We start from the raw sequence: 57,671 nt of genomic DNA on the forward strand, positions 1-57,671 counted from the left end.
ACGGATGCATATATTGCAGAAATTACTCAACGCTTGAATCATCGTCCAAGAAAAAGACTCGGCTTTAAAAGTCCGAGTCAGGTATTATGGCAACAACATGGTGTTGCACTTCAAATGCTAATCTAAGGAATATTAAAAAACTGCAATCAACTCTCCACCATGAAAATGAAGATTGTCATGCATCAACCATCATTTTCATGTTTAGTTTGATACCCACCGACGAGCCGGGTTTTCGAACTTTTCCCATCAAGCCTGTCTTCGGACAGGCTTTTTTTTGCAAAAGCCGATATGCTGTTGAAGAGAATGATTAAAAAGAGGGTTTAACGCGCAATGAAAAATAATTATGTACTTCTTCTGGTTTCCGCGTTTGTTTTATCTGGCTGTACTCCAGCGCTGCCTGAACAGGAACGCCCAATGCACTGGGGACAGGGACTGCATGAAGAACATAATTTTTATCAGATTAGCGATGAACTTTACCGGAGTGAACAGCCGAGCGATGAACTGACGCCCTTATTAAAACGATATGCCATTAATGTGGTGATCAACCTGCGTTCACGCGATAAAGATACGGATATTTTGTCAAATGAAGACCTCAAGCTTAAACATGTTCCCATTCATACCTGGGCTATGAATCGCGAGGATTTACTGAACGTAATGCAGTTGATTCAACAGGCACGGCAAAATAATGAAAAAATACTTTTACACTGTTATCATGGTTCAGACCGTACCGGTGCCAGTGTGGCCATGTACCGGATTATTTTCCAGAACTGGCGCATTGAAGACGCAGTACGGGAAATGAAGCATGGCGGTTATGGCTTTCATTCCATTTGGCGCAATATTGAAAAATTATTTATCCCTGAAAATGTAAGATGGATTCGCGAGCAACTCACGAATCCATCTACAGAAACTTCGGTTAAGTAAGAGAATTAACGCTTATCTAGCGGCACCCAGTCATTCACCCAGGCTGATTTCATGTTCAGGCTGGCATCAGACGCGATTTTCTTACGCAGTGCATCTGCTGTTTCACGGTCTTTAGATGGACCGACCATGATACGCACACCTTTAGATGTCTGGCTCTTGGTGACCTTGTAGCCTTTGGCTCGCAGTTTGGCCGCAATGGCATCAGCATTGGCTTCATTGGCAGCCAATGCCACCTGCACCATCCACTGTTTATCACTTTCACCTTCAAGAAGTTTACGGGCTTTTTCAGCTTCAGCCTTTTTCTTGGCCTCTTCTGCTTTATGTTTCTCTTCAGCTTTGCGCTTTTCTTCTGCCTTACGTTTTTCTTCTGCCTTACGTTTTTCTTCAGCAGCTTTATGCTCAGCTTCTTTTTTCTTTTCAGCCGCTTTGTGCTCTTCCTCGGCCTTACGTTTTGCTTCAGCTGCCTTATGCGCTTCTTCAGCTTTACGTTTCTCTTCTAGCTTACGTTTTTCTTCTGCAGCCTTCTGCTCTGCCTGTTTCTTGGCAGTATCAGCTGAAGTTTGGGCTTTTTGCTGCTCAAGTTTCTGCTGTTCTAACTTTTTTTGTGTAGCAGCCTTGTCTTCAGCCAGACGTTTTTGCTTCGTCTGTTCATCTTCTGCCAGCTCAGGTGGAATATTGTCTGAACTTTGCTGTCCCATACGATGGGCATTCAAAGCAGCATATTCTTCAGCCGCACGACGTGCTGCATCTGCCTCAGCCTGCTGTTGCATGGCTAAAAATTCAGCTGCACGGGCTTCCTGTTCAGCCACTGCTTTTTCGCGGTCACGACGCTGCTGTTCCAGCAGACGTTTTTCTGTTTCCACATCGACTGTTAAAGAACCTAATGAATTGTTGACTGTATCTTTTGATTCTACTTCTGCAGCCAGTGCCGGGTTTTGCTGACGATCCTGATGAATTTCATTTTGGCCTTTCAGGAGTAATGCTGCCAATAAAACACCACCACCTAGTAAAACAACGCCACCCATCCAGCGTTGTTTGTTATTCATTGACATTCTTCCAAATACTCCCATACCGCTTCTAAGGTATGAAATGATCCACATACCAAAATCAGCTGATTATTCTCTGTTTCATCCAGCGCTGATTTAAAAGCTAATTTTACATTGTCAAATTGTTCTATCAATTCACCTTGCAATGCATCAGTCAAAAGTGTGACCTCTGCCGCACGTGGCACAGATAATGGTGCAATTTTCCACAAATGAACAGTGTCTTTCAACAACTTGACGACAGAATTTATATCTTTATCTGCCAGCATGGAAAATACACAAATGACTTCTTTATATTTCTTGTTGTAATTTAAATAATTGCGTAATTGTTTTAACAGGAACTCTACCCCATGCGGGTTATGTCCGGCATCAAAAATTACGGTCTTATTCTGAATTTCTCGGACTTCAAAACGTCCCGGCAATTTAGCTGCCTGAATTCCTTCCGCAATCGCTGTCTGGTTGACTTCCAAACCACTCAGCAAGATCGCTGCAACCGCTGTCGAAATATTATCCAGCGCCAGTGAACCTGTTGGCAATTTTAAAGTCGTACCCGACGATGCAAAAGCCCAGGTTTTGCCATCTTCAAAGGCTTCATAGAAATAATCACGGTTGATAGCATACAACGGCGCATTGCATTCAGCAGCTTTATCCAGAATGGCTTGCGGAATATCTTGCTGACCACCAAATATCACGGGAATATTCGGACGGATAATACCAGCTTTTTCAAAAGCAATTTTTTCAATGGTATCACCGAGCCAGTCGGTATGATCCAGTCCGATATTGGTGATGACTGCAACATCCGGATTAACCACATTCACGACATCCAGACGGCCACCCAATCCGACTTCCAGCACCCACACATTACACAGTTCATGTTTAAAAATCACAAATGCAGCAAGTGTGGTTGCTTCAAAGAATGACAGGCTTAAATCGCATTCGCGACGTGCCCGATCGACTTCAACAAAAGCATCAATCAGCAACTGGTCTTCGACTTCAACCCCACGTAATTTCACCCGTTCATTAAAACGATATACATGAGGAGACTGATACAGTCCGACCTTAAAACCCTGAGCATTGAGAATGGCAGCCAGAGTCGTGGTCGTTGAACCTTTACCATTGGTTCCGGCAACCGTCAGGACTTTAGCCTCCGGATTGATCACGCCCAGCTTTTCAGCCACAGGAATAACACGTTCCAGGCCTAAATCAATCCCCGTAACGTGAACATGGCTCCAATAATCGAGCCATGTATCAAGTGAATCAGTTGCTAATGGTGCTGTGTTCAAGGCAGGTTCATCAATTTCGTGATAATACGATAAACTGTATCACGTAATGCATGACGGTGAACAATCTGATCGATTACACCATGATCAAGCAAATATTCAGCACGCTGGAACGGCTCGTCCAGTTTTTCACGCACGGTCTGTTCGATCACACGCTTACCCGCAAAGCCGATCATGGCTTTCGGTTCAGCCAGATGCACATCACCCAGCATGGCTAAAGACGCAGTTACACCACCATAAACTGGGTGGGTCAATACCACCACATAAGGCAGACCTGCTTCTTTCAAACGCTGAATCGCTGCTGAAGTACGTGCCATTTGCATCAAAGACAGCATGCCTTCCTGCATACGTGCACCACCAGAAGCTGCAAAACAGATCAGAGGCTGATGTGTTTCAATCGCACGCTCTGCTGCCTGCACAAAACGGTCACCCACTACGGTGCCCATAGAGCCGCCCATGAAATCAAATTCAAATGCGGTTGCAATCATTGGCACGCCTTTCAGCAGACCTTGCATCACGATCAGTGCTTCAGTTTCACCCGTTTTCTTTTGTGCTTCCGACATACGCTCAGGATAAGCTTTGCTGTCGACAAATTTCAGTGGATCTTTGGCCGTAAATTCCTGACCCATTTCAGTCTGTACCTGATCAAAGAACCAGTTCAGACGGTCACGTGCTTTCATTTTCAGATGTTCATCGCATTGTGGACAAACATAAGCATTAAATGACATTGCAGTACGTGTCACCAAAGCATGACATTCAGGGCACTCAATTGTTGGCTCTGTGAATGTCGCTTTTAGGGTGGTTTGCTCATCAGGTACATGAATGCCCGGAACAATACGCTCCGTCCATGGGGTCGATGGGCTCAGAATTTTGCCTGATTTCACTTGTTGACTCATACTATAACTCATCGAGCGCTGCTCGAAGCTCCTTGACTTTATTCACCGTCGCAATAACGGCTTGTTCTGGCGCGAGGGTTGCAAACTGTTTTACAAACGCACTTCCCACAATAACTGCATCGGCAGCAACACCCATCGCTTTCGCAGATGCAGCATCACTGATACCAAAACCCACGCCTACAGGAACATCTGTCTCTGCCTTAATTTTCTGAATACGTGCAGCTGCTTCAGATACATCTAATGTTGCAGCACCCGTCACACCTTTCAACGACACATAGTAAATAAAGCCACTGGCCTGTTTCACTACATGCTGAATACGCTCATCAGTTGAGGTCGGAGCCAACAGGAAAATCTGATCCATTTCATATTTTTCCAGCACCTGCCCCAAATCTTGAGCTTCTTCAGGAGGAAGATCGACCAGAAGCACGCCGTCGACACCGCATTCATAGGCATAAGCCACAAACTTTTCATAGCCAATGACTTCAACCGGATTGAGATAACCCATGAGTACCACTGGTGTTTCGCGGTCTTTCAAGCGAAATTCTTTCACCATGTGCAGTGCATCTAGGGTATTAGTGCCACCGGCCAGCGCGCGTTCAGCAGCCAGAGCAATCACCGGACCATCTGCCATTGGATCTGAGAAAGGGAGACCCAGTTCAATCACGTCGACGCCAGCGTCCACCATCTGGTGCAGCAAAGGTACGGTTACCTCTGGATGCGGGTCACCAGCCATAACATAAGAAACTAAAGCTTTACGCTGTTGAGATTTAAGTTGTCCAAATCGTGTGGCTAAACGTGACATAGGGCTGAGCTTTCCTTAAGGTGTTTCAAACTTGAGACATTGACTATGTAGAAATACAAGACATCGCATTGTAACGCTATTTTTTGTACATTGAACAGTGTGCAACATCGACCTCTGGCATTTCATTTCCTGTGCGAGGATTTCAGAACAACCCGAAGGGATCTATTTACGATTATTTTGATTTTTTTCTCAATGATCAAAGATGCCTAATTTTGGCATTCCCTAAAATGTTGAATATTTAGATAAACTTATTTTTATCATGGAAAAATTAATAAAAATGCAGGTGTTAGCGCATTCATTTAAAGTTTTCTGAAATTGCAAAACCTGTTTTATACTAGCCCCATTCTCTTATTTTTTTATCTCCTATGCAGACTGACTCTGAAGGTACAGTGCAGGCACGCGCCATTGCACTGTTGCCGCTTATTGTATTTTTAACCATCTTTTTAGGTAGCGGGATCTATCATTCTCTGATCGGAACTGAATTTGCGTTTTATCAGATTAAAGCACCTGTTGCCGCCCTGCCCGCGATTATCTTGGCTGCATTAGTGTATCGCGGCAAACTCAACCAGGGTATTGAAGAATTTCTGAAAGGTGCCAGCCATCCCAACCTGATTCTGATGTTCATGGTGTTTATGCTAGCCGGTGCTTTTGCTAGTGTCAGCAGTGCGATTGGTAGTGTTGATGCTACTGTACAAATGGGCCTGTCCGTTATTCCTCCGAGTTTTGTCTTACCGATGCTGTTTGTGATTTCGGCATTTATTGCGACGGCGATGGGTACCTCTATGGGAACCATTGCCGCCTGTGCACCCATTGCCTTTGGCTTTGCACAAGTGACCGAGATTCCGGTGGTTTATGCGATCGGCGCCGTGGTCGGTGGGGCAATGTTCGGTGATAACCTGTCGATGATTTCGGATACTACCATCGCTGCAACCAGCAGCCAGAAAGTTCAGTTACGTGACAAGTTCAGAGTCAATGTCTGGATTGCTGTGCCAGCTTCCATCGTCACGATTTTGATCTATATCTTCAATGCTGGCGGTTCCAGCCCGGTGGAATACAAGGACTTTAACTGGATCCTGGTCCTGCCTTATATTGCGGTGTTTTTATTGGCTTTTAGCCGTCTGCATGTTCTGGCTGTTTTAACCATCGGTGTCGTGTTATCGGGTTTATTTGGGCTATTTGTTACGCCAGATTTCAATATCCTCAAGCTGAATAATTCTATTTATGACGGCTTTGTCGGCATGTTTGAAGTGGCATTGTTATCCATGTTCCTGGGTGGCCTGTCTGCGATCATGCAACGTGAAGGTGGTTTACGCTGGCTGATCGAACGCATCTACGCGCTGACTCGCTTATTTAAAGTAGGTCGTCAGCGGGCCGGTGAAATTGGAATCAGCTTTCTGGTGGTATTTTCCAATCTGTTTGTAGCAAATAACACTGTCGCGATTATTCTGGCTGGTGATATGGCCCGTGAAGTGGCGAAAGAATACGGGGTTGATCCAAAACGTGCCGCCGCCCTGATGGATATTTTCTCCTGTGTGGTACAGGGGCTGATTCCTTATGGCGCACAATTATTACTGGCTTGTTCAATTGCCAAACTTTCTCCAGTCGAGCTAATCGGGGGCGTGTATTATTGCTGGATTCTGGCAATCTTTGCAGTGATCGCGATTGCTTTCCGATACCCTAAATTAAAAACAGCTTAAATTAAGTCATGAGATAAAGCGGCCAATGATGGCCGTTTTTTTATGCCTGATCCTGTTTTAATTGTTTTCTATATTGCAATAACGTCCGGCCTGTTGCCGCCTTATAAGCACGGGCCAAAGCCGACTGGTCAGAATAGTCTAGTTGCTGGGCAATCTCGGTCAGGCTTAGGGGCTGATGCAATAAGCTTTCACAGCGCCTGATTCTTTCATGTTCCAACAGTTTTTTAAAAGAACTGCCTTGCTCATTTAGCTGACGTTGCAAAGTGCGGGTCGATACAAACAGTTGCTCGGCCAGCTGTTCAATTTTAATGGCCTGCTGTCTGCTTCTTAAATGCTCCGCAACCACTTTTTGGGCCTGAGTCAAAATACTTTCCACGGGTGGTTTAGCTGCAATCGCTTCTTCAGCCTGACGAATCAATAACTGTAATAGCATGGGATCGGCCTGTTCCGATTTCAGGTTCAGTCCCTGTATATCCAGTTCAAAGCCATAATCCTGCTGTGAAAACTGTACTTCTGCAGCATAGAATTTTTGATAATGAATGCGGGCAATTTCAGGAGCATGGGCAAAACGCACCCGCCGCAAGAGCAAAGGATGATTCTGCAAAATAAAACGTCCCAATTGCACCATGGCTGCGATGGTCAGCTCATTCAGCAGGTTATAACGCTTATCCTGATAGATCCAATATAATTCAATACTTTGTGCATGCTGTCTTAGTTGCAATGGGACAAATTCACTCCCATCAATGACCAGTCGCTGAAAACGCATGATGTAGCCGATGATCTCAGGAATACTGCTGCTTTTGGATACCATATAGCCCAGCACACCAAAATGTTCTGGCCGAATACATTGCACAATTTCAAAAATTAACTGTGGACACGCTAGCTGTTTTTGGGTTCTTAACAGGATGCTATTGAGAAAATCCAGCGGAACTTGTGCATCAAAAGGCTGATCAATCAGTCCAATGAGCTGAGGTCGTAGATCTGCAAGAAACTCTGCGGTTAAAGGTTCTATATTTAAGCTACGCAAATAGGTGGCCCATAGCTGGATATAACCATTGGAGATTTTGATGTCCTGCATGAGCGCGTCCCTGTCTCCGCTGCGAATGTATATTTTATTTTTCTCTGGCGTAAAATGTATAAAAATTGGCCATATCTGTCAAAACAATTTGTGCAATTCTGAACATACTGTCAGCATCTCCAGAAAAAGAATGAAAGCAGATGAACGCACCTTTAAAATCTTCCATACAGCCTGTGGTACGTAGTAATCTTGATTTTAAGCTGAGTGAAATTCCACGCTACTGGTTTAGTGGCGATCCATTCCTGACCCGTATGTTTGATGCACTGAGTCTGACCTTTCCAGACGGTGAACGTTATTTCATTCAGAGTGTGCGTCTGTTCCGCGACCAGATCAAAGACCCAGATTTACAGAAACGGGTAGCTGATTTTATCCGTCAGGAAGCCCAGCATGGCATTGCCCACGACAAGATGAATAACCTGATGCGGGAACAAGGCATGCCGGTCGATCAGTTTATTCAGCGTCTGAACTACATGATGAACTATGACTTGAAGAACCGTTCGCCTGAGTACAATATTGCAGTCACTGCAGCAGCGGAACATTTGACCGCGCTCATGGCTGAAACTTTTTATGGACAAAAAGATACTTTAAGAAATGCCCATCCTTTTGTCCGTGCCATGTTTGCCTGGCATGCGATTGAGGAAATGGAACATCGTGATGTGGCTTTTGATGTCATGAAAGATGTGGCAAAAACGCCAGAATGGCTGCGTCAATACACCTTGCTCATCACGACTTTGCTGATGTTTGGTTTTACCATTTACCGTGCCAATGTCATGCTCAAACATGATGGCTTTAGCCCGCTGCAACGCTTGCAAATGAATATCCGGGGCTTACCTTGGTTTTTTGGTAAAAAGGGTACTTTGACTCGTATGGGTAAACAGTATCGTGACTGGTTTAAAAAGGATTTCCATCCATCCCAGCACCCAGTGATTGCTCAATATGATGTCTGGGTAAAAACGCTGGCAGAAACCGGTGATCCGATTCAGGCAGGAGAAGCCTTCTGGCAAGCTGCAGAAGATTAAACCTAGAAATCAAAAGCCTTCGAGATTGAAGGCTTTTTTATGAATCCAAAACCTACAAGAAATAAGTTACCACTTGGCATAGTGCTGTTCTAAAAGTCCATATTCATTGACCAGTACAATCTCCTGACCATCTTGCCGGATGGTGCCTGATACTTTTGCCTGCCACTGGCTAAACTGACTGCCGACCAGACGCAGATTCAGATTTTCATAACGGCGCCAGCCCGTGTGTACATTCAGGTTCAAACAGCCATCCAATGACTGGATGTTCCAGCGTTCGTTAGATTCCTGCTGAAACAATACATCTGCTACAGGATAAATTTTGCCATTTACCCACAAACAGTTTTCATTGCCAAAGCTTTCATTGACACCGGAAGCGAGATTGATCCCGATACGGTTACGATTGGTATCCCAGAAATTACAAGATAGCCAGAACCAGGCAGTTTCAGGACGCAAAAAGCCGCAGGTATCATCCAGAGAGGCGAAGGTGCGCTCATTAAACTGGATGGTTTCACCCTGCTTATTTACGAAATAACCTTCACAACCCAAAGTGGTCAATTTCTGGGTATAGGTCCAGCCATTAATTCCGGTCGGACTACACATACTCAGCGGATCTGTACCTGCACAGAAAATTCGGGCACTGAGCTTGATTTCACCGTATTTAGTCACATGGATATAACGCACCCCATTGGCATGCTGGATATCAATCTGAAAGGGAGATTTGTGAAAATAACTATGATTAAACAATGGCTGTTCATCTAGCACCGTATTGCGCGAGAAGAAATTGATCGCATTCCATTCCTGCACTTCGTTATTAATATGGTTATAAATATAGAAAAAACTGTGCCCGGCCCAGGCAATATCCGCAATCGCAAGGCCAATCGTATAATGCTCGTGTTGAATACTACAGAATTTAAATTTTTTATATTTTAGTTGTTTACGCCAGCCGGTCAGTACATCGCCATAGGGATTTTTGTACTGGTACGCATTGTAATCAATACTTTTTGGAATTTCCTTGAAACGTCCGTAACGTGGTTGTCCATTTTCCTGAATTAAATCCATTAAGACATTCCATCTCAATCAAAAACTATTTTTGCTTGAAGCTATTATGCCGATTATTGAGATTTGATAAAGAATTTTTTAAAACCGTTCGTCAGCTCTTCCGGCCAATTCTGCTTAAAATAACCATTTTAATTTTCTGAATGAGAAACTGATTTTTTGCTGTTTTATCCAGAACTTGTATAATTTTTATACCACTTCCAGCCAGATTGATCCTTCCTCTTCATCTTTAAAAATTTTCTTATCTATAAAAATAAAAAAATCGTACTGAATAGCTTCAATACGATTTTTCTTAATCCACCCTTCCCTCCTTTTAGAAAGGAGGGGCCGGGGGAGATTTTACATCTCAACCATTTCCACGCCATCAATACGGGCAACAGTCATTAAGTCTTTATCACCACGACCAGAAACGGTGGCAATAATGATTTGATCCTTGTCCATGGTTGGTGCAAGTTTAGTGACATACGCCATCGCATGTGAACTTTCAAGCGCAGGAATGATTCCTTCGATCTTGGTTAGATCACGGAAACCTTGTAACGCTTCCTGGTCATTGATCGGCACGTAGTTCACGCGTTCCATATCTTTCAGGAAGCTGTGTTCCGGTCCTACACCCGGATAATCCAGACCGGCAGAAATTGAATGCGTTTCAATGATCTGACCTTCTTTATCAGACATCAGATAAGTACGGTTACCATGCAGTACACCGACGTGACCCGCATTCAATGGTGCAGAGTGCTTGCCAGTTTCGATCCCTAAACCTGCAGCTTCAACACCATACATTTTCACATCCTGATCGTTCAGGAATGGATAGAACAAGCCCATTGCATTAGAACCACCACCCACACAAGCGACCAATGCATCTGGAAGACGACCTGCCTGTTCCTGAATCTGACGGCGTGCTTCACGGCCAATAATGGACTGGAAGTCACGAACCAATTGTGGATATGGGTGCGGACCTGCCACGGTACCAATCACATAATAAGTTGAGTCAACATTGGTAACCCAGTCACGCATCGCTTCGTTCATGGCATCTTTTAATGTTTTAGAGCCACTTTCTACAGGGACAACAGTTGCACCAAGCAAACGCATACGATAAACGTTCATCGCCTGACGTTTCACGTCTTCGGCACCCATGAATACCACACATTCTAGGCCTAAACGTGCTGCGATCGTTGCAGTCGCCACGCCGTGCTGACCAGCACCAGTTTCTGCAATAATGCGTTTTTTACCTGAAAGCTTAGCCAGTAAAGCCTGACCAATCGTGTTGTTTACTTTATGCGAGCCAGTATGGTTCAGATCTTCACGCTTTAAGTAAATTTGCGCACCACCCAACTCTTTAGACCATCGCTCAGCATGATATAAAGGACTAGGACGACCTACGTAGTAGGCTAGATCACGGTCGAATTCTGCCAGAAACTGTTCATCATCTTTCATGCGGAAATAAAGCTTTTCCAGATCTTGTAAAGCCGCCATCAGAGTTTCTGACACAAAACGCCCGCCATGGATACCGAAATGTCCACGCTCATCCGGGAATTGGGTATAGTCAATCACGGGCTTGTTGTGATTAGTACTTTGCTGATCCACGATGGACTCCTTGCATAAAGCGTTCTATGAGTTGTTGGTCTTTTATACCTTTTGCGGATTCGACACCACCACTAACATCAACAGCATAAGCCTGTGTGGTGTGAATTGCCTGCTCGATATTGTCCGGGTTTAAGCCCCCAGCCAGGATCAAGGGAATATCTAATTGAGGAAAGGTGCTCCAGTCAAAGCTGTGGCCGGTACCACCTTTTAAATCAGGATGCCATGCGTCTAACAGTACTGCGCTGGCCCCTGCGGTTTGATAACGTTGAATCTCAGCGACTACGTCCAGATCAGGTTTGACCTGAATCGCTTTATACCAGCGACGCCCAACCTGCTTTGCGATAACCTGACATTGTTCAGGGCTTTCATCACCATGAAACTGCAGAATATCCAGCGGAACAGTTTTTAAAATATCCCGGATGTCATCTGCCGTACTATTAACAAATAAGCCCACCACTTGAATATAAGCTGGCACTGCTTTGACCAGCATTTCAGCCTGTGCCTGAGTCACGCTTCGTGGGCTCGGTGGATAGAACACAAATCCAATGGCATCACAGCCGGCATTAGCAACAGCTTGGACATCTTCAACTCGGGTGATTCCACAGATTTTGGCACGGGTTCGCATATAGTGTTGGCTCTGATTTACCAAGATATCAAGTAATCTATGAGATTGAGGTGAATTATTGTAATGCAAATCATCGATCTTGCGTAAAGTTCATACGGATTATTCTTGATCTTGATTGTTTAAGTCATAAGCAGACTTTATACTTGCCACAATTTGCAACGAGTCAAGGCCTTAAGGCTTTAGGGAAGTTGGTGCAAATCCAACACTGCCCCCGCAACGGTAAAAAATGAAAAGCTTGTCTTTATAAATCTTCAGGATTTACACCACTGCATCAATATGTGGGAAGGTGGATAAGTAAGTATGAGTTTCAATACTGCATTTAAGTCCGGATACCTGCTTGTTGTGTTCTTTAACTCAATCATTCACGGGGAGTGAATGTATGGAGCACATCTCATGTCTATTCCATTTCAGCCTGCTGCCTTGGTAGGTGCGATCGCACTTGCGTTGGGTTTTACTTCATCTGTTCATGCCGCCGAGCAAAAAGTTGCAAAAGCCTCTTTAGATACCATTGTAGTCACGGCAACTCGCTCTGCAGAAAACATTGAAAATGTACCTGCGCGAATTTCAGTGATTGAACCTGCGACTCTTGAGCAATCCTCTATTGCTTCATTGCCAAACTTATTGAAAAAAGAGGCTGCTTTAAACGTCGCTCAACTAGGCGGTTATGGACAACAATCCTCTATTTTTATGCGAGGCACAAGCTCGTCACATACACTCGTTCTGCGTGATGGCATGCGATTGAATACTGCTTTAAGCAGTTCAGCTTCTCTCCCTTTTATTGATACTACCGATATCAAGCAAATTGAAATTCTGAAGGGTCCAGCATCAGTTTTATATGGTACAGATGCCATTGGCGGCGTCATTCATATGATTTCTAAAACACCTGAACAATCAGGTGCATTTATAACAGGTGAAATTGGCGAGAATAAAACTTACAAATCACTCGTGGGTGCCGATTTAGCTGAAGATGGTTTTTATGCCCAAATCCGTGGTCAACGCCTGGAAACTGACGGAAAATCTGTTCTAGATGATGAAGATGAAAATTACTCCTTTGACCAAAAAGGTTTCAGCACAAAATTTGGCGTCCACAAAGACCAATATGGCTTATCTCTCGATTACAGCCAAAATAAAGGCACAAGTGATTACAATGCAGGTAGCCTCACTTCACAAGATTTTGAAAATGAAATGGTTAACCTGAGAGGACGAATTAACCTAGGCTCACAATTAGAACTCAATGCTCGCTTATCCCAGTTTGACGATCAATTAGATCAAAATGCTACGAATTATCTAGGTCAGGTCGATTATTCATATAGCACTACTCAAGAAGCAGAATTGTATGCCAAACTCAATCTAAATGATCAGCATCATATTTTACTAGGGACAACGCATAGCAATCTTGATGGTGATGTTCTTTCTTATGGAGTTGCCTACAAAGGTGATGTTTCCTCTCAAGGATATTACACACAGCATCAATATCAATCAGATAAACTCAATACTCAACTCGGCATCCGTGTTGAAGATAACGAGAAATATGGCTCTCATACTGTAGGGCAAGCGGCTGCACGTTATGCAATATCACCTCAACTCAGCGTCTATACGAATATTGGTTCAGCTTTTCGTTCACCAAACTTAAATGAGCTGTACAGTGGTGAATCTGCAAATCCAAATTTAAAAGCCGAAGAAAGTCTGTCTTATGAAATTGGCTTCGACCAGGCCCTCACTCAAAACTCATCTATTTCACTTTCCGTGTATCAAAACGAAGTGGATAACATGATCCAAAAAGTTGATGGCAAGTTAAATAACATCAGCGAAGCAACGCTTCGTGGTGGCGAGCTTGCATGGAACTGGAAACAAGACGATTGGTTCATCGATACTGCTTTTGCGTATGTACAAGCTAAAGATAGCAAAACGAATATTGAGTTAGCTAAACGACCACGTCAAACCCTCACTCTGACCACAGGTTTGGAAAATGAAATTTATGGGATGAGTGCTTCTCTTATTGCCCGTTCCAAGTCAAAAAGCTGGAGTGATTCAGACCATAATCCGGGCTATGCGACCGTCGATTTAAATGCTTACTGGAATATCAACCCACATGTCAAAGTATTTACCAACATAGAAAATGTCGGTGATGTTCGTCATAAGATCGAATACAACTGGAATAATTATTATGTTGATGAAGGCCGACTCGCTTCTGCCGGTGTGACCTTTAAATATTAAACTCGCCCAAATCCAAGCAAATACTTTTGAGAATCATGTCATGCCTATGGCATGATTCTTTTTATTGACAGCATTTAATCATTTAAGGAACTTATATGGGCCACCGTTTAAGTAAAATCTATACCCGCACTGGCGATTCAGGCACCACAGGGCTTGGCGATGGCTCACGCGTTGCCAAAGATGACTTGCGTATTACCGCACTCGGTGATGTGGATGAGCTAAATGCCATCATTGGGGTTTTACGCGCACAAATCGCGGCAAGCAGCATTCAGGATAAAGCGACCTGGGATAAATCTTTAAGCCTGATCCAGCACTGGCTGTTTGATCTGGGTGGTGAAGTGTGTATCCCTGGCTTTAACCTGGTTCAACCAGTCTCGATTGATTATCTGGAAAATGACATCGATCGCATGAATGACGCTTTGCCGATGCTGAAAGATTTTATTTTGCCTGCGGGTACTTTAGTTTGCAGTTTTGCTCATCAAGCCCGTGCCGTGTGCCGTCGTGCAGAGCGCAGCGTGATGTCAGTTCACTCACGCGACCAGAATATTCAGGCGACTTCCCTGCAGCTATTAAATCGCCTATCTGACTGGCTGTTTGTGGCTTCACGCACCTTGCAACGTGTTGAAGGTGGTTCTGAGGTGTTATGGCAAAAAAATATCAACGAAACCATTGATCAATAAATCCGCTAAAATGTATTAAATTGCACGGAAAATTCTGCGCCAACGGTATTTGCAACAAAGTGTTTCAGGCGCAGAATATTGCAATACTCCTGTCACAACTCTTCATCATTATGTTTTCATCTTCACTTCTTCAGGTTATCGCAGCATGCGCATAATCGGACATCGCGGTGCGCGTGGGGAAGCCCCTGAAAATACACTAGGCGGTTTTCAATATATTCAGGATATCGGGATTCGCGCAGTCGAATTTGACGTACGCCAGCTTAAAGATAATGCCCTGATCATCATGCATGATGATAACTTTGTACGCACTACCGGTTTGCAAAAACCCCTCTACGAATGTAGCCGTCAGGATCTCAGTCAATATAACCACGCAGTGAAATGGTCAGAATGGAACAAGGTCGAAGCGACTCCCATGCTGGATCAGACCCTAACCGTGATTCATAACTTTGATCATATTGAAGTCGAAGTCAAAAGTGTAGCGAGCCAGGCCGATGCCGAAAAAATCACGCTTGAGCTTGAACAGCAGTTACAGGGTTATGAGCAGTCAGTCGTGATCACTAGCTTTGATCCTAAAATCCATCAGGCCTTGCAGCAGCAAAATTCCAGTTTAAAGCGTGGCCTTCTGATTGAAACAGATGTGAAATATCAGGCAATTGATCAAGCCTTGGAACTTGGCTGTTGTCAGATTGGCTGGATGAATGAGCTGGCCAGCAAAGATATTATTCAGGCCACACAAGCTGCCGAACTCACCATCAGCGTCTGGACCGTAAATGATGTTAATCGTGCCAAAGAATTACGCGACTGGGGTATTCAGGGTCTCATTACCGATTATCCGAAGTTAATGATGCAACATCTTTAAATGACCCAAAATGCAAGATTCTATATATAGATTATTTTTCTTTAAGCCTTGAAAAATAATTTAAAGAAGAATGCCTGTCTGTAATCTTGTTTAACTTTGGGTTACGGGTTTGCTTACAAATTTATTTCTCTGCAATCTAGTAGAAAAAATGAACATTCACTTAACTCATTTTAAGAAAATAAATTTGATTAAAAGCTTCAAAAATCTCAATGATTTACTCGGAAATCAGAGCCTGTCTAGCCCGCGAAAATGGTAGTTTTCATCCTACTTATTCTGTTACCGATAAGTACAATACAACCGTACAATAATGCTAGTGATGCCCTAGGGGGCGTGCTAATATGAATGACTTAACCGCTGTTAAAATAAACAATAGCGGCCTCTGCTTTTTCTTATGCCTTCCCAGGTTCCAGGAGTGCTGTTGGAGATGAATGCTCCCCTACCTCAAGCCCCAATTAACTGGGTCGCTGTGTTTGCTCTGGTAGTTTTACCCATTGTAGCTGTTATCGCGATTCCGTTATATGCGTATCACCATGATTTTAGCCTTGCCGCTTGGATCAGTATGTTTGTTTTGCTCGGCGTTAGCAGCCTGGGGATTACAGCGGGCTATCATCGTCTTTGGGCACATCGTGCTTATGAAGCGACTTTACCTTTAAAAATCATTTTAATGATCATGGGTACCTTTGCAGTGCAGAACAGTATTCTGTACTGGGGTTCAGGCCACCGTACCCATCACCGTCATGTCGATGACGTGGAAAAAGACCCATATTCAATTAATAACGGCTTCTGGTATGCGCACCTGGGCTGGATGCTGCGTGACTATCCTGCTGCAGAACCAAACTACAAAAATGCACCAGACCTGCAAAACGACAAAGTCGTTATGTTCCAGCACAAATACTATGTGCCTCTAGTAATTGCAGTACACGCTGCGATTCTATTGCCAATCGGCTGGGCTGTAGGCGATGTTTGGGGTGTATTATTATTGGGTGGTCTGGTGCGTTTAATCCTGAGCCATCATGTCACCTTCTTCATTAACTCACTGTGCCATATGTGGGGTTCACGTCCTTATACGGATGAAAACACTGCACGTGACAACTTCTGGTTAGCGATTGCGACTTGGGGTGAGGGTTATCATAACTATCATCACATCTTCCAGTATGATTACCGTAATGGCGTGAAATGGTGGCAATATGATCCAACCAAATGGTTAATCTGGACTTGCTCTAAACTGGGCCTGGCTAAAAATCTGCGCCGTATTCCAAGCTTTAATATCAAAAAAGCTGAACTGGCAATGAAGTTTAAATATGCTGAGCAGGATCTGGCGGTATATGGTCATAATGTCAATGAAGACATTATCAATGTGAAAAGTAAAATCGCTCAGGAATATGAAGCTTTTACTCAAACATTGAATGACTGGGCTAAACTCAAAGAACAAGAAATTCAGGTGAAAAAGGCGGCTGTAGCAGAAAAAATTCACCAGATGGATGACAAACTTAAAGTTGAATTTCAATTAGTCGAACAGCGTCTTTCTCATCATCGTGAAACACTTAATCTGTTAGTACGTAATTTGAAAAAAGCGCCTGTATCTCAATAAGATTTGAATTCTCAAAAAAGCTCCTGAAATCAGGGGCTTTTTTTATTTCTACTCGTCTTACTTATACTTTCCTTTTACAACAGTTTTAAACAGAGATCTTTGTTATATTGCTTCTATTGCCTAAGTATTTTAACTGCCATGTATTTTAATTCCCGATATCAAACTCTCCCTCCTCGCCTTTATCATCATCAACCCCCACTGCCTTTAAAAGGTGCTAAAGCGGGACATTTTAATGCTGCGCTTGCTGAACAACTGCAATGGTCTGAGGAAGATAAAGCACAATGGATCGAAATCTGTAGTGGTCAAAAAACCTTTGCCGAATTTGAACCTTTGGCCATGGTTTATGCCGGCCATCAGTTTGGACAATGGGCAGGACAACTGGGTGATGGACGCGGTTTACTGATCGCTCAGATTCTGGATAAAGATCATCAGACCATTGACCTGCATTTAAAAGGTGCTGGTGTAACGCCTTATTCACGTATGGGAGATGGTCGTGCAGTGTTACGCTCGGTGATTCGGGAATACCTAGCCGGACACGCCTTAAATGCACTAGGTGTAGAGTCCAGTAATGCGGTTGGTTTTACCTCTTCCGCTCAAGGTGTACAGCGTGAAAAACTGGAACCGGGTGCAATGCTATTACGGACGTCTGACTGTCATATCCGGTTTGGACATTTTGAATGGATCAATCAGTATCAGCCAGACCTATTGCCTGTATTCACACAAAAATGTATGGAATGGCATTACCCGCAATGTCTGCAAGCAGAACAGCCTATTCTGGCATTTGCTACCCAAGTGATTCAGCGCACGGCAGTGATGATTGCCAAATGGCAGCTGGTCGGATTTGCGCATGGTGTCATGAACACTGACAACCTGAATATTACCGGTTCAACGCTAGACTTTGGCCCGTATGGGTTTATGGAGCGTTTCCGTCCCAACTGGATTAATAACCACTCGGATTATCAGGGTCGTTATACTTATCAGCAGCAACCAAGCATCGGCCACTGGAACTTGTGGATGTGGCTGAATAACCTGATTTCATTATGTCCTGAAAACTATGATGAAGAAAAATGGAAACAGGATCTGGCCCAATGTCTGGAACATTATGAACCGACCTTCCTGGAACATTATAAGCATGGCCTAAACCAGAAAATGGGCTTACCGAGTTTTCACAAAGACAGCTTTGACTGCGCCATGGCTTTTCTCAGAATCTTACAAAGTGAGCAACTCGACTATACGCAAAGCTTTATTCGCCTGCAGAATCATGAATATGAAGCAATCAAGGATGATTGTTTGGATCGCCGTCAGTTTGAAGCATTCCTGACTCAATATGAAGCGATCCGCGAACATCAGGATACTGGAGAATTAGATGCCGCCATGCAACTCGTCAATTCACACTATATCCTGCGCAATCATATGGCACAGAAAGCCATTGAACTGGCTGAGCGGGATGACTTTTCTGAAGTCGATCGCCTGTTTAAATTATTAAGTCAGCCTTATTTAAAACAGCCAGATCTGGAACACCCTGAAGATCTAGGGCCATTGCCGAGTGATGTACCTGAAGTCATGGTAAGTTGTTCATCTTAATTTATTCACAAGACGACCAAAAACTGTGGATAATTTAAGCATTATCCACAGTTTTATTTCGGTTTATTCATAACTTATGACCTTACATCAAATCTCAGCACAGATAGCGATAAGTTTACCTGAAGTCACTGTGACTCAGCCTTTCGGTGAAGGTTGTAAGGTATTCAAGGTGCTAGATAAAGTCTTTATGCTTCAGTTCTATCTCCAAGGCAAAGCTGTCATTAATTTAAAAGTAGCGCCTGATCATGGTGCTATGCTGCGAGATATTTATTCTTATATCTGTACAGGCTGGCATATGAATAAACAGCACTGGATTTCAGTTTATGAAAATAATCAACTGGATGAACCTCTGATTGAGGACCTAGTACAGAATTCTTATAAGCTGGTAGTATCGAAATTAAAGAAAGCAGAAAAAGTACGGATTGACTTATTACGAACATTAGAAAAATAAGTCTGGAACTTCAACCTTATAAAATGGCCTCTCATCCATTACAATTATCTTGTTCAATCATAAGATAACGTGATTAAATCAAATAATATTAAGATGTTAAAAATCACTCAAACTATGATTAACCAACACAGCACATTAATTGATTTAAGATCAAAATTAATTGAAATCCCGACAGAACAGAAAGAATGTTTACATCATTTAAGTTATCCATTTATTCCATTCTTGGATGAAAATTTTTATTCATCAAAGAATAAGGTGTTGCTGGTTGGTCAAGAAACAAAAGGTTGGCAAAGTCGATTAAGTAACTTTTTAAATGAAGATATTAATTTCGACACTGTGATTCAAAATAGTGTTCGTCGTCATCAAGAGCTTTACTCTCAATCACCTAAGCATAGTAGTTTTTTACAATTTCTAAAAAATTAAAATTCAAAATCATCAAGAACCTATTCAATGGCTAAATTTTTATTTATTTGACTATAAAAAAGCCTCATTCAATACTTTAAGTAAAAATAAAACATATAAGGATATTTTCTTGTATCTTCAAGAATTGTCTATTCTAAATTTATCCCAGCAAATCAAAGATACTCAACCACGTGTTATTTTTTTTGTTGGGCAGTACCACAATAATTTCCCTAAATTAGAGGAAAAATTACACCTTACTTCAAATGATCGATTGTTATTAAAAGAACCTATTGATAAATTCAGCATGAAAATTTGGAACGACGAGATTTTAATTCTAAGAGTCCCTCACCCAGCACATTTTAGTCGTATTTCTAATCAAGCTAGAAATGTTGTTTTAGAATATTTTAAAATTTTTGATCAATGTGAAACTATGGCTGAGTTTAAAGAAGTCATTCACCATAAATTAAAGTAATGCTTAGATGTATACATATGAAAATGGACTCATCCGAGTCCATTTGCTAGTTTAAGCCTCTTTCTTCACCAACTTAAACACCACAAATAACAAGCCAATCCAGACAGGCAACATCAACACTGACAACATAAAGCCTTGTGTCCACATGATATATAAAATCATCAGCATAAAAGCTAAAACAAAATAGTTACTAAACGGCGCAAAGATTGCTGGAAATTTGGTTTGAATCCCCTTTCGTTTGATGGCTTGTCTAAATTTCAAATGAATCAAACTGATCATCATCCAGTTCAGTACTGCCGCAGCCACCACGATATAAATCAGGTACCTCAAGGCTTTTTCAGGCACAAAGTAATTCAGGATCACACAGCCAAAGATCAGAAATGCGGAGAACAATACCGCAGCCACAGGCACACCATGTTTATTCACGCTCTTAAATAATTGCGGTGCATTCCCTTGTTGAGCCAGCCCCATCAACATACGGCTATTGGCATACATGCCACTATTACAAACTGAAAGTGAAGCAGTTAAAATAATGAAATTCAGTAAATGTGCAGCCCATTCAATCCCCATCTGGCTGAAAATCATTACAAATGGACTATGATCTAAATCGCCTAAATTCAGCTGATTCCATGGTACGAGTGAAAGTAATACGGCAAGCGAGCAGATATAAAATAAAAATACCCGAATCACAGTTTGATTCACGGCACGTGGAATGTTCTTGCCAGGATTTTCGGTTTCTGCCGCTGCCATACTAATCAGCTCAATGCCGCCAAAGGCAAACATCATAAAGGCGAGCATATAAAACAGCCCATCAAAGCCATTCGGAAAAAATCCACCATGAATCCATAAATTGCTGATCGAAGCAGTTGAGGTTGCATCAGCAGTGAGGAGCAAATATATGCCAAAGATAATCATTGCAATGATGGCAAAGACTTTAATCATCGATAGCCAGAACTCAGACTCACCATAAATTTTGACATTGGCTAGGTTGGCAAGGGTTACCGCCAAAAAGAAAATGAGTACAGATACCCAGGCTGGAATATGTGGCCACCAGTAATTGATATATTTGCCAATGGCGGTCAGCTCTGTCATTGCGACCAGAATATATAAAATCCAGTAATTCCAGCCGGTTAAAAAGCCTGGAAATTTACCCCAGTATTTAAATGCAAAATAACTGAATGAACCAGTCACAGGCTCATGCACAATCATCTCACCTAACTGGCGCATAATCAGGAATGCAATCAAACCACCAATCAAATAGCCCAGAATAATGGAAGGTCCTGCGGACTGAATAATCTGTGCGGACCCCAAGAATAATCCGGTTCCAATGGCCCCGCCCATAGCAATCAGCTGGATATGACGGTTCTTTAAACGGCGCTGTAGTTGCGGTGCTTCACTCTCCAAGACACGCTCTCATGATGAATAAAAAACCGAATTGTAGCGGGTCTCCAACTAATCAACTAATACATAAATTTAAGTTATTAATTATTAAACTTTTATTTTTTTATCTACTAAGATAAAAAGAAATATAAATAATTGATTTCATAATGGATGCTAGTAAAAAGGTATTTATATTTTAAAACTTCATAATTTCTAAATAGAAATAGTTCTTTTTTGATGGATTATTGCGTCGCATTAAACGCCTCATGGTAAACCGCTTCTCCATGTGGAATAGATCCATTAAATGCAATGACTTGAAAATATTCTGGTAGAACATCCTTTAGGTAAAGTTCTGGAAAAGCCTTAAACCCGAAACGACCATAATATTGAGGATCACCGAGCACTACACATCCTTGAGCCCCCAACTGTTGCAGGCGATCTAAAGCTACCCGTATAAGTAAAGTGCCGATTCCCTGTCCTTGTTTTGCAGGTAATACCGAAATTGGGCCAAGACCGTACCAGCCAGTTTCACCTGAAGAGATAGTGACAGGTGAAATAGCCACATGGCCAACCAGGTGATTATTTTCAATCGCAACTAGAGAGATCGTTAACTGCCCATGCTTACGCAAACTATTTACAATGAATTGTTCAGTATGACTTGAATGGTCAGCATTTTGAAAAGCCGCTCGAGTCAATTCAGTAATGGCTGGAATATCTTCAAACTGTTCATCCCGGATTAGGATTTTCATTATTTTGGCTCTCTTATATTGATCATTTTCAGAAATAAAAAAGCGAACAAACCAAGAAGTCTATCCGCTTTTCTTTAACGAATTCGAATATCAGTCTTCAGGATATTCAAAACGGTATCCTACCCCATAAACGGCCTGAATCCACTCATGACGGTTTCCGGTTTCCGCAGCATCTGAAATTTTACGGCGCAAATTTTTGATATGACTATCAATCACACGGTCTGCCACATCAAAACTGTCTGGATTGATATGATCTAGTAATTGTGCTCGTGAATACACCTGGCCGACATGCTCTAGGAACAGCTCCAGCAAACGGAATTCAGTCGGGGTCAGGTTCAAGGCTTTTTGCTGATACCAGATACGCTGTTGTGATTTATCCATACGGAATAAATCATTGCTTTCCGGCTCAGCTTTACGGTCTAAACGGCGTAATACGGCTTGTACACGGGCAACCAGTTCTTTTGGACTAAATGGTTTACAGATATAGTCATCCGCGCCCATATTCAGGCCAAGTACACGGTCAATTTCTTCAGTACGCGCAGTCACCATAATGATCGGCAAGTCTGACTGTTCACGCACTTTACGGCAAATGGTCAGACCATCCATACGCGGCACCATCAAGTCCAGGATCATCAGGCTCGGTTTACGCTGGGTAAAACTATTATATGCTTCTTGCCCATCATGAAACACGCTGACTTCAAAACCAGCAGCCTCTAGATAATCTCGCACTAACAGGGCAAGTTCGACTTCGTCTTCAACCAGCATGATATGTTTCATGAATATATTTTCCTTTATGGTTTCATTTGTTTAGGAAAGCTTAGTTTGCATCGTAAACCACCTAATGGTGAATGTGCAAAGCTTAAGCTACCACCCATAGCCTGAGTAATTTTACAAGATAAGGCTAGACCCAAGCCTGTCCCACCGGTGGCACGAGTACGCGAATCATCGACACGATAGAAACGTTCACCAATGCGAGCCAGCTGCTCATCGGTCAGACCGAATGGACTGTCATCGACATATAAGGTCCATTCTTTCTCATTCTGTTCGGTATGGATATGTACCTGTCCACCGGCTTCTGTATAACGAATACTGTTGCTGAGCAGGTTAGCTACAATCTGCTTGAAACGGTCCAGATCCAGATCAACTTCAGCACCGTCACCTTCAACAGTCACTTTCAGATCAGCCTGTTCAAATTTAGGCTGGAAGTTCATTAATTCCTGCTGCACCACCTCCCATGGATTTACAGTTGCATAGTAAAACTGTAATTGCTGGGCATCAGCCTGCGCTAGAGCTGCCAAGTCCTGAGTCAGTTTTTTCAGGCTGGTTACCTGTGCCAACATCGATGCAAAATGCTCTGGTGTCGGTTTACGGATTCCATCCTGCATCGCTTCAATCTGTGCCTGCAAGACTGCCAGCGGAGTTTTCAGTTCATGTGAAGTATCTGCTACCCATTGACGGCGCGAAGTTTCATGCTGATCCAGAATCACTGCCAATTGATTCAGCTCATTAGACAGATCACCCAGCTCATCATTACGTTTCACTTTCACCTGATGCTGATAATTACCGCGAGTCAATTCACGCGTACCGTTCAACAAACGCTGAATTGGTTTTTTAAAATAAGTTGCCAGTAATAATGCAGCAATTAGACTGGCTAGAATACTTAAACCATAAACTAAAAATAGGTAACGTTTCTGATTACTAAAGAAATTAATACTTAAAGCATCATCTTGGTCTAAAACCGGTTTTAAGCCCAGATAACCAACCACCTGGTTTTCGACCATAATCGGACGATAGGAAATCTGCTCATCTGACGCCTCACCTACTACAAAACGCCGTTTGGCATCATAGAGTGACAGGCGTGAACTCAAACCCAGACGGTCTGGCATCTGGATGAATTGCTTCTTGCCAGTAGGCTGCTGAACTGGCTGTTGACCGCCATTATTGTCTTTACGGTCGGTTCTAAACAGGTTCTGATTGGAACTAAGTGGAAATCTTAAACCTTCAAAGGGCTGGAATTGTGAAGGCAGGTTAGATGCCAGAATACGCAATTCTTCTTCATTGACTGAACGCGATGTCAGATTTGGTTCAACCATACTTGAAGGCGCTACAGTGGCTAAGGTCTGCTCCTGAAAGTAACGCTGCTGTAAGGCAATATCATACTGACGCCGCAACCACCAGCGCGATAAACGGTCATAATCATCCGGTGCAGCTTCACCTTCAATTTGCAGAATCTGCGCCTGAATGGCGTTACCCCAGTCTTCATATACCGTATAGACATCAGCCAGATTTTCGATCACATGATCTAGCTTCTGCATTTCTACATCCGCCACATAGCGGGTAAAATTGCGTTGCATATTCAGATGCAATACGCCCAGACTCACCGTGGTAATTACCAGGGTGGTCAATAAAACAGTCAAAAACAGACGTAATGCAATCGGAATACGGCGAATCTTCAAAGTAAAAATCTCAATTTTTCTTCTCTATATTCATTATTGTAGCGAACACAGACTTAAAAAACTCTCCATTGTTTCTTCATCTTTATTATTTAATCTTTACTCATCAAAAAGAATTAGCTCTTGAATGGGGTAAAAACATGAAAGCAATGACAAAAATCGCCTTAATCAGTGCCACTGTTTTATCGATGGGTGCATTGACTGCCTGTCAATCGACTAACAATGTGAATGAGCAGAAAGATTATTCTCGTATGATGAAACATCATGAAGGTCAAAAACAGTATCGTCTCACTCCAGAGCAACGTGAGCAGTTCAAAGCCGTTCGTGCAGAACGCATGCAATTGCATAAACAGATTCAACAGGCCTGTGACGGTAAAGCCGCAGGTAGTGCAGTCCAAATCAAGGCGGGCGATAAAACCATTGATGGTCAATGCAAGATTTCTTTCAAACCTGACTATAAAGGCATGAAAGCTCAACGTGGTGAATTCCGTGGTATGCGCGGTGAACATCGTCCAATGCGTGGTGAATTCCGTGGTGGTATGAACCGTGGAGAAGCATTAACGGATAGTCAACGTGCAGAAATGGTTAAACAGTATGATCAGCGTTTATCAGAACGCCAGGCTTTACAAACTGCATTTGCCAATGCTTGTAAAGGTCAAACCCATGGCAAGGCCGTTCAAGTGAAAGCGGGCACTCAAACTATTGATGGTCAATGTATCGTGCACTTCCAGCCGAATGCACCCATTAAGATGACTAAAGCTGCATCTTGATCTTCTTCTACGTTTCTTATTCCTTCAAATTCAGGCACCTTCGGGTGCTTTTTTTTATAGCTGACTCCTCAGTCCTCTTTTGACCATTCATGTTCTGCTAATTTCTACAAAAGTCTTTGCAGTCAATATGTTTACTGTTCTGTGCAGATTAATCTTTGACTTTATAGTCACCAAGAAAGCCGCCTGAAAGCTTGTATGGCTGGGCAAGATGTTGCACGATTAGATTCATAGCAATACGTGTCACTGAAGGCACGTTTCAATTAATTTAGGATGATAACGCTGGTCTAAACCAGTATTGAGGAAACCGATATGCCACAATACAAAGCGCCCTTACGTGACATGCAATTCGTTCTACACGAATTATTAAATGCTGAAGAACATTACGCAAAACTTCCTGCGTTTCAAGAAAACGTAAGCCGTGAGTTGGTTGATCAGTACCTAGAAGCTGCAGCTGACTTCTGTGAAAATGAATTATCTCCTCTAAACCAAGTAGGCGACCGTGAAGGTTGTACCTGGAATGACGGCGTTGTAACAACACCGACTGGCTTTAAAGAAGCGTACCAAAAATACATCGAGCTAGGCTTCCCTTCTCTTTCTGCTGAAGAGCAATACGGCGGTCAAGGCTTACCAAATTCTTTAGGTATCACTATTTCTGAAATGGTGGGTACTGCGAACTGGGCTTGGGGTATGTACCCTGGTCTGTCTCATGGTGCAGTTCGTACTTTAGAACACCACGGTTCTCAAGAACAAAAAGATGCTTACCTGCCTAAACTGGTTTCAGGTGAATGGACAGGTACCATGTGTCTGACTGAATCTCATGCAGGCTCTGACCTTGGCATCATCCGTACTAAAGCTGAGCCACAAGCTGATGGTAGCTATGCAATTTCTGGCGAGAAAATCTTTATCTCTGCTGGTGAACACGACATGGCAGAGAACATTATCCATATTGTACTTGCTCGTCTTCCTGGCGCGCCTAAAGGTACTAAAGGTATTTCTCTGTTCATCGTACCAAAATTCAACCTGAATGCTGACGGTTCAATTGGCGAGCGTAACGGTGTACGTTGTGGTTCAATCGAACACAAAATGGGGATCCATGGTAACGCAACTTGTGTCATCAACTTCGATAACGCAAAAGGCTTCCTGATCGGTCCTGAAAACCGTGGTCTGAACTGCATGTTCACGTTCATGAACACTGCACGTATCGGTACTGCTGTACAAGGTCTGTCTGCATCTGAAGCGGCGTTCCAAGGCGCTTTAACTTATGCCAAAGACCGTCTGGCAATGCGTTCTCTTTCTGGTCCTAAGGCACCTGAAAAAGAAGCAGATCCAATTATCGTTCACCCAGCTGTACGTAACATGCTTTTAACTCAAAAAGCATTTGCTGAAGGTGGTCGTGCGCTGGTTTACCTGTTGGCTCAATATGCTGATGTGGTTGAACAAGGTACTTCTGAAGAAGAACGCAAGTTCGCTGACAATATCCTGTCGCTATTAACTCCAATCGCAAAAGCATTCCTGACTGAAACTGGTTCAGAAGCTGCGAAACATGGTGTTCAAGTCTTCGGTGGTCATGGCTTTATCTCTGAGCATGGCATGGAACAAATCGTACGTGATACACGTATTGCCTGCCTGTACGAAGGTACGACTGAGATTCAAGCACTTGACCTGTTAGGCCGTAAAGTACTGGGTACTCAAGGTGCGATGTTGAAAGACTTCACCAAGATCATCCACAAATTTGCGGAAGCGAACAAAGACAATTCTGCAATGAAAGAATTTGTTGAACCGCTTGCGGCATTGAACAAAGAATGGGGTGACCTGACCATGCAGATTGGTATGCGTGCGATGCAAAATCCTGAAGAAGTGGGTGCAGCTGCAGTAGATTACCTGTACTTCTCTGGTTATGTAACACTGGCTTACCTGTGGGCTCGTATGGCACTGGTTGCTCAAGAGACTCTTGCTGCAGGTACCACTGATGCAGACTTCTACAATGCTAAATTGACGACTGCACGCTTCTACTTCAAGAAAATCCTGCCACGTGTTCGTTCACACGTTGACGTGATTGCAACTGGTGTAGAACCGCTTATGTCTTTAGATGCTGAACATTTCGCATTCTAAGCTGATGCAGTTTTAAATGCATAATAAGAAAAAGGACGGTCATCTTCAGGCAGTCCTTTTTCTTTATAAAGAGTTACAGAATTAACCTTTAGTCGTCTAACATTCAGATTTTTAATGCTTTAGACTGAGCCAAAACAATCCAATTAAACAATAAAACAGGTGACATACTATGCCAATTTATAACGCGCCACTTGCTGACATGAAATTCATCCTGAATGATGTTTTCAATGCAGAACAGTTCTGGCAGGCCAATGAAAATCTTGCCCACTTGGATACTGCCACAGCAGAAGCCATTCTTGAAGAAATGGCGAAGTTTGCGCAAAACGTCATGCTTCCTCTGAACCGTACCGGCGATGAAGAAGGCGCAAAATATGAAAATGGCAATGTCACCACACCAGCTGGCTTTAAAGAAGCATTCAAACAATATGCTGAAGGCGGCTGGATCGGTCTGGGTGCAGATGCAGAATGGGGCGGCCAGGAAATGCCGAAAATGCTCACCGTACTTTCTGATGAAATGCTGTTTGCAACTAACCCATCTTTCATGCTCTACCCGCTTCTTTCTGTGGGTGCAGGTATGGCTTTAAACAGCTATGCATCTCAAGAGCAAAAAGAAACCTACCTTCCTAAAATCTACTCTGGCGAATGGTCAGGCACCATGTGCTTAACTGAGCCACATGCCGGTACTGATCTGGGTATTATCAAAACCAAAGCTGAACGTAATGAAGATGGTACGTACAGCATTACTGGTACCAAAATCTTTATCACGGGTGGTGACCACGATCTTGCTGAAAACATTATTCACCTGGTGCTGGCAAAAACACCTGATGCGCCTGCCGGCTCTCGCGGTATTTCCCTGTTCATTGTACCAAAGTTCCTGGTCAATGAAGACGGTTCAATTGGCGAACGTAACCCGGTTGGCCCAGGTTCAATCGAACACAAAATGGGGATCAAGGCATCTGCAACTTGTGTAATGAACTTTGACGGTGCCAAAGGTTACCTGGTGGGTAAAGAAAATGAAGGTCTGGCAGCCATGTTCGTAATGATGAACTACGAACGTCTGTCTATGGGCATCCAAGGTCTAGGCGCATCAGAATTTGCTTATCAAAATGCTGCGCAATATGCGACAGACCGTTTACAGGGTCGTAGTGCTCTTGGTGCCCAATCACCAGCTAAACCGGCAGACAGCATTTTAGTACATGGTGATGTACGTCGTATGTTGCTGAATGTCCGTGCGAATAACGAAGCATCGCGTGCATTTGCAGTTTATGTAGGTCAACAACTGGACATTACCAAGTTCTCGACTGATCCTGAAGCCGTGAAAAAAGCCAATGACCGTGTGGCGCTGTTAACACCAATTGCAAAAGCTTACCTGACGGATACTGCATTCCAGGCAACCCTAGATGCACAAATGGTTTTTGGTGGACATGGTTATATCCGTGAATGGGGTATGGAACAATGTATCCGTGACCTGCGCATCTCACAGATTTACGAAGGAACCAACGGCGTTCAGTCACAAGATTTAATCGGCCGTAAAACCATTAAATGTGGCGGTGCGTACATCGGTGAATACATCGAAGAAATCCGTGACTTTGCGAACCAGTTAGATGCAGACCTGAACTTCATTAAAGATGCAACTTTAGATGCAGCTACTGAAGTCGAATCATTGACTCAATTCGTGCTTGAAGCTGCTGGCGAAAATGCAGAATTCCCGAATGCAGCAGCAGTTGATTACCTACACGCAGTAGGCCTATTGAGCTTCTCTTATATGTTTGCACGTATTGCCAATGCTGCAAAAGACAAAGATGGCGAGTTCTACCAAAACAAACTTGCGCTTGCACGTTACTTCACGCAACGCATCTTGCCTGAACTTGCACTGCGTATCACTAAAGTGAAAGCTGGTTGCGAAGTAGTGATGAATTTCTCTGAAGATTACTTCACGACTCAAGCTTAATCTTGACGTGAATCCATATAAAAAGCCCTGCATCTGCAGGGCTTTTTATGCACTATACTTTTTCAATCAAGATCGTATCTGGTTGCGTCGTTATTTTAGGATTGAAATGCTTATTCACTATTTTAATTCCCCCTTGCGACTCTAAAGATTCACACAGTTCAAGTACCTTCTGCATCTCTTCAGCCTTGATCCCCGTGCCCAGAATTAATTTTTTTCCTGCTTCTAATTGACTAATTTTTGTTTGAATTTTGTCCAACATTTTTTTCTCCTATTTATTCAATGTAGTTCTCATACAATATAACAAGTTAGTGCAAAAAAAGTGCAAAAGTTCGAATAATTTCACTTTTATTATATTTTTCTCTTTTTGTGCATGATCTTTGCTAGTTCTTTCCTGTTCATATGTTAGTTCACATGAAAAATCAGGAGGAGAACATGAGTAAATCAGAGTCTAAAGTGAAAAGAATAGAAACTCTCCTCGACCGTTTTGGTAATCTTGCCGTAGAAAGTTTCCATTATCTTGCGTTGTTCATTATTGGCTGTATAGTGATCTGGTCCGCAGGTCATACCGTATTTGACATCTTGGCCGTCAAACAGTTTGCCACCATTGATGATATTCTTTTGCTGTTTATCTATCTGGAACTTGGTGCCATGGTCGGCATCTATTTCAAGACCAATCATATGCCGGTTCGGTTCCTGATTTATATTGCGATTACTGCCCTGACCCGTTTACTGATTTCTGATATTCAGCATACACACAAAGCCAGCATGGATCAGGTTATTATTACCGGTTGGATTCTGATTTTGGCTTTTGCCATTCTGGTGGTCCGTTATGCGTCCTGGACCTATCCATCCGTTATTCGCGACAAGCATAGCGAAAAGCCATTACCAGAAGGTAAAACTCCACGACCTGAGGATGATGAGTTGGCATAGTCATAGAAAAGTCCCCCTTTGCAAAAGGGGAGAAGCACTGCTTCGCAAGAGGGTAATTAATCACCTCTCCTAACAAGAGAGGGAATTTCTTTTAACGGTTATTCATCAACACATAACGTCCATTTTCATAAATCCAGTAACTTCCGCGTGGTGGTGCCGGTAATCCCAAACGCTGCCAGTCAGTAATCACTGTATATCTCGAACTTTCAATCCGAGCCACATTAGGATCACCATTGACCCAGCTATAGCTATTGGAATTCTGGTAAATCGTGGTCGGTGCCTGATACTGGATATTGAACCCGCTTTGGCTCTGCGCAGGAGGATAATAGCCGCCATGGGATGGACGTTGCGGATAATAAGGCCGCTGCGAATGAGGAGGCTGTGGTGCATAATGAGGACGCGATGAAAGACGATGTTGAGGTTTAGAACGATCAACACCTGTATAGCCTACCCAGGCATTATCCGCCCAAGCGGGCACCGCAATACCGAACAGGAATGAAGCCAGCAATGCACCTGAAGCTAATGTTTTCATAAGTGCGTCCTCCAAAGATTTCTGACCATATTTTAACCAAAATCCATGCAGAAAATATGGATAAATTCCCTGCTGCTGCAAAGTTTTGTAATTGATTCCATGACTTTAACAGGCTTGCGTGATGAACGCTGAAGTGCGTATGCTAATATCACTTTTTTTAATGCTTTGAGTTGCATACTGTGTCTGATTTAAATTTCGATCGTTTATATGAATATTTTTGCAAGGTACCCAGTGTTCAAAAAGGACTGATTGATAGCTATGGCTCGGATGGGAAACAGGCCTGGTGGTTTAAATTTCAGATTAATGTTGATCATCCTTTAGCATGGCAAACTGTACAGGAACTGGGTCATGTTCTGAACTATATTTCTAAAAATGAGCGCCTGCCGACTCAGTTTCTTCCAGTTTCTCCACCGCCTTATATGAATGGTGTAGCCAAAGATTTCTTATCTTGGGTCATCCAGTGCAATCATGCTGACTTTCCACCAGATGTGGTATGTGACTGGCTAGAAGCACGTTTACCAAATCCGGTGGATGATGAAGCACAATGGAAAATTAAGACTGATATTTCTGAACTGGATGAGCTGACAGATAAAGAACTGGATCAACTGGTTCCGCCGAATCCAGAATCGAAAAGCTAATACTAGAAATCTCCCTAAATCCCTCTTTAATAAAAAGGGACTTTCCTCCCTTTTTTAAAGGGAGGTTAGGAGGGATTTAAAATCAAAACGTCGACCAACCACTCCATTCCATAAAACGGTATAACCAGTATTTCCAGAATGACTCTTCAGCATATTGAGCATAGTCCACGCTCATGGAACGGCCATTCAAATTAGACCAGGCCGTATTGAAATACTGCTGCGCATCGCTAAAGACTTCCGCCTGAGGTTGTCCCACCACACGCAGATTGGTCTCCAGATTATAATTTTTTAGGTTACGTGCCGTGAAATTAGCGGAACCTAAAATCATTTCAGATTGCTGGGCACCATATTTCATCAGAATTTTATTATGACATTGCTCGCCTTGGGTATTACACCAACGTACCGGAATACCAGCTTTATGCAGTTCTGAAGCCACCTGCCGGTTAGGAATGCCATTTTTTTCACGCCCAAATGCATCTTTGTTTGGATCAAGTAAAATCCGAAGTTTCACTCCGCGTTCATGTGCTGCAATCAACCCTTTCACAATCTTACGTTCTGACAGATAGAACATGGCCAGATCAATCTGCTCATCTGCTTTCGCCGTTTCAAGCAGCTTTAGAACCCCCTCATAAATGGCTTTTTCAGTCAGCACCTGAACTTGAGGCTGGTTTTTTTCCGCTTCAAACTCACCTGCAATCACAGCCGGCATATTGGCTTGAGACATGATCCCGACCGCCTGTTCTGTTGCAAGAATATCAATTGCTGTTCTGCCCCAGACCAGTAGACCAATATTGGAGTGCCGTGAACTGCCATCATGGGGGTTCATTGAAGTGACCAGTGCTTTCCAGCCCTGATCTGTATCGACGACCAGTGTTTTACGATGATTGGCCTTGAAATTAAACAAATCGAAATAACTGCGTAAGGTCACTTTTTCTGGACCAAACGGATTTGGCAACCAGCCTTTTTCCGGATTATTGCCAACTCCCTGACAGCACAGATACCAGAAACCTGACCAGCTTGGATTAGAAGCACGTAACGGTGTCAGATTGGTTTCGATTACATCCACCCCTGCCTGACGCAGTTCTCGATAATGCTGCGCTGTAATTCCACCATAGACAGAATTAATCGGATCGGTAATAAATTTGATTTCCACTTCAGGCTGCATTAATCGCTTGTTAAGTAAGGCCTCTGTGAGCTGTTTGCTGAGTGCCTGATGTTCCTGTTTAGAGGCACCGGTTTGCTGATTAAACAGGAACATATCCAGCACGATCAGGGATTTTGCTTCCTCAACCATCTTCAGCATTTCATTAAAAATCTGATGATCCAGTTGTTGCTTGCCCTGTGCATCCAGATAAGTCTGATCGACCAGAAATTTCACCTGTGCATGGCGCAGCTTACCCGTGTAATTCAGCCCTTCAGGTAAGGGTTTATAAGTATGATAAATTGCTGAAGCCAGATAACTGGCCATCAGCACACCAATGATCAAGGCCGCATAACGGCGGTTTGACCAGTTCAGTTTATTGTGAATTCGTTGAAAGATACGCATAAGAAAAAACCTAACCCAATATACTCAGGCTAGGTTTAATCTGATGATTTTTCAAGTCTATTTCAGTGACAGTACTTGGATTCGGTCAGTTATTTCATCTGAATCCTAGAAATCATATTGTACGCCGACTGTAAAATTACGTCCGACTTGCGGAATATTCGACAGGAATGAGCTATGCGAATAGACCTGATCATCGAGCAGATTATTGGCTTTAAAATAAACCCGATAGGCATTTTTATTAGCAATGCTATTGGCATAGCTTAGACCAAGATTAACCATATTGTAGCCTTGGGTTTCATCTTCATAACTGGCGATCTTGTCCTGATTAAAGACATGATAATACTCAGCCAGACCTGACCAGCCATCGGCAAAGTCTGCTTCGACTTTGGTGCCTAAGCGACCTGCCGGTACACGTGGGGCATTCTCGCCTTCGATTTTACCGCGCACATAGTCACCAAAGACACTGAGCTTATACATGTCATTGATCTGATAACCAGCTTGTGCTTCCGTACCATAGAATCGAGCTTTGTCTTGTGTATAGTCGACCAAGCGGAAGTTACCTTCACTATCAGTCGTTGAACCATAAATGTAGTTATCAAACCAGTTGTGATAGACATGCACATGATAGTCTAGCTTATCGCCTTCATAATGCAGACCTAATTCAAGATTATTTGATTTCTCAAAATCTAAATCCTGATTCCCACGCTCATAAGTATTGGTGGCAAAGTGAACCCCATCTGCATAAAGTTCTTGCGCCAAAGGCAAACGTTGCTGATGCGAGCCAACCACAGAAAGCTTATAGTTTGGCGCAAATTCCCAATTGGCTGCTGCTGAACCTGAAACACCGGTATCTGAGTAATTTTTTTGAGTTGAATCCACATCAATTTTTTGATGTTCTACTCGTGCACCCAGTTCAACATGCACATCCCCGATCTGTTTGTGCTCAAGACCAAATAAACTATATTTTTCAGTTTTGGTATCTGCCATCAGAACACTACTATGGGAATGGCCCTCATGTTCCTCTGTACCACCGGCAAGATTAATTTTTTGCTGGCTATATTGAGTACCAATGACCCCTTCCCAACCAGCGACTGGTTTATGCACAAGTTCTAAACGAGCATCATAACCTTTACTTTTAAAGTTACTAATGACTTCATTTTCTTCCAGTTCATCGTGCTCATAGTCAGTAAAGCTGGCATGGGCACGCAACTTGTCAAAACCGGCAAATGGGTTATTTAACTCAGTGCGCATATCATAACGATGTGATTCCAGATCAACCCATGGACCACCATGTGCGTGTTCTTCTTCAACTGCATTTGGATCTGGTTGCGGTGCTGGGCCATGTCCGCCACAGTGCAATTCATTACCATGTGGATGACAGTCATGATATTCATGACTATGCCCTGGCAAACCATATTGGTCTTGACGGTTGCTATAAGATAGACCAACAAAGCCACGGTCATGAATCCATGATCCACCAATATTCACGGTCTGGCCTTCAGAAAAAGTATTGCCTACACGACGTTCTTTGTGAAAATGTGAATGATCGCCATGAGGTTCTTCTACTACATAATCAGGCGCAATATAGTCATTGGCCTTATGTTTGGTACCTTCGACACGCAGGGCAAAATTTTCACCGACTGCAGCAGTCACGCCTGCACTTGCCAGTTTTTCATCACTGCCCGAGTTGTAACGTAGTCCAACAGTCCCTTCCAGACCATCTTCCGGCATTTGGGTAGGGATTTTCTGGTCAGTGACATTGACCAGACCACCGACTGTTCCCGCGCTATAAAGCAAAGTTGATGGGCCGCGAATCACTTCGACCTGTTTGGCCAGAATCGGATCAACAGTTACCGCATGGTCAGGAGATAAAGTGGATACATCAGCCGTTTCGGAAGCATGCTGCAAAACTTTGACACGTGGACCATCTTGTCCTCGAATTACCGGTCGGCTCGCTCCGGTCCCATACTGATTTGAATACACCCCAAGTTCATCTGCCAGCGCATCACCAATAGTTGTCGCACGTTCAGATAAAGTTTTCTGGTCCACCATCAGATCAGCAACTGCAAAATCTGCCGCAGTCTGTACCAGTGGATGAGCTTGTACCTGAATGGTATCCATAGTTTGCACAGGAATAGAAGAAGATGATTGTTCTGCAAATACCGTAGGTGTAACTACAGCAAAAATTGAGAGTGTTATTAGATTCTTAGAAAAGGACATGACCCAAGCTCAAATTCAGCAATTTCGAATAGTGTTATAATATAACATTTCATTGCTTTTGCAATCCTTTACGATAATCAATGAGATATTTTATTAGAATGTCGTTTGAATATTTTTCATTGTAGTAAAACACTATTTTTTATGCCCTTTACTTTATCCCATGCTGTACTCGCACCGCCTATTTCATATTTGACCGGTAACCGGCTTCCTGTTGCTGCGCTAGCAATTGGCAGTATGGTTCCAGACCTTTATCGCCTTTTCACCCATAAAAATTCTAATATCACCCATTTATGGTCTTCGCTGATTCATCCTGATTTATGGATTGGTCTTATTTTTTGTACGGTCTGGTACCTGATTTACCGGCCAGTGATTTATCGTTTTATTGGCATACAACATGATTTAAATATTCATAATCTATTTTCAGCGTTCAAATTTATTTGCGCTATGTGTATTGCAGTGGTGATTGGGACAGCCACCCATATTATTTGGGATGGTCTAACCCATGCGGATTTTCGAACTTTTGCCTTTTATGACATTCTCAGCCAGCAGTATCAAATTTTAGGACGAACTTATCCCCTACACCGGATTTTACAGATCGGTACTTCTGCTCTCGCTCTGCCTTTTATTCTATGGATGAGTCTGCATTACTATAAAACTCACCAGCAATATTTAAGCGTCAGCCACAAGATCCTCATCTTTTGTTGGGGCCTATTCGGTCTATCTACGCTCACAGGTTTATTTTCGACATGGGACTATATGCGCTATATTCCGGATGATGCTTGGCGATCTGATCTGTATTATTTTACCGGCCGCTCTATCAATGAATTTAGCCAAGGCTTTTTAATCACTTTTAGTCTGGGCTGTCTACTATTTTTATTTTTGGATCGTGATCGGCGTATGGGCTAGGAAAATTTCCCACTTCCTGCTTATTCACTTTAAAATGATACTGTTTTTGCCTCAAGTTCTTGTGACAACATGCCCAAAGAGGCATAATCCTACATTTGCTAAAGGCGGTACGCTGTTTACGTATACGCTTCCTTAACCCATATAGTTGGATTTTTAACGCTATGATGCGAACTCATTACTGCGGTTCTTTAACCGAAGCTCAAATTGACCAGACCGTAACATTATGCGGTTGGGTACACCGTCGCCGTGACCACGGTGGTGTCATCTTCCTTGACATGCGTGACCGTGACGGTCTTGTTCAAGTGGTTATCGACCCAGATACACCTGAAGCGTTTGCAACAGCAGACAAAGCACGTTCTGAATACGTATTAAAAATTACAGGCCGTGTACGTCGCCGTTATGCGGGTACTGAAAATGCCAACATGGTGAGTGGTCAAATCGAAGTATTGGGTAAAGAAATTGAAGTTCTTGCTCAGTCTGAAACTCCTCCATTCCCATTAAATGACGAAAACACAAGCATTTCTGAAGAAATCCGTTTGAAATATCGTTTCCTGGACATCCGTCGTCCTGAAATGATCGATCGTTTACGTTTCCGTTCTAAAGTGACCAACCTGATTCGTAACTATTTAGACGATCACGGTTTCTTAGACGTTGAAACTCCGATCTTGACTCGTGCGACCCCTGAAGGTGCGCGTGACTACTTAGTTCCAAGCCGTGTATCTAATGGTAGCTTCTATGCTCTTCCACAATCACCACAGCTATTCAAACAGTTGTTGATGGTAGGTGGTGTAGACCGTTACTACCAGATCGCTAAATGTTTCCGTGATGAAGACTTACGTGCGGATCGTCAGCCTGAATTCACTCAAATCGACATCGAAACATCGTTCATGAGCGATGACGATATTATGGATTTGATGGAAGGCATGACTATTAAGATGTTCGACGAACTTCTTGGCATCAAATTCGACAAATTTCAACGTATGCCTTATTCAGAAGCAATGCGTGACTACGCTTCTGACAAACCAGACTTACGTATTCCTTTGAAACTTGTTGACGTTGCAGACTTGATGCAAGACGTCGAGTTCAAAGTATTCGCAGGTCCTGCTAAAGATCCTAAAGGCCGTATCGTTGCGCTTCGCGTTCCAGGTGCGGGCTCACTGCCACGTAGCGCAATCGATGAATATACTAAATTCGTTGGTATTTACGGTGCGAAAGGTCTGGCTTACATCAAGGTCAATGAACTTGAGAAAGGTATTGAAGGTCTTCAATCACCTATCGTTAAATTCATCGAGCCAATCGTGCTGGATCTGTTGAAACGTGTTGGTGCTGAAAATGGCGACATCGTATTCTTCGGTGCAGACAAAGCCAAAGTTGTGAATGATGCAATGGGCGCACTTCGTGTGAAAATTGGTCATGATATGAACCTTGCAACTTGCGAATGGGCTCCGCTTTGGGTAGTTGACTTCCCAATGTTCGAAGAAACTGATGATGGCAAATGGACTTCTGTTCACCATCCGTTCACGCTTCCTAAATCAAGCGTTGAAGATGTGAAGAATAATCCAGGCGAAGCATTGTCTGTTGCTTATGACATGGTATTGAATGGTACTGAAATCGGTGGTGGTTCACTGCGTATTTATACTTTAGAAATGCAAAAAGCGATCTTTGAAGCGCTGGGTATTTCTGAAGAAGAGGCAGAAGAGAAATTCAGCTTCTTGCTAAATGCGCTTAAATTCGGTGCGCCTCCGCATGGTGGTTTGGCATTCGGTCTGGATCGTCTGGTGATGTTGATGACTGGTGCATCTTCAATCCGTGATGTGATTGCATTCCCGAAAACCAAAACTGCTGAATGTCCATTGACTCAAGCACCTGCACCAGTTGAACCTACTCAACTACGTGATTTGGGTATTCGCTTACGTGAAAAACCAAAAGCTGAATCTCAAGAATAATTTCTTGATGATTTGAGTAAAAAAGCCCTGTTCTAACAGGGCTTTTTTATTGCATTGAGAAGCCTGCACGACAGTGGCATAATAGCTTCAGTTTCTATTTTTAGGTAATTTGGCAATGGCGATGCGTCCTGCTGTTCGTAACCGTGGCATCATGCTGATCGTGTTTTCAGTCGTACAATGGCTGTTCATGCGCTATATCCTTGCAAACAACCTGTTTAACCTGGACACCAATGACCGTATTGTGTACTTCTGCCTGAGCAGTATTTTAGGTGCACTTGTCATTTTTGTAGGTTTAATTTATATGGTGCTTAAAGGCAATCCTGATCAAGAATCTTAATCAGACAAGCTGTCCACCATGTACGCATTACTCAAGAACTTCTCCAAACTCCCGTTAAGATTCATTCAAAATTTAGCGAAAAGTGTTGGATCACTTCTCTATATTACAAATTCATCGATTCGCCGTACTACAGAAATTAATTTAGGGATTGCCTATCCTGAACTGTCAGCATCGGAACGCACACGACTGGCAAAACGAAGTGTTCAAAGCCAATGCATGACCTATGCCGAGTCAGTTAAAATTTGGGGTTCTGAACCTGAGTTCGCATTAAAACAAATCCGGAATATTCATCATCCAGAAATTTTTACTGATGCACTAAAAAATCCGAATGGAACTTTGGCAGCCGTTCCTCATTTTGGCACTTGGGAGTTACTTAATGCCTGGGTGAATCAACACACTAGCCCGGTCATCATGTATAAGCCAAGTAAAAATCCTGATGTGGATCGGTTTATGCTCGAAGCACGGCAGCGTTTAAATGCTACCCTTGTTCCGACTGATGAAACGGGAGTAAGGGCTTTATTCAAGCATTTAAAACAGGGTGGCTTCGCTGCTATTCTTCCTGATCATGTGCCCAAAGAAAGTGGTGGTATTTACTCACCTTTTTATGGACAGAATGCTCTATCTTCCACCCTGCTCTCTAAATTGGCTGCAAAAACCCAATGCTCTGTAATTGGCTTGAGTTGTCTACGTCATGATGATCTAAACGGCTTTGATATTCATGTAACTAAATTATCAATTGATATTCTATCTAAAGACTTACAGCTTTCTGTAGATACCTTAAACAAGGAAATGGAGCGAATGATTAACATTGCTCCAGAGCAGTATTTGTGGGGGTATAAAAGGTTTAGAAAAATTAAGACAAGTAAAAATTTATATAATTAAATTACTTAATTTTTAAGCCTAGTTTTTTCTTAATCTTATAATACCTCTGTTCAGATATTAGATTCTTTATAATATCCTTAGGTAAAAGCAGATGCTTTATAAGCATTTTATAGAAAATCCAAGTTTTTGGCGCACATTTAATCTGTTTTAGCAAAACATTAAAAGTATGGCTCTTTTCATACAAATCAGATAGAGAAAGCCCATCATCGTAGTATTCTATAATTTTTACAGTTTTAGGTATAATATTTATTTTAAAAGGTAGTTGATAATAAAAAATATGTTCGTAACCATTTTTAAAATATAGGCTTGGAAATCTTATATTTTTTATATCATTTAATTTAAAAACAAAATGTTTATCTCCCTTATAATATCTACTAAATTCTTTATATCCTATAACTTTAAAATCAGTAAAGTCAGTGTTTTTAAATATATGATTTGAATTAGATCTACAATTAAAACAATACCAAGATGACTGATACTCAACAATATATTTACACATTATTGATAAAGCATCTTCCGACAAATAATCATCATCACTTAGTGTAAAAAAATAAGAAAATTCAGTAACTTCATTATTATTATAAATTGAATCCAATATTATATTTCTAAGTTTATTTACTCCTATATTTTTACTTTTAATGTATGTTATTTTTTCATTATGAAGAATTAAATTTTCTAACTTTTTATAATCTAGCGAAGATCCATCATTAAAAATTATTAACTTATAATTTTGGTATTCTTGTTTAATGACAGAACAAACTGATCTTATCACTAAATCAGGTCTATTAAATGTTGGTAAAACTATATAAAAAAAAGGTTGCTTCTTAATCATTATTTCCTCATTGTTAAATTTATCTTATCAATTATGCTTTTATAAAAATTTGAATTACAAAAGTTAATAAGAACCTTGCACATTCATTCAGTTCAAATAATAATATTATTTACACAGCTCTCAAATATAGAAAAATCATCCTTAGATTTTTTCTAATATTCCATCGGATATATAATCTTGAACACTGAAAACATTACACTCTGCCTCACCATTGGTAAACGTCCTGAAGAATTACGCAAAACCCTAGAAAGCATTCTTAGTCAACTCAGATTTGAACATATTATAGCCATTAATGACTTTAGAGATGAAGAAACTAGTCAAGTTTTTCGAGAGTTATGTCCTCATGGCATTTTGATCGTACAATCCGAGCAAGTTGGGCATCACCGTGCTGTCGATCTTATGTATTCTCAAGTTAAGACACCCTATGTTTTCCATTGCGAGGATGACTGGTTCTTTGATCAGCCATTACAATTAGATAAGTATATTGATTTATTAAATAATGATCCAAATGCAAATATTGTTTGCTTAAGAAAAGTGTCTAACTTCATACTTACAGAAGAGCAACAAAAAAAAATTAAATACTACGAAACAAAACCACTATCAACTGCAAGATTAGACTATACGCATGCAAAATGGCATGGCTATACTTTTAACCCTCATATTGCCCGCATTGAAACATGGAAAAAGACAGGTGGGTTTTGTAATTTCAAAAAAGAGCGTGATGTTTCCATATTCTTTAGATCACAAGGGAAATATAATCTATTTCTTAAAGAAGGCGTCTGCCATCATATAGGCGAAAATAGTGTATCCTACCCACAAAATCAAAGCTTTATAAATAAACTTAAATCCAAACTTTATGGATATCCGGTTGCGTAATATATTTATCAAGATAGGTTCTTAAGTTTGTACCTAGTACTTAATTTCTGGAAATTCTCCAAATGCAAAACATTAATATAGCTGAGAACATCACGCTTTGCCTCACCATTGGTAAACGACCTGAACTACTTCGTCAAACTTTAAATAGTTTGCTTTCTAAAGCCAAATTTAAGCAAATTATTGCGATTAATGATTTCCGTGATGAAGAAACGAACTTGGTATTTAAAGAACTTTGCCCCGAAGGCTTGCTTATTAACCTTCCAAATCAGGTTGGGCATCATAAAGCCGTTGATGAAATGTATTCTAAAGTTCAAACTGATTACATATTCCATTGTGAGGACGACTGGCTATTTGACCAACCTATTGAATTTGAAAAATATATTGAAATTATTAAATCTAACCCTAAAGCAACCCAACTATGCTTTCGCAAATGGATAGATTTTCCTTTTTCTGAAGAGCAAAAATCACAGATCAAATTTATTGAATCCTCACCGCTCAATTTAGCCAGATTTGATAGCATGCATGATCAATGGCACGGCTTTACATTTAATCCTCATCTTGCCTCTATTGAGTTATGGAAAAGCATGCCTAAAGGCTTTAGTGAGTTTAAGAAAGAGCGCCATGTTTCACGTTGGCTTCGTGCACAACAACGTTACGTCCTATTTCTTGAGAATGGAATCTGCCATCACATTGGTGAAGATGAAAGTGTTGCAAATGCTTCTAAAAAATCTTGGTTTGCAAAATGGAAAGGTAAAATTTTTGGTTAATTAAATCGATTTGGATCAACCAAAATTTCTCTTTTCACCCCTTTACCTACATATTTCAATTGACGAAGACCTAAATTAATTTGGGTCTTTATTCGTCTCATTTTAAATTGTGATTTTTCATTTGCTGTTAAATCAAAATTCAATTTATTCTTAACTTGTGCGATCACAGATTCATGAATATATTTACATGGAACTTTATATTCTAGGCACTTGTCACTTTGTAATAATGCAGCAGGTTCAATTTGATATGCTTTTAATTCATAGCAACTATGAATAAATTCATCAGATAATCCAATTGCACGCTTATTCATGAATTCTAAAAGAATTTTTGCACCAGATGGATAAAGAATATAACCACCCGTCCCACTCCGATCGATATAAATTTCAAAAAGATTATAATTATTTTTTACTAAAGAATACGTCTGCTGTTTCGCAACGGTTTTCTTTCGACCATGTACCTCTAAATTGACATAGTCTATTTTATTAATTTTCATTAAATCATTTAAAATATTTTTAAAGTCTTTAACTAATATTGCATCATCTTCTAAAACCACACATGGTTCATTATGCTCAACAACATAACTCCATGCTTTTTTATGACTTAAAAAGCATGCTAACTCTGATTGTTTCATTGGACGCTGACCACTAAAGGCCATCGCTTTATACTCATCCTCTGAAAAATCATTGATTGATATCGCAGATAATCGCTCAAACTCTAGACCTAGATCACTAAACTGAGCTTGCTGTTGAAGCAATCGATCTTTTGATTGATCCAAATTAATTAATAAAATTTTCATTAGTTACTCAATATTTAAGCCGAGCAGATTTTATTTTTTAATGCTTTTAGCTTATTACCCCACATTCTTTTTTGGCGTGGCCAACGCTTACCCACACGCTGACGTGGAGCAGTTGGATGGGCTTTAATAGCATCAATATCACTTTCAGCACCATTAGGTTGAACTAGTGGAGGATAAATAGAGTATCCTTTGCTTAAATCGGTCAACCAACTTTGTAATGCAACATCAATCGGGGCATTAATTTGAACCAAATTATTTTGGAAGGCTTGTGCACCTTCTCTCGACCACACTAACCCTAAAGTTAGTACAGGGAAATAATAAGCTTTCAAAAGCTGATGCTGCTCAATTTGATGCATCTTCTTGCTCAACTTACGCTTGGTACTACCAATATTCATGAGGTACCAACCTTTTTGATTTTGTTCTAGCCATTGAATAGTTTTTTCTACAGTAACCATTAGATCAGAAATAATTTCTAAATCATCTTCAACAACAATCACATAATCATAATCAGATGCTAAAAATTCACTTACACAACGCTTGTGACTCAGATAACAGCCAATTTCAGCGCCTAATAAATCACGCCCCATAAGTGCATTTGCTTTTTGACTATCATAGCCTTCATAACTTTGTACATGTAACTTACGACCATCTACAGCTGGAATTCTTTCGAATTCAATATTATGTTTTTTTAACTCTGTAGTTGCTTGAGCTAAACGTTCAGTACTTGAATCTAAATTAATTAAATATATACCTAATTTCATATTTTAAATTCCAGTATTACTGCCAAGCGTCTTTAATCCATTTCGAAGGCAGTACATACCGGTACCATTTACCTCCACCACCATTAATCGCATCAGGTGGGTTAATTTCACCGTGGAAAATAATAATTTTTGCACCTTCAGGTTTTACAGGTGGCTTAAAGAATGCCATTGGAATTTTTTGCAGGCAGTGATATTTATAACTTTTACACCAACTATCAGGCCAATACGTCTGCTTACCTTCTTTATCTACATACCAAGATAAATAGGCTTGCTCATTACGGAATTTATTACGAATTTCGTCAAAATTCTCACGGAAATATGGCAAAAGACCAGGAAAAGCTCCGAGCTTAAAGCGATAAACTGAACTATTACCCGTAATACGCCATGGTCGTTTCCAGTCATGGATAATCAGGAACTCACCTGGATGTGTAAAGAATTCATCGATATTATCAACAATGATAACATCCAGATCTAAAAATAAAGCATTGCCTTTCAAACCGTAGAGATCCGGTTCAAAGGTAGAGAGCTTATTCCAGCCACGTTCTGGCGCCCCTTCTGGCAAAGCTAACGGTGGAATAGGAAAGCATTGCACATTTGGATCAATCCCTTCGGTACGGTCAGTTAAACACACCATTTGAAAATCAACAGTTGTGTGCCGCTTCACCATATTGTAAAGGCGATTAACATATTCAGACCCATATTTTGTGCCCCATTTCATACAGATCACAATATTTTGCTCAGGTGATTGTTCACCCTGAGTCTTAAGGTCATTTTGCTTTGCGTTCATGCACCCATCATCCACCTATGCAATATCAGTATCATACCATTACTGGTACTGACTGAGCCTATTGCTTTTCATTTCTGCACAGTTTACCGCAAATCTCATAAAGAAATATAATCTTCATTTTTTCATCACAAGAATTGAATATTTTTCCAGCAAACTAGATCGAAATAAAGTTCATATTTGAATGATAAATATAGAGCAACACTAATTTTAGTTGTTCGTTACGCTTATTCGTTTATTTTTATAGTGAATATATAGCTTTCCAAAATATGAAAGTCGTCATTTTTTCTGCAATTTATTGACTTCTCTACCTAACAACCTAATCGTTTTAATATTCTGAGGAAAGTTCACTAAAAATAAAAAAGGACTCAAACGAGTCCCTTTTTCATGGATTTAACTTATTTTACATAAGTTAACCAGTGTGCATATTTAGGGTCTTTACCCTGAACTGCATCAAAGTATGCTTTCTGGATTTGAGTTGTGATTGGACCACGTACCCCTTCACCAATTTGACGGTCATCATATTCACGGATTGGTGTTACTTCAGCAGCAGTACCAGTGAAGAAAGCTTCATCTGCGATATAGAATTCGTCACGAGTAATACGGCGTTCTACCACTTCATAGCCAAGATCTTTAGCAATGGTAATAATCGATTGACGAGTAATACCGTCTAATGCGCCACCAGCGATGTCTGGAGTGTGAATTACGCCATCACGTACTAGGAATACGTTCTCGCCTGAACCTTGGCATACATAGCCTTGTGGATCAAGCAGCATTGCTTCGTCATAACCAGAATGTGCCACTTCTTGGTGAGCAAGAATCGACAATGTGTAGTTACCAGATGCTTTGGCCTTACACATGGTCACGTTTGGATGATGGTGTGTGAATGATGAAGTTTTTACACGAATACCTTTCGCCATCGCATCATCACCAAGGTAAGCACCCCAGCTCCACGCTGCAACTACAGCATGAATGGTATTGTCAGTTGCGGCAATACCCAATTTTTCAGAGCCAATAAAAATAATTGGACGTAAATAGCAAGATGCCAATTTATTTTCACGAACCACATCAATTTGAGCTTGTTCTAAAGCTGCGTGATCAAATGGAACTTTCATTTGATAAATTTTTGCAGAATTAAGCAAACGTTTGGTGTGTTCTTTCAGACGGAAAATAGCCGTTCCATTCGGGGTTTCATAAGCACGGACACCTTCAAACACCCCCATGCTGTAATGCAAAGTATGTGTTAATACGTGAGTTTTCGCCTCACGCCAGTCTACTAGTTGTCCATCTTGCCAAATGAAACCATCACGATCAGCCAAATTCATGCCACAAACTCCAATTTTTCACAATTATTCACTATCCAGTGCAAATACTGCACTTGGATCAATCAGTCTTTGCCATAACTTGCAAACGGTCTTTCGGGTATCGTGCCAGTCGCTTGCAGACACTTGCATGGATTGATTTGCAAGGGCTAAGCGGTGGCTCTCGGCGCGTTCACGGAGATAAGCTTGAATCAGAGCAGTCGCATCGTCGCTGGATAAGCAACCTGATTTTGCGGCATCCTCAAGGATTCTTACATTGTCGGAGTAATGGGCGAGATCTTTATTCGTCCCACTCCAAGCTAACACCGCATACTGTGCCATAAATTCGATATCAACGATACCACCTGCATCTTGTTTTAAATGAAAAATCCCATCTTTTTTTTGCTCTTTGGAAGAACCTAGATGATCTTTCATTTTCTGACGCATTTTCAGAACTTCACTACGTACATGACAGATATCGCGTTTCTGGGTAAGAATTTTACAGCGTAGTGCTTCAAATGTCTCTCTCAGGCTATCTTCTCCGGCAATGGAACGTGCGCGTACCAAGGCTTGATGCTCCCATAGCCATGCATTTTTCAACTGATATTGCTCAAATGCTTTCAGACTAGTAACCAGCAGCCCTGCTTCTCCAGAAGGACGTAGACGGGTATCGACTTCATAGACACGTCCATCCAGTGTTTGTGTAGTCATCAGTGACATAAACTTCTGTGCTACGCGCATAGCGAACTCAAAACCGCTAATCGGCTTGAGACCGTCCGTATCAGCCTGCTCGCCCATATAATGAATGAAGACCAGATCCAGATCCGAACCATAGCCCAACTCAATGCCACCGACTTTGCCATAGCCAATCACGGCAAAAGCCATATGTTCTATCGAGCAGCGCTGCCCTTCTGCATCCAGCGGAAAACCATGTCGTTTGGCCACAATCTGATAGGCCAGATGCAACGCAGCATTCACTGAGACTTCTGCAATATCTGTTAAGGCATCCGAGACTTTCATTAAAGGGCTTTCCGCCAGCACATCACTGGCAGCTACCGCAAGTACATTGGATTTTTTAAACAGGCGTAGCACCCGCATCTGGTCTTCGACCTGATCAATTTCGATTCTGAGCAATTGCTGACGCAGGCTATCTTCCAGATCCTGACGTTTAGGCAATTCAAAATCCATCGACAGGAACTCATCCAGCAATACCGGATAATGGGTAAGTTCCTCACAGATCCAGGGGCTGACAGTCGCCATTTTCACCAAACGCTGTAAAGCACCTTTACTTTCAATCAGCATCACCAGATACACCGTACGACGCATGACTGATTCAACCAATGGCATCAGGCGAACCAGTGCAACTTGTGGTTTATCTGATTCTAGAATCGCCTCTATCAGATAAGGCCAAAATGTTTTTAAACGTTGAATGGCTTTGGCTGGCAGTTTTTTTAAGGCATGTCCATGCCAGAATTCATGTACCAGATTTTTCGCATGATCATCTAAAACTTCATTCAGCTGTTGTTCGAGTTGAGAAAAACTTTTGCCTTGAGGCTCTGGTCCATTTTCCTTGATCAGATGCTCAAACTGGTAAATTACTTTGGCACGTTTTTGATCCAGCACCTCCATAAAGGCGGACCAGTCTGCAAAGCCTAAAGTATCCACAATACGTTGACGTAAATCTGGCTCAGTCGGCAAACATTGGGTTTGTTGATCATGCAGCGCCTGAATAGCATGCTCTACCCGACGAAGGAATAAATAGGCATCTTCGAGGTCAGTCACCGCCTGTTCATCCAGCAGTTCAGCCTCATCCAGATGATTCAGGCTGACCAGACATTGCCGATCTTGCAGCTCTAACTTGGCTCCGCCATAAATCAGCTGAAAAACCTGCACGATAAATTCAACCTCACGGATCCCGCCTGCCCCAAGCTTGATATCGTCTTCAATATTGCGGCGCTGTACTTCACGCTCAATCATTGCTTTCATTTCACGCATCGCTTCGAAAGCACTGTAATCGACATATTTGCGGAATACAAAAGGACGGGTCATATCCAGCAGTTCATCACCTTCTGGACTCGGATTGACGATGCGGGCTTTGATCCAAGCATAGCGTTCCCATTCACGCCCATGCTGGCTAAGATATTTTTCTAGTGCGGCATGACTGATGGCCAGAGCAGAACCATCACCCCATGGTCGCAGACGCATATCAACGCGGAATACAAAACCTTCAGCGGTGATATGGTCTAGCAGATAGATTAACTTTTGTCCCCATAGGATACAGAACTGCTGAACGTCAATGCATTTGCGCCCATCTGTTTCACCCTGTTCATCAAAGGCAAAAATCAGGTCAATATCACTGGAAAGGTTGAGTTCCTGAGCGCCCAGCTTGCCCATCGCAATGATGATGAGGTCTTGAACTTTACCGTTATAGCCAATTGGCTGGCCATATTTGGCGACTAGAGGAATACGGGCAAACTCTTTGGCAGCGCAAATGCAGGCATCGGCGAAATCAGACAGCTCTCGAGTCAGTGTGATGACATCGGTGAGTTGATTGGCATCCTGCCAGATCCAGCGGAACATCAGGCGAGCACGCAGAATACGTAAACTACGCATCCACATGGTTTCATCACTGATATTTAATAAATTGGCCTGAATTAAATTTTGAATCTGTTCAGTGCCGAGTGATCCCTGAAACTGATCAATTGCATAATCCTGATTCAATAGATCTTGATGATTGGCCAATACCTGTTCTGCATACTGACTGGCTCTTAAGGTTTTCTGCAATTGTACCGCGTCCATCACTCGGTGATTCCCTCAAAACTTTTATTTAGTTATAGCAGGAGTTCACGCCGAGTGGGAACGGTTTTAATAGAAATTTATGATTTTCAGGACTTTTCAGTATGCAGGTCTTCAAGTACCAATGCCTGATGATCATTGGTCACTTTAGGTAAATGCACAGTAAAGGTGGTTCCAGCGCCTTCTTTAGAATCTACGACAATCTGTCCATGGTTCAGGTCTACAAAACGCTTACACAGTACCAGACCCAGACCTGCGCCTTTCTCATTGTCTGTGCCTTTTAAGCTCACTGTGAGATTAGGTCTAAACAGATTTTCCATTTGCTCTTCAGTCATACCGAGACCAGTATCCTGAACAGTAATCTTGACTTGCTCACCTTCCATTTCAGCAGCCAGAATCACCTGGCCACCCTGATCAACTGGAGTAAATTTCAGCGCATTCGATACCAGGTTCTGCAAGACCGAAGTAATCATATTAATATCAGCATGCACCTTGATATCTTCAGGAACCTGGTCGATCAGCTCAATATTCTTTTTCAGCGCCAGACTTTTCAGTACATCACAGACAATTTTAGTGGACTGTTTTAATTCATAATTAATCGGATGATAAACAAAACGTCCACCCTCAGCCATCGCCCAGGTCAACAGACTTTCTAACAAGTTATACGTCGATTGAGCCGTATCATATAAATAATCAGAAATACTCTGGATACTGGATTCATCCAGAGTGTCACGTTCCTGCGCCAATACTTCCGAGAAGCCTAACAGGCCATGGAAAGGTGCACGCAGGTCATGAGCAATAATCTGGAAGAATTTGGTTTTACTGAAGTTTTGTGCACATTGTTGTTCGTATAACTCTTTTAGTTCAGTATGCTCTTCATTCAGTTTGACTCGCTTGACTAAAGATTCAGCAAATTGCTGGACGATAATAATAGCTTCCTGGTCAAATACTTCAGTCTGATCATCAAAGAAAACCACCTGCCCCAAAGACTGTCCTTGGGCTGATTTCAAATTGAATGCTACGAGCCGCTGATGGACTACACCAAGGCTTTTCACGTGATCTGATAGTTCTACATATGCAGGATGATTTTGATCGATCATATCTGTTTCTTGCAGATATTTAAGTATGTCCACATTCTGTGGTACGTGTAAACCGCGAAAACCGAGCGGACAGCTGTACCAGATATAGGGTTCCGTATGGAATCCAATGATACAGGTCTTAACGCCGAGTACTTTACGCGCGACTTTACAGAAGGTGTCTAATAAATTGTCAGAGGTATAGACACCTAAAATGAGAGATATACGGCACGAGCTTAACTGCTCCGTATTCTGACCGATCTCTAGCAGTTTTAGTTCCATGTCTGCCTCTCTGGATGTTATGGAATATAGAATAAAAATTACAACCGACTAAATTGATACAATCAATAACAAAGATTCTATATTTACTCAACGTTAAAATCTCATTTATCGACCAAAGGATTTGTTAACTTATTTCTCTAAAGATACATAGATAGCTTCAATACCTTGATATTTAAATATTAAGAATTACTTGAAAAAATATTCCTCTTATAAAAAATTACATATAATTATTTGAAATTCCTGAATTCATTTCAAATTGTTTCAATATCATCTGAGTTCTGAAATCTGAGGAAGATAAAAACAGCTCATTTTTCTTCTGATCTTTAGGTAAATAAAAGCTTTTGAATTTTCAAATATATAGAAAATGCTTATTGTCACTTTCTGAAAAAATAGATCGCTAATCATATTAACTTTGACCTAAATTTATTTCTATTTTTTAAATATTCTTAATAATCATAAAATATTGAATGATTTAAATAATTTATTTATGCACTAAAACCAATTTCTTACGTAATCAAAAATATTAAAAGTTTACATTTTTTTACAGTTAACAATGACTTATAGGAACATTCTTGAATTCTTATAAAAAATTAAAATTAATTAGAGTGAATAAAAAAGCGACAAAATGTCGCTTTTCTTTAATTCAGATTACAATCAATTATCTGAAATCAGGGCAACTTGCTGCACATAGTTAAACAGCTTTTGCTTTAAGGCTGCCACTTCTTCTTCCGGTGCCTGATTTTTTAGATCACGATGCACACGTAAATAATGCTGACGTAAGGTATGACGCTCTGTCGCATTATAGGTTTTGGTAAATTCGTTAATCGCTGGATCGCCATCTTTCACGATACGATCAACCCAACGCTGCAATTGTGCTGTCTTTTTCAAACCCTGTTTCGGAGTTAGATAAGACAGAATCACGGTTTCATTTTCATTACGGAGTAATTTACCAATACGTGAAAATTGACGACGGCGTGCTTCATGTGAACTGATTTGCTGGACATCCAGCAAAGCTTCAATCAGACGTTCTTCAACGGGTAAATTTTTAATTTGTTTCGCACTCAGTTCTGCCAACTGTGCGCCTAAAGCAGCCATACGCTGAACTGCTTTTTTCTGTTCGGTTTTACTTGCGCGTCCCTCTAAAGATTCAAAGTCTTCTTCAGTTAAACTGCTCGGTCGACGTGCCACGATTAATCTGCCTCATAAAATTTTGCCGCAAACAGTGCCTGAATTTCAGATAAGGCCTTTTCCTCATCTGCACCTTCAATCACTAAGCGTAAAGTTGTTCCTTTGCCCGCACCAAGCATCAGCAAGGACATAATATTTTTGGCATCAACCAATTTGTCCGACTTGCCAATCTGGATACTGGAACGAAATTTGGTGGTAACTTCAATGAGTTTACCTGATGCACGCGCATGTAAACCTAGTTTATTAATTACGTCAACAGTCGTATCAATCATGACCAGTGCTTCATTTCTCGGTGGAGGACTTGAATAGACCATTTTGCCTCAAGCGCTTTTTTTAGTCTATCCACAATATAAACAGAACGATGCTGGCCGCCAGTACAACCAATCGAGATGGTCATATAATGACGATGACCCTCAGCAAAGGTCGGCAGCCATTTGTCTAAAAAGTGATAAATATCCTGGAACATGTCTTCGACCTGATCACTTTTTTCCAGGAATTCCTGTACCGGCTGATCGAGGCCTGAATATTTGCGCAGTTCGAGTTCCCAATGCGGATTCGGCAAATGACGGACGTCAAAAACATAGTCAGCATCTAAAGGAATGCCATGCTTATAGCCAAAAGATTGCAGAATCACAATCAGATTATCGGTCTGCCCCAGCTTGTACAGCAAGGTATGTTTCAGATCATGTACGCTTTTATCAGTGGTATCGATATGCACTGTAGAACGTAGCTGGATCGGCATCAGCAGGACTTTTTCTTCCTGAATACACTGATGCAGGCTCTTGAAACGGGCAGCCAAAGGATGCGGACGGCGTGACGCACTAAAACGGGCAATCAGCTCCTGATCCTGCGTGGTCAGATAGATGACATCCACCGTACCATGCTGTTGCAGCTGTTCAAACACATGGTCGAATTCCTGCAAATCTGCACGGGTACTACGAACATCCACCCCAAGCGCTAACTGTTCCAGATTATTTTCACAATCCAGCTTCGCCACAATTTCAGGAAGTAAGGCCAAAGGCAGATTATCAATACAGTAATAACCCAAGTCTTCAAGTACCTGCAATGCAGAAGATTTACCTGAGCCAGATTGTCCTGTCACAATTAAAATGCGCTTCATGCCTTACGATCCTTTTACTTATCCAGCTGCGTATTTGATCTGCAGATTATCAATCAGACGAGTTTTTCCTAATTTCGCCGCGATCAGAATCACGACATCCTGATTAAATTCATCAATTTTCTGCAATTCCGGTGTACGGACTTCTATATAGTCCACTACCAGACCTGCATCTGTCAAAGTTTGACGGATACCTGCCAGTGCTTCCTCCAAAGTTTTACCTGCATGTAACTGCTGCTCAGCAGTTTTCAGACTCTGGAAAATGACTGGTGCTGTTGCACGTTCCTGCTCGCTTAGATAGCCATTACGCGAACTGAGTGCCAGACCATCTTCAGCACGAGCAATCGGCACACCAATCACTTCCAGTGGAATATTCAGGTCTTGAACAAACTGACGAATCACAGCCAGTTGCTGATAATCTTTCTGACCAAAGAAAGCATAGTTAGGCTGAACAATATTAAATAATTTGGTCACCACGACCGCTACACCATCAAAATGACCTGGACGCTGTAAGCCACATAGATCATTGGTGATACCAGATACACTGATATTGGTCAGACGTGGCTTGTTACCATACATCTGCTCTACAGTTGGGGCAAAGACAATGTCACAACCCACATCTGCCAGTAACTGCTGATCCTGCTCTAAAGTACGTGGATAATTATCAAAATCCTCATTAGGTCCGAACTGGATCGGATTAACGAAAATACTCACAACAACGACATCACACAGTTTACGCGCCTCACGCACCAGATTCAGATGCCCCTGATGCAGGTTGCCCATGGTCGGGACAAAACCAATAATTTTACGCGCAGAACGTGCAGGATTGAGCGAAGCAGATAATCCTTGGATGGTTGTTTCTGTTTTCATGTTACAACTCGACTTGGAATGTTTGTTCAGGTGCTGGGAATGAACCATCTAAAACAGCCGCATGATAGGCTTTAAATGCATCCAGAATTGCAGTCGCACCAGACTGTTCTTTCATAAAGTTACGTACAAATTTCGCGGTATGGCCAAAGGTTAGACCAAGCATGTCTTGAACGACCAGTACCTGACCATCAGTGGCTGCCCCTGCTCCAATGCCAATCACTGGAATATGCGGGAATAGTTCAGTAATTTCCTGACCCAATTGTGCAGGCACACATTCCAGCAACAGCACTGCTGCACCGGCTTCAACCACTGCCTTACAGTCAGCAATCAGTTGATCGGCCGCTTCACGGGTACGGGCCTGTAGCTTATAGCCACCAAAGACATGCACCGACTGCGGAGTGAGACCCAAGTGAACACAGACTGGAATCCCGTTACGGGTTAGAACCTGAACGGTTTCCGCCAGCCAGGCACCACCTTCCATCTTGACCATTTGTGCACCGGCCTGCATCACCGTTTTTGAGCTTTGTAATGCATCATTCAGAGTGGCATAACTCATAAATGGCAGATCAGTCATAATCAGTGCATGCTGATTGCCACGGCGTACCGCTGCGGTATGGTAAGCCATATCTTCTACAGTCACAGGCAAGGTTGAATCACGACCTTGAATCGACATACCCAAAGAGTCGCCTATCAAAATACTGTCAACTTCAGCAATTTCCATGGCTTTGGCCATACTGGCGTCATAGCAAGTCAGGCAAGAAAATTTGCGTCCTTCCGCTTTATATCGTCTTAAATCACTGAGACTGATCATGAAGATGTTCCTCTATTATTGAAGTTCTCTCGAACATACCAATAATTAAAAATTAAATATTTGCCCAATTCGTGCGGTCAAAAACCGTTAAGGTTGATTGCTTGACGATGTCCAGATCTTTTAATGTGTTTCCATTCAGCTGCAAGTTGGCATCAATATCCAGTAATGGCACCAATACAAAATCACGTTCCAGCACGCCAACATGCGGCACGGTTAAACGTTCATTTTGAATTTGTTCATCACCGTAAATGAGCAGATCCAGATCCAAGGTACGTTCACCCCAATGGCGTAGACGTACACGCCCAGCCTCCTGTTCGAAGGCTTGCAAACGATCCAACAGATCCAGCGGTGCCAGATCCGTAATTAACTGTACGACAGCATTAAAATAATTCGGCTGATCTTGTGGCCCCATAGGTGGGCTTTGATATAGATGCGAGGTTTTTATCTGTCCCAAACTTGCCAGCTTTTGCACGGCTTCAGCCAGAATCTGACGTGAATCGCCCAGGTTACTTCCTAAACCGATATAGGTCACTGTCATTGTGTGGGCCCAAAAATAACCTGGCTTAAATCACGCTGCACCCGTTTACGCTTGGTAATTGGATGGTCTGCACTAATGTCACCGCTGGCACTGGCCGCCACATGAGAAACCGGTTTGCTACGCTCATTCTCAAATTTGGCTTTACGTGCACGACGGCTACGTGGTTCCGGCTCATTCACCAGAGGTTCAATCTCGGTTGCTACATCTTGTGCAGCCAGACGCTGTTCCAGATGTTCTTCCTGAGAAGCCTTACGACGGCTCTTGGCACGCTGACGGTTATATTGGGCAATGGCACGCTCTTTTTCATCGCTGCCCATTTGCTGATAGGCTTCCCACCAGCTTCCCATACCCTGTGCAGTTTCATCGCCTGATTTTTCACGCAGCAACAAAAAGTCAAAGCCGGCACGGAAACGTGCATGACCTGATAATGCTTCAATCTGTTGCGGTTTTGGATTGAGCAAGCGGGTTTGCATTTCCCAGACTTCACGAATGAAAGTTTCCGCAAAGCGTGGAATCACAGTACGGGTAGCCTGACGTTTCAGTACATCCAGTCCTGCCTGCGCACGTGCTTCCGCAGGCACCACACCTTTGGACAGATAGAAATCACAGCGCTCCAGGAACGGTTGCCACAACAATACCGCATAGAAGAAAGCCGGGTTGATGGTCTTGCCAATTGAAATACGCTGATCGGTATTTTTTGCTGCCAGTTCAATAAATGCAGTAATGTTTGGCTTGATATCGGCAAACAGCTGACGCCAGATGCCAAAATCGATCAGCATTGGCATCACACGATTCAGATGTCCCATAGTGAACAGCTTTTGCGATTCATCATAGAGACGGTGTGGAGACACATCACGTAGAAGCTGGGTCATTTCCGGAGTGAAAATATCCAGAATGGCTTCATCAATACTGAAATTGAGTTTGGCTGCAAAACGTAAAGTTCGCAGCATCCGAACCGGATCTTCCTCAAATCTTAAAGTCGGATCACCCAGTAAACGCAGGGTTTTATGTTTAATATCCTCTACTGCATTGCAAAAATCCAGCACGATACCTTTGCGTGGCTGGTAATACATGGCATTGATTGAAAAATCTCGACGAGCAAAATCCTGCTCAATGGTGCCCCAGTTATTATCGCGCAGAATCATCCCTGCTGCAGAGGTCACCGCTTTTTTAGGAGGCGCACGGAAAGTTGCCACTTCAACCAGTTCACGGCCCGAATAGACATGCGCCAGCTCGAAACGTCGTCCGATAATCCGACAACGCCGTCCGAACACTTCTTTAACCTGAGCTGGTGTAGCATTGGTCACTGCATCGAAATCTTTGGGATTTAAACCCAGCATCAGATCCCGGACACCACCACCTACGATATAAGCTTCATAGCCTGCCTTGGTTAAGGCATCAATCACATCGAGAATATAAGAAGGTAATTGAGCGGTTGATAAACCACATTTTGACGCGCGCAAAGTTTGCAAAAGACGCTGTCTCCTACGTCTGAACGTAAAATTCTAAGATGACGCTAATCATATCGCTTACACCGCTAAAGGGCAATTTGATTATGTCATTCTCATGGTTCAGATGGATGGCTTATTTACAATAAATTCAGCAGGGTTACAAAGCCAGCTTATCCTTGTTTTTGGCAAATAAGGCCGGTCCGATTCCTTTGACCTGTTGAATATCTTCAATTGTTTTAAATTTACCGTTTTTCTGCCGGTATTCAATGATCGCTTCCGCTTTCTTCTGCCCGATGCCATTTAACTGCTGTAACTGCTCAATACTGGCCTGATTCAGACTGATTTTATCAGCAGCTGAAGAGGCGGATAATGCAGGTTTAGCCAGATAATGATTGTTTTCAGAAACGGGGGTAGCAGCAGCAATTTTCTTCTTCAGGCGTGCATCATGCTGCTGCTGACGTACTTTCCATTCTGCATAATCGGTTGCAGTTGCATGTACTGTTCCAATTGAAGTATAGGCCAGCCAAATGCCTAGCAGGACAGTATTAATCCATGCTGGACCTATGCGATGTTGTACTTTGTTCATGAGCGGCTCTTTGTTTTAATTCTAATTTGGCCTGTTCCCAGAGCTGATCCAATTCAGCCAATGACAGGCTTTCCAGATTGAGTTGCTGTTGTTCTGCCCGATCTTCCATCAGGGCAAAGCGAGTCCGGAATTTATGGATCGTGCCCAATAATGCCATCTCGCTTGAGACACCAAGTTTACGACCAACATTCACCAGTGAAAATAAGCAGTCTCCAAATTCTTCGAGTATTTCATCGGAATTTTGTCCAGCAACGGCTTCTTTGAGTTCAGCCAGTTCTTCTTCCAGCTTGCCATAGGCACCCGCGACATCTGGAAAGTCAAAGCCGATTTTGGCGACATTTTTCTGGATCTCATCCGCCTGTTGCAGTGCGGGTGCATGCTTAACCTCATCCAAACGTGAACGTGGCTTACCCTGTTTTTCTTTCTGTTTGATTTCTTTCCAGAGCACCGAGACATCTTCAGGACTCAGCTGTGCAAACTGTTCAGCCTGAAATACATGCGGATGACGACGAATCAGCTTATCGGTAATCGCCTGCACCACATCCTGAAAATCAAAAGCGCCCTGCTCGCTATACATTTGTGACTGAAATACGACTTGTAACAGCAGATCGCCTAACTCATCCCGAACCTCTTCAGCTTGGCCAGAGCGCACCGCTGCTTCAACCTCATAGGCTTCCTCAATCGCATACTTGGTCAGAGATTCGGGGGTCTGCTGCTGATCCCATGGACATTTTTCACGTAACTCACGCATGACTTGGAGTAATTGTTCCACCTTAAAACCTCTTCTTTACCAAATAGCCGCATTATTTTGCCTGTTTCTTGCTATGCTCAAGAAAAAAAGACAATAAGGAGATCAAGCACATGCACAGTATATTGATTAGTGGTGCAGCACAAGGAATTGGTGCCGCGACAGCCAAGCTATTTTACCAGCAAGGTTATAAAGTCGGAATTTATGATATTAATCTTGAACAGGCAGAACAATTGGCCCAGCAACTCGGTGATCATGCCAAAGCCGGTTTTCTGGATGTAACCGATTATGCGTCATGGGAAACTGCTCTATCTGAATTCGCATCTTGGGCCAGTGAAATCAATATTCTAGTAAATAATGCCGGAATTTTATATTCCGGTCCTTTTGAAGAAACCAATATTACCGATCACCATCGCACCCTTGACGTGAATATCAAAGGCGTCCTGAATGGCTGTCATGCTGCTTTGCCCTATTTAAAGCA

At 42.2% G+C, this 57,671-nt stretch carries 55 protein-coding genes and 1 riboswitch (1 of these 56 running past the window's edge); of the genes, 23 read left to right on the forward strand and 32 right to left on the reverse strand.

Features of this window, described 5'->3' with window-relative positions; all coding sequences use genetic code 11:
• The first annotated feature begins 330 nt into the window (after window positions 1–330).
• Window positions 331–921 (forward strand): dual specificity protein phosphatase family protein, encoded by a 591-nt coding sequence (locus FTV31_RS00010; protein ID WP_179993247.1) that lies wholly within the window; start codon window positions 331–333, stop codon window positions 919–921.
• Between the two features lie 5 nt (window positions 922–926).
• On the opposite strand, the gene FTV31_RS00015 is transcribed toward FTV31_RS00010, so the two are convergent.
• The 4 genes from FTV31_RS00015 to trpA are packed head-to-tail and all read right to left on the reverse strand — an operon-like array spanning window position 927 to window position 4,942.
• Window positions 927–1,973 carry an SPOR domain-containing protein gene (locus FTV31_RS00015; RefSeq protein ID WP_373684505.1) on the reverse strand — a complete coding sequence of 349 codons (1,047 nt, stop codon included), beginning with the start codon at window positions 1,971–1,973 and terminating at the stop codon, window positions 927–929.
• Window positions 1,964–3,247, reverse strand: a complete 1,284-nt coding sequence (gene folC, locus FTV31_RS00020; RefSeq protein WP_180012591.1) for a bifunctional tetrahydrofolate synthase/dihydrofolate synthase — start codon at window positions 3,245–3,247, stop codon at window positions 1,964–1,966. Before folC ends, FTV31_RS00015 begins: the two co-directional genes overlap by 10 nt.
• Window positions 3,244–4,140 carry an acetyl-CoA carboxylase, carboxyltransferase subunit beta gene (gene accD, locus FTV31_RS00025; protein WP_034169942.1) on the reverse strand — a complete coding sequence of 299 codons (897 nt, stop codon included), beginning with the start codon at window positions 4,138–4,140 and terminating at the stop codon, window positions 3,244–3,246. Before accD ends, folC begins: the two co-directional genes overlap by 4 nt.
• A gap of 1 nt (window position 4,141) precedes the next feature.
• Window positions 4,142–4,942 carry a tryptophan synthase subunit alpha gene (trpA, locus tag FTV31_RS00030; protein WP_004782187.1) on the reverse strand — a complete coding sequence of 267 codons (801 nt, stop codon included), beginning with the start codon at window positions 4,940–4,942 and terminating at the stop codon, window positions 4,142–4,144.
• Window positions 4,943–5,307: 365 nt separating this feature from the next.
• Here trpA and FTV31_RS00035 point away from each other — a divergent pair, with 365 nt between their 5' ends.
• The gene (locus FTV31_RS00035) at window positions 5,308–6,639 is read left to right on the forward strand and encodes a Na+/H+ antiporter NhaC family protein (protein ID WP_180012592.1); all 1,332 of its coding nucleotides are present in this window, start codon (window positions 5,308–5,310) and stop codon (window positions 6,637–6,639) included.
• Between the two features lie 40 nt (window positions 6,640–6,679).
• Here FTV31_RS00035 and FTV31_RS00040 read toward each other — a convergent pair whose 3' ends face one another.
• Window positions 6,680–7,717 carry an AraC family transcriptional regulator gene (locus tag FTV31_RS00040; protein ID WP_180012593.1) on the reverse strand — a complete coding sequence of 346 codons (1,038 nt, stop codon included), beginning with the start codon at window positions 7,715–7,717 and terminating at the stop codon, window positions 6,680–6,682.
• A gap of 140 nt (window positions 7,718–7,857) precedes the next feature.
• Between FTV31_RS00040 and FTV31_RS00045 the strand changes: the two genes are divergently transcribed.
• Window positions 7,858–8,736: a metal-dependent hydrolase gene (locus FTV31_RS00045; RefSeq protein WP_180012594.1), complete on the forward strand. Its 879-nt coding sequence runs from the start codon at window positions 7,858–7,860 to the stop codon at window positions 8,734–8,736.
• 66 nt (window positions 8,737–8,802) lie between these two features.
• On the opposite strand, the gene FTV31_RS00050 is transcribed toward FTV31_RS00045, so the two are convergent.
• The 3 genes from FTV31_RS00050 to FTV31_RS00060 form a co-directional block, all read right to left on the reverse strand.
• Entirely contained in the window at window positions 8,803–9,795 is a 993-nt protein-coding gene (locus FTV31_RS00050) for a DUF2804 domain-containing protein (RefSeq protein WP_180012595.1), read from the reverse strand.
• A gap of 336 nt (window positions 9,796–10,131) precedes the next feature.
• Window positions 10,132–11,376 carry a tryptophan synthase subunit beta gene (trpB, locus tag FTV31_RS00055; protein WP_004782182.1) on the reverse strand — a complete coding sequence of 415 codons (1,245 nt, stop codon included), beginning with the start codon at window positions 11,374–11,376 and terminating at the stop codon, window positions 10,132–10,134.
• Window positions 11,357–12,001, reverse strand: coding sequence for a phosphoribosylanthranilate isomerase (locus FTV31_RS00060; protein WP_180012596.1), 645 nt, complete (start codon window positions 11,999–12,001; stop codon window positions 11,357–11,359). Before FTV31_RS00060 ends, trpB begins: the two co-directional genes overlap by 20 nt.
• Before the next feature lie 143 nt (window positions 12,002–12,144).
• Window positions 12,145–12,357: riboswitch (cobalamin riboswitch) on the forward strand.
• Window positions 12,358–12,394: 37 nt separating this feature from the next.
• On the opposite strand from FTV31_RS00060, the gene FTV31_RS00065 reads away from it, so the two are divergent.
• The 8 genes from FTV31_RS00065 (at window position 12,395) to FTV31_RS17235 (ending at window position 20,257) form a co-directional block, all read left to right on the forward strand.
• Window positions 12,395–14,218 (forward strand): TonB-dependent siderophore receptor, encoded by a 1,824-nt coding sequence (locus tag FTV31_RS00065; protein WP_180012597.1) that lies wholly within the window; start codon window positions 12,395–12,397, stop codon window positions 14,216–14,218.
• 95 nt (window positions 14,219–14,313) lie between these two features.
• On the forward strand, window positions 14,314–14,898 hold the full coding sequence (locus FTV31_RS00070; RefSeq protein WP_180012598.1) for a cob(I)yrinic acid a,c-diamide adenosyltransferase: 585 nt from the start codon (window positions 14,314–14,316) through the stop codon (window positions 14,896–14,898).
• Between the two features lie 145 nt (window positions 14,899–15,043).
• The gene (locus FTV31_RS00075) at window positions 15,044–15,757 is read left to right on the forward strand and encodes a glycerophosphodiester phosphodiesterase (protein ID WP_104495371.1); all 714 of its coding nucleotides are present in this window, start codon (window positions 15,044–15,046) and stop codon (window positions 15,755–15,757) included.
• Between the two features lie 424 nt (window positions 15,758–16,181).
• A complete protein-coding gene (locus tag FTV31_RS00080) occupies window positions 16,182–17,348 on the forward strand; it encodes an acyl-CoA desaturase (protein ID WP_104495369.1) in 1,167 nt (388 codons plus the stop codon).
• A gap of 138 nt (window positions 17,349–17,486) precedes the next feature.
• Window positions 17,487–18,932, forward strand: coding sequence for a YdiU family protein (locus tag FTV31_RS00085; protein ID WP_180012599.1), 1,446 nt, complete (start codon window positions 17,487–17,489; stop codon window positions 18,930–18,932).
• Window positions 18,933–19,008: 76 nt separating this feature from the next.
• Window positions 19,009–19,383 (forward strand): MmcQ/YjbR family DNA-binding protein, encoded by a 375-nt coding sequence (locus FTV31_RS00090; RefSeq protein WP_180012600.1) that lies wholly within the window; start codon window positions 19,009–19,011, stop codon window positions 19,381–19,383.
• 93 nt (window positions 19,384–19,476) lie between these two features.
• Window positions 19,477–19,806: a hypothetical protein gene (locus FTV31_RS17230; RefSeq protein WP_257218912.1), complete on the forward strand. Its 330-nt coding sequence runs from the start codon at window positions 19,477–19,479 to the stop codon at window positions 19,804–19,806.
• 109 nt (window positions 19,807–19,915) lie between these two features.
• Window positions 19,916–20,257, forward strand: a complete 342-nt coding sequence (locus FTV31_RS17235; protein ID WP_257227110.1) for a hypothetical protein — start codon at window positions 19,916–19,918, stop codon at window positions 20,255–20,257.
• 51 nt (window positions 20,258–20,308) lie between these two features.
• Here FTV31_RS17235 and FTV31_RS00100 read toward each other — a convergent pair whose 3' ends face one another.
• From FTV31_RS00100 to baeS, 4 genes are all read right to left on the reverse strand, one after another.
• A complete protein-coding gene (locus FTV31_RS00100) occupies window positions 20,309–21,661 on the reverse strand; it encodes an amino acid permease (RefSeq protein WP_180012601.1) in 1,353 nt (450 codons plus the stop codon).
• 218 nt (window positions 21,662–21,879) lie between these two features.
• A complete protein-coding gene (locus tag FTV31_RS00105; protein WP_180012602.1) occupies window positions 21,880–22,386 on the reverse strand; it encodes a GNAT family N-acetyltransferase in 507 nt (168 codons plus the stop codon).
• A 90-nt stretch (window positions 22,387–22,476) separates the two neighbouring features.
• Window positions 22,477–23,163 carry a response regulator gene (locus tag FTV31_RS00110; RefSeq protein ID WP_034704234.1) on the reverse strand — a complete coding sequence of 229 codons (687 nt, stop codon included), beginning with the start codon at window positions 23,161–23,163 and terminating at the stop codon, window positions 22,477–22,479.
• A gap of 14 nt (window positions 23,164–23,177) precedes the next feature.
• Entirely contained in the window at window positions 23,178–24,842 is a 1,665-nt protein-coding gene (baeS, locus tag FTV31_RS00115; RefSeq protein ID WP_180012603.1) for a sensor histidine kinase efflux regulator BaeS, read from the reverse strand.
• A gap of 137 nt (window positions 24,843–24,979) precedes the next feature.
• On the opposite strand from baeS, the gene FTV31_RS00120 reads away from it, so the two are divergent.
• The 3 genes from FTV31_RS00120 to FTV31_RS00130 all read left to right on the forward strand — a co-directional run bounded on the left by FTV31_RS00120 (window position 24,980) and on the right by FTV31_RS00130 (window position 29,672).
• The gene (locus tag FTV31_RS00120; RefSeq protein WP_180012604.1) at window positions 24,980–25,609 is read left to right on the forward strand and encodes a hypothetical protein; all 630 of its coding nucleotides are present in this window, start codon (window positions 24,980–24,982) and stop codon (window positions 25,607–25,609) included.
• 309 nt (window positions 25,610–25,918) lie between these two features.
• Complete coding sequence (locus FTV31_RS00125; RefSeq protein ID WP_034169926.1) at window positions 25,919–27,721, forward strand: acyl-CoA dehydrogenase C-terminal domain-containing protein; 1,803 nt, start codon at window positions 25,919–25,921, stop codon at window positions 27,719–27,721.
• A gap of 169 nt (window positions 27,722–27,890) precedes the next feature.
• A complete protein-coding gene (locus FTV31_RS00130; RefSeq protein WP_005232064.1) occupies window positions 27,891–29,672 on the forward strand; it encodes an acyl-CoA dehydrogenase C-terminal domain-containing protein in 1,782 nt (593 codons plus the stop codon).
• 52 nt (window positions 29,673–29,724) lie between these two features.
• Here the strand turns inward: FTV31_RS00130 and FTV31_RS00135 are convergent, their stop codons facing one another.
• Window positions 29,725–29,931: a hypothetical protein gene (locus FTV31_RS00135; protein ID WP_125279369.1), complete on the reverse strand. Its 207-nt coding sequence runs from the start codon at window positions 29,929–29,931 to the stop codon at window positions 29,725–29,727.
• 173 nt (window positions 29,932–30,104) lie between these two features.
• On the opposite strand from FTV31_RS00135, the gene FTV31_RS00140 reads away from it, so the two are divergent.
• On the forward strand, window positions 30,105–30,602 hold the full coding sequence (locus FTV31_RS00140; RefSeq protein ID WP_180012605.1) for a phosphate-starvation-inducible protein PsiE: 498 nt from the start codon (window positions 30,105–30,107) through the stop codon (window positions 30,600–30,602).
• 91 nt (window positions 30,603–30,693) lie between these two features.
• On the opposite strand, the gene FTV31_RS00145 is transcribed toward FTV31_RS00140, so the two are convergent.
• Entirely contained in the window at window positions 30,694–31,134 is a 441-nt protein-coding gene (locus tag FTV31_RS00145) for an RcnB family protein (protein ID WP_180012606.1), read from the reverse strand.
• Between the two features lie 179 nt (window positions 31,135–31,313).
• Here FTV31_RS00145 and FTV31_RS00150 point away from each other — a divergent pair, with 179 nt between their 5' ends.
• On the forward strand, window positions 31,314–31,772 hold the full coding sequence (locus tag FTV31_RS00150; RefSeq protein ID WP_004782151.1) for a hypothetical protein: 459 nt from the start codon (window positions 31,314–31,316) through the stop codon (window positions 31,770–31,772).
• Between the two features lie 82 nt (window positions 31,773–31,854).
• On the opposite strand, the gene FTV31_RS00155 is transcribed toward FTV31_RS00150, so the two are convergent.
• The gene (locus FTV31_RS00155; protein WP_180012607.1) at window positions 31,855–33,318 is read right to left on the reverse strand and encodes a phospholipase D family protein; all 1,464 of its coding nucleotides are present in this window, start codon (window positions 33,316–33,318) and stop codon (window positions 31,855–31,857) included.
• Window positions 33,319–33,423: 105 nt separating this feature from the next.
• The gene (gene znuD, locus FTV31_RS00160) at window positions 33,424–35,538 is read right to left on the reverse strand and encodes a zinc piracy TonB-dependent receptor ZnuD (RefSeq protein ID WP_180012608.1); all 2,115 of its coding nucleotides are present in this window, start codon (window positions 35,536–35,538) and stop codon (window positions 33,424–33,426) included.
• A 141-nt stretch (window positions 35,539–35,679) separates the two neighbouring features.
• Here znuD and FTV31_RS00165 point away from each other — a divergent pair, with 141 nt between their 5' ends.
• The 4 genes from FTV31_RS00165 (at window position 35,680) to FTV31_RS00180 (ending at window position 39,609) form a co-directional block, all read left to right on the forward strand.
• Window positions 35,680–36,444, forward strand: a complete 765-nt coding sequence (locus FTV31_RS00165) for a DUF4184 family protein (protein WP_180012609.1) — start codon at window positions 35,680–35,682, stop codon at window positions 36,442–36,444.
• 161 nt (window positions 36,445–36,605) lie between these two features.
• Window positions 36,606–38,390 carry an aspartate--tRNA ligase gene (gene aspS, locus FTV31_RS00170; protein WP_180012610.1) on the forward strand — a complete coding sequence of 595 codons (1,785 nt, stop codon included), beginning with the start codon at window positions 36,606–36,608 and terminating at the stop codon, window positions 38,388–38,390.
• Between the two features lie 115 nt (window positions 38,391–38,505).
• A complete protein-coding gene (locus tag FTV31_RS00175; RefSeq protein WP_005232078.1) occupies window positions 38,506–38,727 on the forward strand; it encodes a hypothetical protein in 222 nt (73 codons plus the stop codon).
• Window positions 38,728–38,745: 18 nt separating this feature from the next.
• On the forward strand, window positions 38,746–39,609 hold the full coding sequence (locus tag FTV31_RS00180) for a lysophospholipid acyltransferase family protein (protein ID WP_180012611.1): 864 nt from the start codon (window positions 38,746–38,748) through the stop codon (window positions 39,607–39,609).
• A gap of 1 nt (window position 39,610) precedes the next feature.
• Here the strand turns inward: FTV31_RS00180 and FTV31_RS00185 are convergent, their stop codons facing one another.
• On the reverse strand, window positions 39,611–40,441 hold the full coding sequence (locus FTV31_RS00185) for a glycosyltransferase family A protein (RefSeq protein ID WP_180012612.1): 831 nt from the start codon (window positions 40,439–40,441) through the stop codon (window positions 39,611–39,613).
• Window positions 40,442–40,618: 177 nt separating this feature from the next.
• Between FTV31_RS00185 and FTV31_RS00190 the strand changes: the two genes are divergently transcribed.
• Both FTV31_RS00190 and FTV31_RS00195 read left to right on the forward strand, forming a co-directional pair.
• Entirely contained in the window at window positions 40,619–41,317 is a 699-nt protein-coding gene (locus FTV31_RS00190) for a glycosyltransferase family A protein (RefSeq protein WP_180012613.1), read from the forward strand.
• Between the two features lie 62 nt (window positions 41,318–41,379).
• Window positions 41,380–42,084 (forward strand): glycosyltransferase, encoded by a 705-nt coding sequence (locus FTV31_RS00195; protein WP_180012614.1) that lies wholly within the window; start codon window positions 41,380–41,382, stop codon window positions 42,082–42,084.
• Here the strand turns inward: FTV31_RS00195 and FTV31_RS00200 are convergent.
• The 15 genes from FTV31_RS00200 to mazG all read right to left on the reverse strand — a co-directional run bounded on the left by FTV31_RS00200 (window position 42,081) and on the right by mazG (window position 57,214).
• Complete coding sequence (locus FTV31_RS00200) at window positions 42,081–42,881, reverse strand: glycosyltransferase family 25 protein (protein ID WP_180012615.1); 801 nt, start codon at window positions 42,879–42,881, stop codon at window positions 42,081–42,083. The genes FTV31_RS00195 and FTV31_RS00200 overlap by 4 nt on opposite strands.
• A 14-nt stretch (window positions 42,882–42,895) precedes the next feature.
• The gene (locus FTV31_RS00205) at window positions 42,896–43,642 is read right to left on the reverse strand and encodes a glycosyltransferase family 25 protein (RefSeq protein ID WP_180012616.1); all 747 of its coding nucleotides are present in this window, start codon (window positions 43,640–43,642) and stop codon (window positions 42,896–42,898) included.
• Between the two features lie 16 nt (window positions 43,643–43,658).
• Window positions 43,659–44,429: a glycosyltransferase gene (locus tag FTV31_RS00210; protein WP_180012617.1), complete on the reverse strand. Its 771-nt coding sequence runs from the start codon at window positions 44,427–44,429 to the stop codon at window positions 43,659–43,661.
• A 395-nt stretch (window positions 44,430–44,824) separates the two neighbouring features.
• Window positions 44,825–45,751 (reverse strand): branched-chain amino acid transaminase, encoded by a 927-nt coding sequence (locus tag FTV31_RS00215; protein WP_005232095.1) that lies wholly within the window; start codon window positions 45,749–45,751, stop codon window positions 44,825–44,827.
• 24 nt (window positions 45,752–45,775) lie between these two features.
• Window positions 45,776–48,526 (reverse strand): bifunctional [glutamate--ammonia ligase]-adenylyl-L-tyrosine phosphorylase/[glutamate--ammonia-ligase] adenylyltransferase, encoded by a 2,751-nt coding sequence (gene glnE, locus FTV31_RS00220; RefSeq protein ID WP_180012618.1) that lies wholly within the window; start codon window positions 48,524–48,526, stop codon window positions 45,776–45,778.
• A gap of 86 nt (window positions 48,527–48,612) precedes the next feature.
• A complete protein-coding gene (locus FTV31_RS00225; RefSeq protein WP_180012619.1) occupies window positions 48,613–49,881 on the reverse strand; it encodes a HAMP domain-containing sensor histidine kinase in 1,269 nt (422 codons plus the stop codon).
• Window positions 49,882–50,535: 654 nt separating this feature from the next.
• Complete coding sequence (yjgA, locus tag FTV31_RS00230) at window positions 50,536–51,069, reverse strand: ribosome biogenesis factor YjgA (protein ID WP_180012620.1); 534 nt, start codon at window positions 51,067–51,069, stop codon at window positions 50,536–50,538.
• A 2-nt stretch (window positions 51,070–51,071) separates the two neighbouring features.
• The gene (locus FTV31_RS00235) at window positions 51,072–51,341 is read right to left on the reverse strand and encodes an HPr family phosphocarrier protein (RefSeq protein WP_034169914.1); all 270 of its coding nucleotides are present in this window, start codon (window positions 51,339–51,341) and stop codon (window positions 51,072–51,074) included.
• Window positions 51,338–52,189, reverse strand: coding sequence for an RNase adapter RapZ (gene rapZ, locus FTV31_RS00240; protein WP_004782131.1), 852 nt, complete (start codon window positions 52,187–52,189; stop codon window positions 51,338–51,340). The genes FTV31_RS00235 and rapZ overlap by 4 nt, the downstream gene beginning before the upstream one ends.
• Window positions 52,190–52,207: 18 nt before the next feature.
• On the reverse strand, window positions 52,208–53,056 hold the full coding sequence (gene panC / locus FTV31_RS00245; protein WP_034703490.1) for a pantoate--beta-alanine ligase: 849 nt from the start codon (window positions 53,054–53,056) through the stop codon (window positions 52,208–52,210).
• Window position 53,057: 1 nt separating this feature from the next.
• Window positions 53,058–53,867 carry a 3-methyl-2-oxobutanoate hydroxymethyltransferase gene (panB, locus tag FTV31_RS00250; RefSeq protein ID WP_004782128.1) on the reverse strand — a complete coding sequence of 270 codons (810 nt, stop codon included), beginning with the start codon at window positions 53,865–53,867 and terminating at the stop codon, window positions 53,058–53,060.
• Window positions 53,868–53,919: 52 nt separating this feature from the next.
• Window positions 53,920–54,405: a 2-amino-4-hydroxy-6-hydroxymethyldihydropteridine diphosphokinase gene (gene folK / locus FTV31_RS00255; RefSeq protein ID WP_159124103.1), complete on the reverse strand. Its 486-nt coding sequence runs from the start codon at window positions 54,403–54,405 to the stop codon at window positions 53,920–53,922.
• Window positions 54,402–55,877 carry a polynucleotide adenylyltransferase PcnB gene (gene pcnB / locus FTV31_RS00260; RefSeq protein ID WP_180012621.1) on the reverse strand — a complete coding sequence of 492 codons (1,476 nt, stop codon included), beginning with the start codon at window positions 55,875–55,877 and terminating at the stop codon, window positions 54,402–54,404. Before pcnB ends, folK begins: the two co-directional genes overlap by 4 nt.
• 136 nt (window positions 55,878–56,013) lie before the next feature.
• Entirely contained in the window at window positions 56,014–56,442 is a 429-nt protein-coding gene (locus FTV31_RS00265; protein ID WP_159124105.1) for a ComEA family DNA-binding protein, read from the reverse strand.
• Window positions 56,402–57,214: a nucleoside triphosphate pyrophosphohydrolase gene (mazG, locus tag FTV31_RS00270; RefSeq protein ID WP_180012622.1), complete on the reverse strand. Its 813-nt coding sequence runs from the start codon at window positions 57,212–57,214 to the stop codon at window positions 56,402–56,404. Before mazG ends, FTV31_RS00265 begins: the two co-directional genes overlap by 41 nt.
• Before the next feature lie 89 nt (window positions 57,215–57,303).
• On the opposite strand from mazG, the gene FTV31_RS00275 reads away from it, so the two are divergent.
• Window positions 57,304–57,671, forward strand: the 5' end (the start) of a protein-coding gene (locus tag FTV31_RS00275; RefSeq protein WP_180012623.1) for an SDR family oxidoreductase. 403 nt of this gene lie beyond the right edge of the window; 368 of the gene's 771 nt are visible here — the first part of the coding sequence; it begins with the start codon at window positions 57,304–57,306; the stop codon falls past the right edge of the window.

It is taken from the genome of Acinetobacter sp. YH16031, assembly GCF_013417335.1.
Classification (GTDB): Bacteria; Pseudomonadota; Gammaproteobacteria; order Pseudomonadales; family Moraxellaceae; genus Acinetobacter.

What these genes read in the sequence shown, in the direction of transcription:
- FTV31_RS00010 (WP_179993247.1), top strand. Translation starts at nt 331, where the DNA reads ATGAAAAATAATTATGTACTTCTTCTGGTTTCCGCGTTTGTTTTATCT.
- FTV31_RS00015 (WP_373684505.1), bottom strand. Translation starts at nt 1,973, where the DNA reads ATGTCAATGAATAACAAACAACGCTGGATGGGTGGCGTTGTTTTACTA.
- accD (WP_034169942.1), bottom strand. Translation starts at nt 4,140, where the DNA reads ATGAGTCAACAAGTGAAATCAGGCAAAATTCTGAGCCCATCGACCCCA.
- trpA (WP_004782187.1), bottom strand. Translation starts at nt 4,942, where the DNA reads ATGTCACGTTTAGCCACACGATTTGGACAACTTAAATCTCAACAGCGT.
- FTV31_RS00035 (WP_180012592.1), top strand. Translation starts at nt 5,308, where the DNA reads ATGCAGACTGACTCTGAAGGTACAGTGCAGGCACGCGCCATTGCACTG.
- FTV31_RS00040 (WP_180012593.1), bottom strand. Translation starts at nt 7,717, where the DNA reads ATGCAGGACATCAAAATCTCCAATGGTTATATCCAGCTATGGGCCACC.
- FTV31_RS00045 (WP_180012594.1), top strand. Translation starts at nt 7,858, where the DNA reads ATGAACGCACCTTTAAAATCTTCCATACAGCCTGTGGTACGTAGTAAT.
- FTV31_RS00050 (WP_180012595.1), bottom strand. Translation starts at nt 9,795, where the DNA reads ATGGATTTAATTCAGGAAAATGGACAACCACGTTACGGACGTTTCAAG.
- FTV31_RS00060 (WP_180012596.1), bottom strand. Translation starts at nt 12,001, where the DNA reads ATGCGAACCCGTGCCAAAATCTGTGGAATCACCCGAGTTGAAGATGTC.
- FTV31_RS00065 (WP_180012597.1), top strand. Translation starts at nt 12,395, where the DNA reads ATGTCTATTCCATTTCAGCCTGCTGCCTTGGTAGGTGCGATCGCACTT.
- FTV31_RS00070 (WP_180012598.1), top strand. Translation starts at nt 14,314, where the DNA reads ATGGGCCACCGTTTAAGTAAAATCTATACCCGCACTGGCGATTCAGGC.
- FTV31_RS00075 (WP_104495371.1), top strand. Translation starts at nt 15,044, where the DNA reads ATGCGCATAATCGGACATCGCGGTGCGCGTGGGGAAGCCCCTGAAAAT.
- FTV31_RS00080 (WP_104495369.1), top strand. Translation starts at nt 16,182, where the DNA reads ATGAATGCTCCCCTACCTCAAGCCCCAATTAACTGGGTCGCTGTGTTT.
- FTV31_RS00085 (WP_180012599.1), top strand. Translation starts at nt 17,487, where the DNA reads ATGTATTTTAATTCCCGATATCAAACTCTCCCTCCTCGCCTTTATCAT.
- FTV31_RS00090 (WP_180012600.1), top strand. Translation starts at nt 19,009, where the DNA reads ATGACCTTACATCAAATCTCAGCACAGATAGCGATAAGTTTACCTGAA.
- FTV31_RS17230 (WP_257218912.1), top strand. Translation starts at nt 19,477, where the DNA reads ATGTTAAAAATCACTCAAACTATGATTAACCAACACAGCACATTAATT.
- FTV31_RS00105 (WP_180012602.1), bottom strand. Translation starts at nt 22,386, where the DNA reads ATGAAAATCCTAATCCGGGATGAACAGTTTGAAGATATTCCAGCCATT.
- FTV31_RS00110 (WP_034704234.1), bottom strand. Translation starts at nt 23,163, where the DNA reads ATGAAACATATCATGCTGGTTGAAGACGAAGTCGAACTTGCCCTGTTA.
- FTV31_RS00120 (WP_180012604.1), top strand. Translation starts at nt 24,980, where the DNA reads ATGAAAGCAATGACAAAAATCGCCTTAATCAGTGCCACTGTTTTATCG.
- FTV31_RS00125 (WP_034169926.1), top strand. Translation starts at nt 25,919, where the DNA reads ATGCCACAATACAAAGCGCCCTTACGTGACATGCAATTCGTTCTACAC.
- FTV31_RS00130 (WP_005232064.1), top strand. Translation starts at nt 27,891, where the DNA reads ATGCCAATTTATAACGCGCCACTTGCTGACATGAAATTCATCCTGAAT.
- FTV31_RS00135 (WP_125279369.1), bottom strand. Translation starts at nt 29,931, where the DNA reads ATGTTGGACAAAATTCAAACAAAAATTAGTCAATTAGAAGCAGGAAAA.
- FTV31_RS00140 (WP_180012605.1), top strand. Translation starts at nt 30,105, where the DNA reads ATGAGTAAATCAGAGTCTAAAGTGAAAAGAATAGAAACTCTCCTCGAC.
- FTV31_RS00145 (WP_180012606.1), bottom strand. Translation starts at nt 31,134, where the DNA reads ATGAAAACATTAGCTTCAGGTGCATTGCTGGCTTCATTCCTGTTCGGT.
- FTV31_RS00155 (WP_180012607.1), bottom strand. Translation starts at nt 33,318, where the DNA reads ATGCGTATCTTTCAACGAATTCACAATAAACTGAACTGGTCAAACCGC.
- znuD (WP_180012608.1), bottom strand. Translation starts at nt 35,538, where the DNA reads ATGTCCTTTTCTAAGAATCTAATAACACTCTCAATTTTTGCTGTAGTT.
- FTV31_RS00165 (WP_180012609.1), top strand. Translation starts at nt 35,680, where the DNA reads ATGCCCTTTACTTTATCCCATGCTGTACTCGCACCGCCTATTTCATAT.
- aspS (WP_180012610.1), top strand. Translation starts at nt 36,606, where the DNA reads ATGATGCGAACTCATTACTGCGGTTCTTTAACCGAAGCTCAAATTGAC.
- FTV31_RS00175 (WP_005232078.1), top strand. Translation starts at nt 38,506, where the DNA reads ATGGCGATGCGTCCTGCTGTTCGTAACCGTGGCATCATGCTGATCGTG.
- FTV31_RS00180 (WP_180012611.1), top strand. Translation starts at nt 38,746, where the DNA reads ATGTACGCATTACTCAAGAACTTCTCCAAACTCCCGTTAAGATTCATT.
- FTV31_RS00185 (WP_180012612.1), bottom strand. Translation starts at nt 40,441, where the DNA reads ATGATTAAGAAGCAACCTTTTTTTTATATAGTTTTACCAACATTTAAT.
- FTV31_RS00195 (WP_180012614.1), top strand. Translation starts at nt 41,380, where the DNA reads ATGCAAAACATTAATATAGCTGAGAACATCACGCTTTGCCTCACCATT.
- FTV31_RS00200 (WP_180012615.1), bottom strand. Translation starts at nt 42,881, where the DNA reads ATGAAAATTTTATTAATTAATTTGGATCAATCAAAAGATCGATTGCTT.
- FTV31_RS00205 (WP_180012616.1), bottom strand. Translation starts at nt 43,642, where the DNA reads ATGAAATTAGGTATATATTTAATTAATTTAGATTCAAGTACTGAACGT.
- FTV31_RS00210 (WP_180012617.1), bottom strand. Translation starts at nt 44,429, where the DNA reads ATGAACGCAAAGCAAAATGACCTTAAGACTCAGGGTGAACAATCACCT.
- FTV31_RS00215 (WP_005232095.1), bottom strand. Translation starts at nt 45,751, where the DNA reads ATGAATTTGGCTGATCGTGATGGTTTCATTTGGCAAGATGGACAACTA.
- glnE (WP_180012618.1), bottom strand. Translation starts at nt 48,526, where the DNA reads ATGGACGCGGTACAATTGCAGAAAACCTTAAGAGCCAGTCAGTATGCA.
- FTV31_RS00225 (WP_180012619.1), bottom strand. Translation starts at nt 49,881, where the DNA reads ATGGAACTAAAACTGCTAGAGATCGGTCAGAATACGGAGCAGTTAAGC.
- FTV31_RS00235 (WP_034169914.1), bottom strand. Translation starts at nt 51,341, where the DNA reads ATGATTGATACGACTGTTGACGTAATTAATAAACTAGGTTTACATGCG.
- rapZ (WP_004782131.1), bottom strand. Translation starts at nt 52,189, where the DNA reads ATGAAGCGCATTTTAATTGTGACAGGACAATCTGGCTCAGGTAAATCT.
- panC (WP_034703490.1), bottom strand. Translation starts at nt 53,056, where the DNA reads ATGAAAACAGAAACAACCATCCAAGGATTATCTGCTTCGCTCAATCCT.
- panB (WP_004782128.1), bottom strand. Translation starts at nt 53,867, where the DNA reads ATGATCAGTCTCAGTGATTTAAGACGATATAAAGCGGAAGGACGCAAA.
- folK (WP_159124103.1), bottom strand. Translation starts at nt 54,405, where the DNA reads ATGACAGTGACCTATATCGGTTTAGGAAGTAACCTGGGCGATTCACGT.
- FTV31_RS00265 (WP_159124105.1), bottom strand. Translation starts at nt 56,442, where the DNA reads ATGAACAAAGTACAACATCGCATAGGTCCAGCATGGATTAATACTGTC.